50 protein-coding genes, 2 tRNA genes, 1 rRNA gene, 1 pseudogene and 1 riboswitch (1 of these 55 cut by a window edge) are annotated in these 55,880 nt (G+C 65.4%); of the genes and pseudogenes, 29 read left to right on the top strand and 25 right to left on the bottom strand.

Translation table 11 applies throughout. The features are described from left to right. On the top strand, positions 1-587 hold the 3' portion of the coding sequence (locus tag N2605_RS31870; protein ID WP_035996776.1) for an ABC transporter ATP-binding protein. The gene continues 382 nt to the left of window position 1, outside the view; 587 of the gene's 969 nt are visible here — the last part of the coding sequence; its start codon lies beyond the left edge, outside the window; its stop codon occupies positions 585-587. Positions 588-616: 29 nt separating this feature from the next. Here N2605_RS31870 and N2605_RS31865 read toward each other — a convergent pair whose 3' ends face one another. Next, entirely contained in the window at positions 617-2,521 is a 1,905-nt protein-coding gene (locus N2605_RS31865; protein WP_260344870.1) for a sensor domain-containing diguanylate cyclase, read from the bottom strand. 173 nt (positions 2,522-2,694) lie between these two features. Further along, on the bottom strand, positions 2,695-2,916 hold the full coding sequence (locus N2605_RS31860; RefSeq protein ID WP_036020706.1) for a dodecin: 222 nt from the start codon (positions 2,914-2,916) through the stop codon (positions 2,695-2,697). Between the two features lie 177 nt (positions 2,917-3,093). On the opposite strand from N2605_RS31860, the gene N2605_RS31855 reads away from it, so the two are divergent. Next, positions 3,094-3,975, top strand: a complete 882-nt coding sequence (locus N2605_RS31855; RefSeq protein WP_225147405.1) for a DMT family transporter — start codon at positions 3,094-3,096, stop codon at positions 3,973-3,975. A 20-nt stretch (positions 3,976-3,995) separates the two neighbouring features. Here N2605_RS31855 and N2605_RS31850 read toward each other — a convergent pair whose 3' ends face one another. The 6 genes from N2605_RS31850 to N2605_RS31825 all read right to left on the bottom strand — a co-directional run bounded on the left by N2605_RS31850 (position 3,996) and on the right by N2605_RS31825 (position 11,538). Continuing rightward, positions 3,996-4,553, bottom strand: coding sequence for an HNH endonuclease (locus tag N2605_RS31850; RefSeq protein ID WP_057028390.1), 558 nt, complete (start codon positions 4,551-4,553; stop codon positions 3,996-3,998). 200 nt (positions 4,554-4,753) lie between these two features. Continuing rightward, positions 4,754-5,731 carry a peptidyl-alpha-hydroxyglycine alpha-amidating lyase family protein gene (locus tag N2605_RS31845; protein ID WP_225128547.1) on the bottom strand — a complete coding sequence of 326 codons (978 nt, stop codon included), beginning with the start codon at positions 5,729-5,731 and terminating at the stop codon, positions 4,754-4,756. A 143-nt stretch (positions 5,732-5,874) separates the two neighbouring features. Beyond that, positions 5,875-7,635 (bottom strand): NAD(P)/FAD-dependent oxidoreductase, encoded by a 1,761-nt coding sequence (locus N2605_RS31840; protein WP_260344868.1) that lies wholly within the window; start codon positions 7,633-7,635, stop codon positions 5,875-5,877. A 163-nt stretch (positions 7,636-7,798) separates the two neighbouring features. Beyond that, positions 7,799-9,325: an acyl-CoA synthetase gene (locus N2605_RS31835; protein ID WP_225113052.1), complete on the bottom strand. Its 1,527-nt coding sequence runs from the start codon at positions 9,323-9,325 to the stop codon at positions 7,799-7,801. A 22-nt stretch (positions 9,326-9,347) separates the two neighbouring features. Then, complete coding sequence (locus tag N2605_RS31830) at positions 9,348-10,529, bottom strand: ABC transporter substrate-binding protein (protein ID WP_225113029.1); 1,182 nt, start codon at positions 10,527-10,529, stop codon at positions 9,348-9,350. Between the two features lie 34 nt (positions 10,530-10,563). Beyond that, positions 10,564-11,538 (bottom strand): NAD(P)H-dependent flavin oxidoreductase, encoded by a 975-nt coding sequence (locus N2605_RS31825; RefSeq protein ID WP_225113030.1) that lies wholly within the window; start codon positions 11,536-11,538, stop codon positions 10,564-10,566. Between the two features lie 181 nt (positions 11,539-11,719). Between N2605_RS31825 and N2605_RS31820 the strand changes: the two genes are divergently transcribed. Next, positions 11,720-12,607: a LysR family transcriptional regulator gene (locus tag N2605_RS31820; RefSeq protein WP_035996816.1), complete on the top strand. Its 888-nt coding sequence runs from the start codon at positions 11,720-11,722 to the stop codon at positions 12,605-12,607. Here N2605_RS31820 and N2605_RS31815 read toward each other — a convergent pair. After that, positions 12,604-13,257: a DNA-3-methyladenine glycosylase family protein gene (locus N2605_RS31815; protein WP_225113031.1), complete on the bottom strand. Its 654-nt coding sequence runs from the start codon at positions 13,255-13,257 to the stop codon at positions 12,604-12,606. The two genes, N2605_RS31820 and N2605_RS31815, sit on opposite strands and share 4 nt — an antisense overlap. 183 nt (positions 13,258-13,440) lie before the next feature. On the opposite strand from N2605_RS31815, the gene gluQRS reads away from it, so the two are divergent. Further along, positions 13,441-14,313: a tRNA glutamyl-Q(34) synthetase GluQRS gene (gene gluQRS / locus N2605_RS31810; protein WP_260344867.1), complete on the top strand. Its 873-nt coding sequence runs from the start codon at positions 13,441-13,443 to the stop codon at positions 14,311-14,313. Positions 14,314-14,414: 101 nt separating this feature from the next. After that, positions 14,415-15,668: an ATP-binding protein gene (locus N2605_RS31805; RefSeq protein WP_260344865.1), complete on the top strand. Its 1,254-nt coding sequence runs from the start codon at positions 14,415-14,417 to the stop codon at positions 15,666-15,668. On the opposite strand, the gene N2605_RS31800 is transcribed toward N2605_RS31805, so the two are convergent. Beyond that, the gene (locus tag N2605_RS31800; RefSeq protein WP_035996826.1) at positions 15,595-16,488 is read right to left on the bottom strand and encodes a YihY/virulence factor BrkB family protein; all 894 of its coding nucleotides are present in this window, start codon (positions 16,486-16,488) and stop codon (positions 15,595-15,597) included. The genes N2605_RS31805 and N2605_RS31800 overlap by 74 nt on opposite strands. Before the next feature lie 313 nt (positions 16,489-16,801). On the opposite strand from N2605_RS31800, the gene N2605_RS31795 reads away from it, so the two are divergent. From N2605_RS31795 to N2605_RS31770, 6 genes are all read left to right on the top strand, one after another. Continuing rightward, a complete protein-coding gene (locus N2605_RS31795; RefSeq protein ID WP_036020744.1) occupies positions 16,802-16,996 on the top strand; it encodes a twin transmembrane helix small protein in 195 nt (64 codons plus the stop codon). 2 nt (positions 16,997-16,998) lie between these two features. Further along, positions 16,999-17,571, top strand: coding sequence for a cob(I)yrinic acid a,c-diamide adenosyltransferase (locus N2605_RS31790; RefSeq protein WP_260344863.1), 573 nt, complete (start codon positions 16,999-17,001; stop codon positions 17,569-17,571). Positions 17,572-17,697: 126 nt separating this feature from the next. Continuing rightward, the gene (locus N2605_RS31785) at positions 17,698-18,447 is read left to right on the top strand and encodes an electron transfer flavoprotein subunit beta/FixA family protein (RefSeq protein WP_109142244.1); all 750 of its coding nucleotides are present in this window, start codon (positions 17,698-17,700) and stop codon (positions 18,445-18,447) included. Continuing rightward, positions 18,447-19,391 carry an electron transfer flavoprotein subunit alpha/FixB family protein gene (locus N2605_RS31780; RefSeq protein ID WP_036020748.1) on the top strand — a complete coding sequence of 315 codons (945 nt, stop codon included), beginning with the start codon at positions 18,447-18,449 and terminating at the stop codon, positions 19,389-19,391. Before N2605_RS31785 ends, N2605_RS31780 begins: the two co-directional genes overlap by 1 nt. Positions 19,392-19,587: 196 nt before the next feature. Beyond that, positions 19,588-20,469, top strand: a complete 882-nt coding sequence (locus N2605_RS31775; protein ID WP_036020751.1) for a 3-hydroxybutyryl-CoA dehydrogenase — start codon at positions 19,588-19,590, stop codon at positions 20,467-20,469. A gap of 204 nt (positions 20,470-20,673) precedes the next feature. After that, positions 20,674-20,868, top strand: a complete 195-nt coding sequence (locus N2605_RS31770; RefSeq protein WP_036020754.1) for a glutathione S-transferase family protein — start codon at positions 20,674-20,676, stop codon at positions 20,866-20,868. Between the two features lie 4 nt (positions 20,869-20,872). Here N2605_RS31770 and tlpA read toward each other — a convergent pair whose 3' ends face one another. Next, positions 20,873-21,538 (bottom strand): thiol:disulfide interchange protein TlpA, encoded by a 666-nt coding sequence (tlpA, locus tag N2605_RS31765; protein WP_035996879.1) that lies wholly within the window; start codon positions 21,536-21,538, stop codon positions 20,873-20,875. 100 nt (positions 21,539-21,638) lie between these two features. Here tlpA and argH point away from each other — a divergent pair, with 100 nt between their 5' ends. The 3 genes from argH (at position 21,639) to lysA (ending at position 24,713) form a co-directional block, all read left to right on the top strand. Continuing rightward, positions 21,639-23,036, top strand: coding sequence for an argininosuccinate lyase (gene argH / locus N2605_RS31760; RefSeq protein ID WP_225128567.1), 1,398 nt, complete (start codon positions 21,639-21,641; stop codon positions 23,034-23,036). Between the two features lie 94 nt (positions 23,037-23,130). Continuing rightward, a complete protein-coding gene (lptM, locus tag N2605_RS31755; protein WP_035996882.1) occupies positions 23,131-23,424 on the top strand; it encodes an LPS translocon maturation chaperone LptM in 294 nt (97 codons plus the stop codon). Between the two features lie 23 nt (positions 23,425-23,447). Further along, entirely contained in the window at positions 23,448-24,713 is a 1,266-nt protein-coding gene (gene lysA, locus N2605_RS31750; protein ID WP_035996848.1) for a diaminopimelate decarboxylase, read from the top strand. A 130-nt stretch (positions 24,714-24,843) separates the two neighbouring features. On the opposite strand, the gene N2605_RS31745 is transcribed toward lysA, so the two are convergent. Both N2605_RS31745 and N2605_RS31740 read right to left on the bottom strand, forming a co-directional pair. After that, entirely contained in the window at positions 24,844-25,734 is an 891-nt protein-coding gene (locus N2605_RS31745; RefSeq protein ID WP_225147394.1) for an NAD(P)-dependent oxidoreductase, read from the bottom strand. A 221-nt stretch (positions 25,735-25,955) separates the two neighbouring features. After that, positions 25,956-26,339: a carboxymuconolactone decarboxylase family protein gene (locus tag N2605_RS31740; protein WP_028134137.1), complete on the bottom strand. Its 384-nt coding sequence runs from the start codon at positions 26,337-26,339 to the stop codon at positions 25,956-25,958. A gap of 169 nt (positions 26,340-26,508) precedes the next feature. On the opposite strand from N2605_RS31740, the gene N2605_RS31735 reads away from it, so the two are divergent. Continuing rightward, the gene (locus N2605_RS31735) at positions 26,509-29,157 is read left to right on the top strand and encodes a TIGR02302 family protein (protein ID WP_260344854.1); all 2,649 of its coding nucleotides are present in this window, start codon (positions 26,509-26,511) and stop codon (positions 29,155-29,157) included. A gap of 202 nt (positions 29,158-29,359) precedes the next feature. Here the strand turns inward: N2605_RS31735 and N2605_RS31730 are convergent, their stop codons facing one another. Together N2605_RS31730 and N2605_RS31725 are read right to left on the bottom strand one after the other, a co-directional pair. Then, complete coding sequence (locus N2605_RS31730) at positions 29,360-29,734, bottom strand: response regulator (protein WP_035996894.1); 375 nt, start codon at positions 29,732-29,734, stop codon at positions 29,360-29,362. Between the two features lie 37 nt (positions 29,735-29,771). Beyond that, positions 29,772-30,650: an MJ0042-type zinc finger domain-containing protein gene (locus N2605_RS31725; protein WP_035996896.1), complete on the bottom strand. Its 879-nt coding sequence runs from the start codon at positions 30,648-30,650 to the stop codon at positions 29,772-29,774. Between the two features lie 180 nt (positions 30,651-30,830). On the opposite strand from N2605_RS31725, the gene ftsE reads away from it, so the two are divergent. The 4 genes from ftsE to N2605_RS31705 all read left to right on the top strand — a co-directional run bounded on the left by ftsE (position 30,831) and on the right by N2605_RS31705 (position 34,220). Then, positions 30,831-31,490: a cell division ATP-binding protein FtsE gene (ftsE, locus tag N2605_RS31720; RefSeq protein WP_260344852.1), complete on the top strand. Its 660-nt coding sequence runs from the start codon at positions 30,831-30,833 to the stop codon at positions 31,488-31,490. Then, positions 31,483-32,451, top strand: coding sequence for a cell division protein FtsX (locus N2605_RS31715; RefSeq protein WP_260344851.1), 969 nt, complete (start codon positions 31,483-31,485; stop codon positions 32,449-32,451). The genes ftsE and N2605_RS31715 overlap by 8 nt, the downstream gene beginning before the upstream one ends. A 282-nt stretch (positions 32,452-32,733) precedes the next feature. After that, the gene (locus tag N2605_RS31710; protein WP_035996919.1) at positions 32,734-33,438 is read left to right on the top strand and encodes a YdcF family protein; all 705 of its coding nucleotides are present in this window, start codon (positions 32,734-32,736) and stop codon (positions 33,436-33,438) included. A gap of 11 nt (positions 33,439-33,449) precedes the next feature. Beyond that, the gene (locus N2605_RS31705) at positions 33,450-34,220 is read left to right on the top strand and encodes a lysophospholipid acyltransferase family protein (protein WP_035996922.1); all 771 of its coding nucleotides are present in this window, start codon (positions 33,450-33,452) and stop codon (positions 34,218-34,220) included. Between the two features lie 72 nt (positions 34,221-34,292). Here N2605_RS31705 and N2605_RS31700 read toward each other — a convergent pair whose 3' ends face one another. Continuing rightward, positions 34,293-34,904 carry a gamma-glutamylcyclotransferase gene (locus tag N2605_RS31700; RefSeq protein ID WP_109142250.1) on the bottom strand — a complete coding sequence of 204 codons (612 nt, stop codon included), beginning with the start codon at positions 34,902-34,904 and terminating at the stop codon, positions 34,293-34,295. A gap of 110 nt (positions 34,905-35,014) precedes the next feature. On the opposite strand from N2605_RS31700, the gene N2605_RS31695 reads away from it, so the two are divergent. After that, positions 35,015-36,199 (top strand): DUF2125 domain-containing protein, encoded by a 1,185-nt coding sequence (locus N2605_RS31695; RefSeq protein ID WP_225128578.1) that lies wholly within the window; start codon positions 35,015-35,017, stop codon positions 36,197-36,199. A 119-nt stretch (positions 36,200-36,318) separates the two neighbouring features. Here N2605_RS31695 and N2605_RS31690 read toward each other — a convergent pair whose 3' ends face one another. Genes N2605_RS31690 through N2605_RS31680 form a run of 3 tightly spaced genes read right to left on the bottom strand, consistent with a single transcriptional unit; the run spans position 36,319 to position 39,231 of the window. Beyond that, positions 36,319-37,254 carry a prephenate/arogenate dehydrogenase family protein gene (locus tag N2605_RS31690; RefSeq protein ID WP_109142252.1) on the bottom strand — a complete coding sequence of 312 codons (936 nt, stop codon included), beginning with the start codon at positions 37,252-37,254 and terminating at the stop codon, positions 36,319-36,321. Then, positions 37,251-38,348 (bottom strand): histidinol-phosphate transaminase, encoded by a 1,098-nt coding sequence (gene hisC / locus N2605_RS31685; protein WP_225152203.1) that lies wholly within the window; start codon positions 38,346-38,348, stop codon positions 37,251-37,253. Before hisC ends, N2605_RS31690 begins: the two co-directional genes overlap by 4 nt. A gap of 34 nt (positions 38,349-38,382) precedes the next feature. Further along, on the bottom strand, positions 38,383-39,231 hold the full coding sequence (locus N2605_RS31680; RefSeq protein WP_036040392.1) for a chorismate mutase: 849 nt from the start codon (positions 39,229-39,231) through the stop codon (positions 38,383-38,385). 156 nt (positions 39,232-39,387) lie between these two features. Beyond that, positions 39,388-39,467, top strand: a riboswitch (SAM riboswitch). Between the two features lie 94 nt (positions 39,468-39,561). Between N2605_RS31680 and metX the strand changes: the two genes are divergently transcribed. Both metX and metW read left to right on the top strand, forming a co-directional pair. Next, positions 39,562-40,764, top strand: a complete 1,203-nt coding sequence (gene metX / locus N2605_RS31675) for a homoserine O-acetyltransferase MetX (protein ID WP_260347527.1) — start codon at positions 39,562-39,564, stop codon at positions 40,762-40,764. A gap of 2 nt (positions 40,765-40,766) precedes the next feature. Then, positions 40,767-41,429 carry a methionine biosynthesis protein MetW gene (gene metW, locus N2605_RS31670; RefSeq protein WP_035996939.1) on the top strand — a complete coding sequence of 221 codons (663 nt, stop codon included), beginning with the start codon at positions 40,767-40,769 and terminating at the stop codon, positions 41,427-41,429. Between the two features lie 116 nt (positions 41,430-41,545). Here the strand turns inward: metW and N2605_RS31665 are convergent, their stop codons facing one another. Next, complete coding sequence (locus N2605_RS31665) at positions 41,546-42,409, bottom strand: alpha/beta fold hydrolase (RefSeq protein WP_260344841.1); 864 nt, start codon at positions 42,407-42,409, stop codon at positions 41,546-41,548. Positions 42,410-42,622: 213 nt separating this feature from the next. Here N2605_RS31665 and N2605_RS31660 point away from each other — a divergent pair, with 213 nt between their 5' ends. Further along, entirely contained in the window at positions 42,623-43,276 is a 654-nt protein-coding gene (locus N2605_RS31660; protein ID WP_036040398.1) for a TIGR02594 family protein, read from the top strand. Between the two features lie 128 nt (positions 43,277-43,404). On the opposite strand, the gene N2605_RS31655 is transcribed toward N2605_RS31660, so the two are convergent. Beyond that, positions 43,405-44,193 carry an MOSC domain-containing protein gene (locus N2605_RS31655; protein ID WP_260344838.1) on the bottom strand — a complete coding sequence of 263 codons (789 nt, stop codon included), beginning with the start codon at positions 44,191-44,193 and terminating at the stop codon, positions 43,405-43,407. Positions 44,194-44,431: 238 nt separating this feature from the next. Here N2605_RS31655 and clpB point away from each other — a divergent pair, with 238 nt between their 5' ends. Further along, the gene (gene clpB, locus N2605_RS31650) at positions 44,432-47,071 is read left to right on the top strand and encodes an ATP-dependent chaperone ClpB (protein ID WP_035996950.1); all 2,640 of its coding nucleotides are present in this window, start codon (positions 44,432-44,434) and stop codon (positions 47,069-47,071) included. Between the two features lie 41 nt (positions 47,072-47,112). On the opposite strand, the gene N2605_RS31645 is transcribed toward clpB, so the two are convergent. Next, complete coding sequence (locus N2605_RS31645) at positions 47,113-47,532, bottom strand: nuclear transport factor 2 family protein (RefSeq protein ID WP_225140787.1); 420 nt, start codon at positions 47,530-47,532, stop codon at positions 47,113-47,115. 54 nt (positions 47,533-47,586) lie between these two features. On the opposite strand from N2605_RS31645, the gene N2605_RS36410 reads away from it, so the two are divergent. Continuing rightward, positions 47,587-48,399, top strand: coding sequence for a helix-turn-helix domain-containing protein (locus N2605_RS36410; RefSeq protein WP_311735346.1), 813 nt, complete (start codon positions 47,587-47,589; stop codon positions 48,397-48,399). Then, positions 48,398-48,542: pseudogene (locus N2605_RS31635) on the top strand (AAA family ATPase); the annotation flags it as partial. The gene N2605_RS36410 and the pseudogene N2605_RS31635, both read left to right, overlap by 2 nt. 59 nt (positions 48,543-48,601) lie before the next feature. On the opposite strand, the gene N2605_RS31630 reads toward N2605_RS31635, so the two are convergent. The 3 genes from N2605_RS31630 to N2605_RS31620 all read right to left on the bottom strand — a co-directional run bounded on the left by N2605_RS31630 (position 48,602) and on the right by N2605_RS31620 (position 52,785). Continuing rightward, entirely contained in the window at positions 48,602-48,865 is a 264-nt protein-coding gene (locus tag N2605_RS31630; RefSeq protein ID WP_035996955.1) for a hypothetical protein, read from the bottom strand. Positions 48,866-48,947: 82 nt separating this feature from the next. After that, on the bottom strand, positions 48,948-50,567 hold the full coding sequence (locus N2605_RS31625; RefSeq protein WP_260344835.1) for a Vgb family protein: 1,620 nt from the start codon (positions 50,565-50,567) through the stop codon (positions 48,948-48,950). A 154-nt stretch (positions 50,568-50,721) separates the two neighbouring features. Continuing rightward, positions 50,722-52,785: a M23 family metallopeptidase gene (locus N2605_RS31620; RefSeq protein ID WP_260344834.1), complete on the bottom strand. Its 2,064-nt coding sequence runs from the start codon at positions 52,783-52,785 to the stop codon at positions 50,722-50,724. A 1,124-nt stretch (positions 52,786-53,909) separates the two neighbouring features. On the opposite strand from N2605_RS31620, the gene N2605_RS31615 reads away from it, so the two are divergent. From N2605_RS31615 to N2605_RS31605, 3 genes are all read left to right on the top strand, one after another. Then, positions 53,910-55,398 (top strand): 16S ribosomal RNA (locus N2605_RS31615). A 192-nt stretch (positions 55,399-55,590) separates the two neighbouring features. After that, positions 55,591-55,667, top strand: a tRNA-Ile gene (locus N2605_RS31610). Between the two features lie 33 nt (positions 55,668-55,700). After that, a tRNA-Ala gene (locus tag N2605_RS31605) sits at positions 55,701-55,776 on the top strand. Positions 55,777-55,880: the final 104 nt, after the last annotated feature.

Genomic DNA, 55,880 nt, shown 5'->3' with positions numbered 1-55,880 from the left:
CCTCGAAAGAGCGCGAGGAGCGCGTTGCCGGACTTCTGGTCAAGGTCGGGCTCAAGGCCGAGCACATGCGGCGCTATCCGCATGAATTCTCCGGCGGCCAGCGCCAGCGCATCGTGATCGCGCGCGCGCTCGCGGTCGAGCCGAAGCTGATCGTCTGCGACGAGCCGGTCTCCGCGCTCGACGTGTCGATCCAGGCCCAGGTCATCAACCTGCTGGAGGACCTTCAGGCCGAGCTGAACCTGACCTATCTGTTCGTCGCGCACGATCTCTCGGTGGTCGAGCACATCTCCGACCGTGTCGCGGTGATGTATCTCGGCCGCATCGTCGAGCTCGCGAAAGCCAGCGACCTCTACCGCAACCCGCAGCATCCCTACACCAGGGCGCTACTGTCGGCGGTGCCGGTGCCAGATCCAAAACTCAAGCGCGAGCGCATCCGCCTCAAGGGCGACGTGCCGAGCCCGATGAAGCCGCCCTCCGGCTGTCACTTCCACACCCGCTGCCCGATCGCCCAGCCACGCTGCGCGGAAAGCGCGCCGCCGCTGAAGGAGGGCGCGGGCGGCCATTTCGTGGCGTGCCATCTGGCGTAGTGCTATGAATCCGTAGACGGCCGATCAGCTCACGCGCTTTTCGCGGGCCATGCTATCACCTGGCCCGACATCACCAGCCGGTCTCGGCCGCTCTCCTTGGCGACGTAGAGCGCACGGTCGGCGGCGGCGACCAGCGTACTAGAGTCCATCGCGGTCTGGGACGGAAGAGCCGCGGCGCCGCCGATGCTCGCAGTCACCAGCCGCGAAGGCGGATTTTGCGCGTGCAGCATGGCGAGATCGAGCAGCGCCTGGCGAATCGCTTCGCCGACCTCGGCGCAGCCTTCAGGACCGGTGTTCGGCAGCAGCACGGCGAATTCCTCGCCGCCATAGCGCGCCGCGAGGTCGGCCGGACGCCTGGCCTGGGCGGATAAAATCCGGGCCAGCGCGCGCAGGCAGGCGTCGCCCGCCAGATGCCCATAGAGATCGTTGAATTTCTTGAAATGATCGACATCGATCAGTAGCAGCGAGAGCTGGGTTCCGTCGCGCCGAGCCCGCGCCCATTCGTCGGCAAGGTGGTCGTCGAAGGCGCGACGGTTGGCGAGGCCGGTGAGACCGTCAGTGATTGCCAGCGAGGCGAGCCTGTCCTGAAGATCCTTCTGCTCGGTCATGTCGCGCACGACCGCGACGACGCCGTCGATCACGCCGCTGTCGGACGCCACGGTGACGTGTAGCGCCGCCTCGGCCCAGATCTCGCCTTTGTCGCGATGACGCTGCCGATAGACGAACCGCGCTTCCTCCGCCTCGCCATTCTTCAGCGCGGCGATGGCCTGCTCAACTCGTTCCATGTCGTCGGCGTGAATGCCGGCCAGGGCCGAGGTGCCCATCAGTTCTTCGGCCGACCAGCCGGTGATGCGCGCGCAGGAGGGAGAGACGTAGAGCAACCGGTTATCCAGCCCGATGCGGGTCACCATGTCGCTGGATTGCTCGGCCAGCAGGCGGAAATTGGCTTCCTTGGCGACCAGGGCCTGTGCCGTGCGCTGCCGCTGCAGCAACTGACGGACCAGATAGTAGCCGATCACCGCGATCAAGAGGACGAGTCCGAGGACGAAGCTCATGCGTGCTGCTGCCGCGCGTCGCCAGGGGGCGAGCACGTCGGCCTGCGACTTGCTCGCCAGCACCATCAGCGAATAGCGGCTGCTGCGCTGGTAATAGCTCAGCCGCTCCACGCCATCGAGCGGCGATTTGAAGTAATAGACCGCCGCGGCGGGGCGGCTTTTCCAGCTCCTGAACAAGGGCGCATCGGACAGGTCGCGTCCGACGAAGGCGCCGCTCTCGTCACGGCTGCGCGCCAGCATGATGCCGCTGCCGTTGAGCAGAGATGCCGAACCGTTCGGTCCGATATCGAACCGCTCGTAGAACTTGACGAAATAGTTGACGTCGATCGTGAGCAGGGCAACGCCGGCAAAGCCGCCGTCGGAATCGTTGATCCGGCGGGATGCGGTGACGATCCACTGGCCGCCGGAGCGGCTCTTGACGGGCCGCCCGATCAGCGTGCCCCTCTCCGGAGAATCGCGATGGCGCTGGAAATATTCCCGGTCGCTGTTGTTGAGCTTGGAGAAGTCGAGCCGCTCCGTCGTGGCGAGCCAGCGGCCGGTCGCATCATAGATGAAGATGCCGCGGATGCGGTCCGATGATTTGCGGGTCGGCAGATAGGCCTGCAGTTTCGTAATCGTGTCCGCACCCGTCCCGTCGATTTCGAGCCGGTGGACCAGTCCGACAAGAATCGTATCGGCAAGCTCGAACGTGTCGTCGGCATGCTGAATCAGCGAATGAGCTACGTTGGCGACGTCGATCTCGGCGTTCCTCAGATCGGCGTTGCGCGCCTCCCATTCGCGCCACGCACTCAGGCCGAGGATAGCCACGCAAGTCAGCACGACGAATCCGGCCGCCCAGAGCGGAAGGCGCGTCTTGCCGAGTTCGCGGCTTGTGACCATCAGGCTTGCTCCAAATCGGAGCAAACCTCTCACTTTCGCCTTAACGGCTTGTTGCAATATCCGCGATGATTGTGCGGGGTCTGTACTCGACCGGGAACATGGCCGACATCGAGTTCCACTCTCGTCGGCCCGCTTTCATGGTGGTGTCGCCGCGCGATGGGCGGCCTGACGTCTCATCCTTCCAACGTGAAGCCGACGCGCAGCGTCACCTGAAAATGACGCACGGCGCCATTCTCGACATGGCCGCGCGTTTGCACGACCTCGAACCATCTTATTTCGCGAACGGTCTTGGAGGCGCGGCTGATGGCGTTCTTGATCGCATCCTCGATCGAGGTCTCGGATGATCCGACGAGGTCCAGGATCTTGTAGACGTGATCGTGCTCGGCTGTGGGCATGGCCTTCCCTCATTTGGTATATTGCCATCCGAAACATGCGTATGGCGGAACGTGCGCAGGCGAGCGTGCCTGGCCCACGGTCTGAACGGTCGTGGAAGCTTCGGGTTCCTTGCTCCGCGATGGCCCGCATGCACCAGGCGAGGTGGAGCGGCCGGCGCCGGCCTGCTAAGCGCGGGTATGGACACGGCGCGACGCGACAGGACGATCGGCTCTCTCTGCCTGTGCGTAACGGCGTTCGGCTGGGCTTTGAACTGGCCGCTGATGAAGCTGCTGCTGCAGCAATGGCCGCCTTTGTTCGCGCGCGGCCTTGCGGGTGTTTGCGCCTCGCTCATTCTCGGCACCCTGGTGCTGATCCGGAAGGAATCCTTCGCCGTCCCGCGCGAGGCGGTGCCGCGCCTCTTGTTTGCGACCTTCACCAACGTCTTGGCCTGGATGGGTCTCGGCACGGTCGCGATGAAATATGTGAGCGTGAGTGAGGGCGCGCTGCTCGCCTATACGATGCCGATCTGGGCGATGCTGTTCGCCTGGCCGGTGCTGCACACGCGGCCGGCGCGACGAGATGTTCTCGGGCTTGTCCTCGGCATTGCCGGCGTCACGCTGCTCCTGAGCGGCGACGGTCTTGCGTTCAGCACCGACAAGCTGGTCGGCATTGCGCTCGCACTGCTCTGCGCCATCCTGTTCGCGCTCGGCAATGTGCTCAACCGCAAGCCGCTGCCGATGCCGCCGCTGGTCGTCGTCGCCTGGCAGGTCGGGCTGGGCTGCGCCACGATGCTGGTCCTCGGCGTGCTGTTCGAGCGCCCTGACGTCACCGCCATCACTCCGCTGGGGCTCGGCTGCTTCGTCTACATGACGCTGGTGCCGATGGGCCTCTGCTACGTCACCTGGTTCGAGACGCTGCGCCGTCTGCCCCCAACCACGGCGTCGACCGGCATGCTGATCGTGCCCGTGATCGGCGTCGTCTCAGCGGCGATCATTCTCGGCGAGCCGCTCGGCTATCGCGAATGGACGGCGATGGCGCTCACGCTCGGCGGCGTGACGCTGGCGTTGCAGCGGGGGTAGCAGAGCGCGCTGGCTCGCACCTACGGATCCAGCTCCGTATCCCAGTACAGATAGTCCAGCCAGCTGTCGTGCAGATAGTTCGGCGGAAACAGCCGGCCGTTGCGGTGGAGCTGGTGCACGGTGGGCGCGAACGCGGTCTGGCGCGGAAACATTTTGGACTGCGCCGGTGTGAGATTGCCCTTGCGCAAATTACACGGCGAGCACGCCGCGACCACGTTCTCCCAGGTGGTCTGGCCGCCTTTGCTGCGCGGGATGATGTGATCGAAGGTGAGGTCTTCGGGCGAGCCGCAATATTGGCAGGCGAAACGATCGCGCAGGAAGACGTTGAAGCGGGTGAAGGCGGGGTGGGTGGTCGGCTTGACGAAGGATTTGAGCGAGACGACGCTGGGCAGCTGCATTTCCAGCGTGGGACTTCGAACCGCCTGATCGTAATGTGCGACGATGTTGACGCGGTCGAGGAACACCGCCTTGATCGCGTCTTGCCACGACCACAACGACAGTGGGTAGTAACTCAGCGGCCGGAAGTCCGCATTCAGCACCAACACCGGCCAACTGCCTTGCGAGACATGTGCGTTCAAGTAACGCTCCCGGCCTCCAATATACGCTGCGAAGCAGCATGTAGTGACATACTACATGCAGCGTGACGGGATTGTGAAGCCCGTTGAGCGACTTATTCAAGCGCAAGCAATGCGGCGGCGGGGTGGCAAACGTGCTCAAAAAGCCGCGATCCCGGGGGCGCGCGGAACCGCCCCAGCGTGGGCTGGCGTTGCCATGGCAGCTACTCCCGTACCCGCTCCAGCTTCTGCAGGCAGCGCGTCGCGCGCACCGCGGCCGGCATCTCCTCGTCCGGAAAGCTGGTCTCCCAATTGGTGACGCCGACCTCGCCGACATAGATATCGCCCTTCGAGTCCAGCGCGATGCCGTGCGGCGCCAGGAATTTGCCGCTGGCGACGCCCGGCCCCTCCTCGCCGCCGAGCCGCGCGATGCGATTTCCCTTGGTGTCCACGATCGACAGCCGCGGGCCGAGATTGGGTACATTGCGGTTGATGGCGAGGCCGGGGCCGAGCTCGCCGATCACGAAGGTCGGGCTCTTGGCCCCGCCGCAGCAGCACAGCGCGCAGGGTCGGTGCAGATTGTTCCACTGCGTCTCGTATTTGCCCTCGCCGTCGAACACCTGGACGCGGTGGTTCTCGCGATCGGCGACATAGACCCAGCCGTCGGCATCGGTGGCGATATTGTGCACGATGTTGAACTGACCGGGATCGGTGCCCGGCTCGCCCCAGCTCTTGATCAGCTTGCCGTCGGGCGTGAATTTGTGCACGCGCGCATTGCCATAGCCGTCGGAGACGTAGATCTCGCCCTTCGGCGACAGCGCGGTGTGGGTGCAGCGGTGGAACGGCTCGCCGCTCATGAACGGCGCCGGCTTTGCAGGAATGCCGATCGTCAGCAGCACCTTGCCGTCAGTGGTGCATTTGCGCACGGTATGGTCGCCGTCGTCGGTGCAATAGAGATTGTCGTCGGCGTCGATGTGCAGGCCGTGCGCGCGGGAAAACAGTCCTTCGCCCCAACTGCGCAGGAAATTGCCGTCGCGGTCCAGCACCACCATCGGGTGGGCGCCGCGGTTGAAGACGTAGACGCGGTCCTTGCTGTCGACCGCGACCGAGGCGACGTCGGTGAGTTGCCAGCCGTCCGGCAATTTCGCGAAGTTGTCGACGACGCGGTAGCGGTGCTCGCCGGTGCCGAGAATGGCTGGCATTGATCTCTCCTCTTGTCATTCCGGGGCGCGCGAAGCGTGACCATGATGCGCAATTGCGCATCTGAGAATCCATTGGGCAGCATACTCTGTGGTTAGATGGATTCCGGGTTCGCGCTTCGCGCGCCCCGGAATGAAGGCTGTAGCTATATTCGTGCCAAAATCCCTTCCTCGATCGCCTTGATCTGCAGCGCCAGATATTTCGAGTTGATCCGGCATTGCGCCAGGCTCCCGGCGATGAACCAGAGGCCGGGCTGCCTGGTGCGCGCATACATGTTGCGCAGCTCGAAGCCGTCGCCAAAACCCCAGATCGGCCCGACGCGGTCGGCGATGCCGTCGCCGAACAGCTTGCGCACCAGATATTCCTGCGGCTTGTAGCCGGTCGAGAGCACGACCAGGTCGGCGGTAATGATCGAGCCGTCCTTCATCCGCGCGCCCTCAGCGTTGAAGCTTTCGATGTCGGAGAACTGCCTGAGGCTGATCTTGCCCTCGACGATCAGGTTGGAGCAGCCGACGTTGAAGTAATAGCCGCCGCCGCGGGTGAGGTATTTGAACTGCCAGCCGGTGCCGGCTTCGCCGAAATCGAGCTTGAAGCCGACGCGCGCGAGGCCGTCGAGTAGCTCCTTGTCGAGCTGCTTGGATTGCTCGGTCAGCATCACATGCGTCTTCTTCGCGAGCGGCGTCGGCATCGAGGCCGCAATCAGATCGTTGTCCTCTAGCGTGCCCTCGTTGTAGGTCGCATAAGCGAGCTGCGCCGACGGTTCGATATTGGTCACGAGTGTGGGCGAGCGCTGCACCAGCGTCACCTCGGCGCCGCTGGAATGAAGATCCTGCGCGATGTCGTGACCGCTGTTGCCGGTGCCGAGGACGATGGCGCGCTTGCCGGTCCAGTTCTCGCCGTCCTCGTAGCCGCTGGAATGCACCAGCGTCCCCTTGAAATTGTCGAGGGTCGCAATGTCGGGAATGTTGGCGATGCCGCTGACGCCGGTCGCCATGATCACATGGCGCGGATGCATGGTGCGCTTGCTGCCGTCGGCGCGCCGCAGCGTGACGGTCCAGTGGCCCTTGGCCTCGTCATAGGCGCCGCCCTCGAACTCGGTGCCGGTCCAGAAGTTCAGCTCCATCGCATCGACATAGGCCTCGAACCAGTTGGCGAGCTTGTCCTTGGGGATATAGACCGGCCAGTTCGGTGGAAACGGCATATAGGGCAGGTGATTCACCTGCACCTGGTTGTGCAGGGTCAGCGCGTGATAGCGCTTGCGCCAATTGTCGCCGATCCGCGTCTCGCGATCGACGATCAGCGTGTCGACCTTGAGCTGCTTCAGCCGCGCGGCAATCGCGAGCCCGGCCTGGCCACCGCCGACCACCAGCACGGCCGGATCGTGATCGGCATAGGCGCGCGCAGCGTTGCGCTGGTCGAGCCAGTTCGGCCCGCGGAAGTCGCGAGAATAGGCCTGCCCCCGCGGCCGCGAGGTGCCGAGCTGTTCCTCGAAGCCTTTCAATTCGTCGAGCGCGGTGAGCAGCGTCCAGGCTTTCAGGCTGTCGTCAGGGCCGTCGGGAATGAGCCGGACAATGCCGCTGCCGCGGCCGAGCGCGGTCTCAAAATTGAAGATCGCTTCGATGTTGTTGGTGCCGGCGCGCGTCACCCAGCGCGGCGGCGCCCGGTTCGGCGCGATCTTGAAATTGCTGGGCGCCGCCTTGGGCGCGCGCGCCGCAAGCTCCTGCGCGATCGCATCGCGGCCCGCGATGGTCTGCAGGTTCCAGCTCAGCGCCAGCACGTCGCGCCAGAAGCCGTCGGCGAGGAAGAGCGGGCCCAGCGTCGCGGGATCAGGTCTGCTTAAGGTGCGCTCGAAGTCGTCGAGCCAGGCCTGTGCGGCGATGGAAATATCCTGCGTCCGGTCCAGCATGCGCGACCTCATGGCCGTCTTCGCGGCGTTTCCTCAGAGATCGAACGCTATACGGTTTCGCCGCCCACCAAAAGCCGCGGACCTGAGCGAGGCCGGCATGCGGCCCTGCCCGGACGGAATATGGCCCGGAATTCCGCACGTGCGGACGCGGCCGGAGAACGACTTAAGCGCCGGCCGGCCTGTGGTCCGCCCAATAGGGGTCGCGCAGCTTGCGCTTGAAGATCTTTCCGGTTGCCTCGCGGGGCAGCGCATCCAGGAACTTGACCTCCTTCGGCACTTTGAAGTTGGCCAGACGCTCGCGCAAGAAAGCCTGCACCGCGGCGGCCGAGAGCTGCTCGGCCCTGTCGGGCTCGATGCAGGCGCACAGCCGCTCGCCATATTCCGCGTCCGGGATGCCGAACACGGCGCAATCGCGCACGCCGGGCATCGCGATCAACACGTTCTCGATCTCGGCGGGATAGATGTTGACGCCGCCCGAGATCACCATGTCGCGCTTGCGGTCGCAGAGGAACAGATAGCCGTCCTCATCGAGATAGCCGACGTCGCCGACGCTGACGAGACCGTCGCGCCCGGCCTCGGCGCGCGCCTGCGCCTTGCCGTGATAGTCGAAATCCGGCACCGCGGTCTGGCGCATGTAGATCTCGCCGACCTCACCAGCATCGCAGAGGCTGCCGTCGTCGCGAAAGATCTTGACGATGCCACCTTCGATGGCGCGGCCGACCGTGCCGGGCTTCTTCAGCGCCTCTTCGGCCGAGTGCCAGACCGGGATGCCGGTCTCAGTCGAGCCGAAATATTCGTTGATGACCGGTCCCCACCACTCGATCATGGCCCGCTTCACCTCGGGCGGGCAGGGCGCCGCGCCGTGCACAACGAAGCGCAGCGACGACAGGTCGTAGCGCTGCCTGACCGCTTCGGGCAGGCGCAGCAGACGGACGAACATGGTCGGCACCATGTGGATATGCGTCACACGGTGGCGCTCGATCAGCGCCAGCAGCTCCTCGGCGTCGAACCGCGGCTGAAGCACGATGGTGCAGCCGTTGCGGAAGGCCATCATGCCGTAGGAATGCGGCGCCGAGTGGTACATGGGACCGTTGATCAGCACGACCTGGCCCTCGCGCGGCTTGATGCCGTAGGCGATCGCGCCGACCCGCTCGGAGGCGGCGGCCTGCTCCGGCGGCATCGGCATGCGCCGCACGCCCTTCGGCATGCCTGTGGTCCCCGACGTGTAGATCATCGCCGCGGCCCGGCGCGGCGGCTCCTCTGTTTCCGTGTGGCCGTCGCGCCAGCGGTCCCAATCGGTCAGGCCCGAAGAGACCTCGGTCAGCTCACGGGGAATGGCGAAGGTCGCCGCCAGCTCGGGCGGGGTTGCGACCACGAGCAGGCGGACCTCCTCCGGAATGCCGCCGCGGATTTGTGGCAGCAGGTCGGCGTGGCAGATCAGGATCTTCGCGCCACTGTCGGTCAGGATGTAGCGGACCTCCTCGGCCTTCAGGTGCCAATTGATTGGCACCACGGGGCTGCCCAGTGCGGCCGAGGCCGCGACCACCTCGAACAAGGCGAAGTCGTTGCGCAGCATCATGGCAACCGGTGCGCCTGCGGCAAGGTCGAGGGCGCGCAGCCCGCTCGCCGCGCGTCTGATGCGCGCCTGGATCTCGTCATGGCCGATCCGGCGTTCGCCGCTGATGATCATGGTCATTCCCATTCCGTTGGAGTCAGCGATCGTCCAGCACGTCGCCGAAGCCGACCCAGCTCTTGCCGTTGAAGCGCCGCAGCTGCAGCTGCTGGAACGGCAGATAGTCGTCGGCGGCGGTGCTGACGGATATGCCGGGCAGCAGCAGCGGCAGCTTCACCTCTTTCAGCGAGGCGGACTGGCGCATGATGTTGTCGCGGCTGAAATCGTCCTTGCACGCCTTCAGCACCGTCATCAGCAGCGTCGCGTAATGGTAGCCGGCCGCATAGTTGGAGTTGGAGAGATCCGCGTTCGGCATGTACTGCTTCATGAAGGCGAAATACTCCTTCACGCCGGGATCGCTGGCCCATTGCGGGTCCATCGTGTCCTTCTGGTTGCTCGACGAGATCAGGCCGACGGCGTTGTCGAGCCCGGCCGGCTCCAGGAACGAGATCGACGAGGCCGAGGTCGGCACGAAGAACAGCTCGGGCTTCCAGCCGAGCTCGGCGACGCCCTTGATCATCTGCGAGGTGAACTTGCCGAGCACGACGCCGAACAGCACGTCGGCGCCCGATGCCTTCAGGGTCGAGAGCTGCGAGCTGATCGTCGGCGCGCTGGTCTCGTAGGTCGCTTCCGCAACGATCATGCCGGCAGCCTTGTCGCCGAGCGCGCGCTTGAAGCCGGCGACGTAGTCGCGGCCGAAATCGTCGTTCTGGGAGAGGATGGCGATCTTGGCGCCCGGCTTGGTGCGCAGCACGTGCTTGGCATAGACCACGCCTTCGGATTCATAGGCGGCCATGCCGGGCATGGTCCATGGATATTTCTGCGGATCGGCCCATTTGGTCGCGCCGGAAAGCACGAACAGCTGCGGCACCTTCTTGCCGTTGAGGTAGCGATGCACGGCGCTGTTGGTGGCGGTGCCGAGCGAGCCGAACAGCATCAGCACCTCGTCCTGCTCCACCAGCTTCCGGGTCTGCTCGACCGTCTTCGGCGGCGAATAGGCGTCGTCCAGCGTGATGAACTTGATCTTGCGGCCGTTGATGCCGCCTTCGGCATTGATCTTCTCGAAGTACGCCTCCTGCGTCCGCCCGATCGCGCCGAAGCCCGAGGCCGGGCCGCTATAGGGCAGGGTCTGTCCGATGCGGATCTCCGTGCCTTCGGCGCGGGCGCTGTCCGTGGCGAGTGCCAGCAGGGACAGACCGATCAGTGCGGCTGCCAGCTTCATGATATCCTCCCGTTTGTCTTGTCAGTTGGAGACGTCAGGCGCTGACGCGCAGCAGGAAATCCTGCCTCGCCTGATCGAATTCACGCTTCATGCGGTCGACGAGCTCCGCGACGGGCGGGGCATCGGTGATCTGGCCGATGCCCTGGCCCGATCCCCAGATGTCGCGCCACGCCTTGGATTTCATGTTGCCGCCGGAGCCGAAATTCATTTTCGTTTTGTCTGCGGCGGGGAGGTTGTCCGGATCGAGGCCGGCGGCAGCGATCGACGGACCGAGATAATTGCCGTGCACGCCGGTGAACAGGTTGGTGTAGACGATGTCGTGCGCGGCGTGCTGCGTCAGCGCCGATTTGTAGGCTTGGTCGGCATTGGCTTCCTGCGTCGCGATGAAGCGCGTGCCCATATAGGCGAGGTCGGCGCCCAGCGTCAGCGCCGAGGCGATGCCATAGCCGTCGCTGATCGCGCCCGACAGCAGGACGGCGCCGTCAAACCATTGCTTGACCTCGCGCACCAGCGCAAAGGGCGACAGCGTGCCGGCGTGCCCGCCCGCACCGGCGCAGACCAGGATCAGGCCGTCGACGCCCTGCTCGGCCGCTTTGCGCGCGTGCTTGACGTTGATGACGTCGTGGAACACCAGTCCGCCATAGGAATGCGCGGCCTCGACGATCTCCGCCGGCGGCCGCAGCGAGGTGATGATGATCGGCGCCTTGTGCTTGACGCAGGTCTCCATGTCCTTCATCAGCCGGTCGTTGGAGGCATGGCAGATCTGGTTGACGGCGTAGGGCGCGACCTTCTTGCCGGGATTGCGCGATTTGTACTCGCCGAGCTCGTCTTCGATCCGGCTCAGCCATTCGCCGAGCTTCTCGACCGGACGGGCATTGAGCGCGGGAAAGGAGCCGACGACGCCCGCCTTGCACTGGGCGATCACCAGTTCCGGGCCGGAGACGATGAACAGCGGCGAGCCGACCACGGGCAGCTCGAGCGAATCCTTCAAGAGATTGGGCAGTGCCATCATGTCCTCCCGAAACGCGGCCCCGCCAGCGGGCGGATCACGAGGCGTTTCCGTTTTGATTGTCGCGCGGGCGGATGGGCCGCCCGTGGCCGCGGATTTGATCCCATTATAAGGTTGGACGGCGCCGCCCGGGCCGTTCAATAATGAACGGACGATCATTCAGGTATGAACAGGGCCGCCGATGGATTGGGACCTTTGCAAGACCTTCGTCGCGGTCGCCGATACCGGCAGCTTCACCGCCGCCGCCCGCCGCCTGCACACCAGCCATCCCACCGTCAGCCGCAAGATCGCGGCGCTGGAAGCCCAGCTCGGCACCAGATTGGTGGCGCGGGCTGCCGATGGCCTGGCGCTGACCGCGGATGGACGGACCTTGCGCGAGCACGCCGAGGCCATGGCGGCCGCAGCGCTGCGGGCCGAAACCGCAGTGGCGGCGGGTGGACACAAGGCGCGCGGCATCGTCAAGCTGTCGATCGGCGCGACGCTGGCCTCGCACTGGCTGATGCCGCGCTTGCCAGCCTTCCTGCGCGCGCACGATCATATCCAGCTCGAGATCATCACCCATCCATTTCCGGCGAGCGTGCGCCGGCGTGAGGCGGACGTGGTGCTGCGGCCCTTCGATACCGGGGAGGAGAACCTGGTCGGCCGCAAGATCGGCCGTCTCGGCACCGGCTTCTATGCCTCGCGCGATTATGCCGCCGGGCGGTCCCTGCCGGAAAGGCGCGGCGATTGGAAGGAGCACAGCGTCATCGGCTTCGCCGACCAGACGTCCAATGCGCAGCTTGCGCGCTGGAGCGACGTCGTCACGCGGCAGGCAAGGGTGGCGATGCGCTGCTCGTCCCAGGGGGACATGCTGGCGGCGGTCCGCGCCGGCATCGGAATCTCCGCGCTGTCGTGCTTCGTCGCCGAAGCCTATTCCGATCTCGTGCGCGTCGCCCCGCAGAAGCTCGCCAGCGTTGCGGATCTCTGGCTGCTGGCCCATCCCGACCTCGTCGAGCTGCCGGCGGTGCGCGCCGTAATCGAATTCGTCGCCGAATGCGCCCGGACCGACCGCGCGCGGCTGCGGGGTTAGCCCGATTCCGCGAGCACGCCCTCGCGCTTCTTCACCGCGCGGTAATAGCTCCACCACAGATGCGCCGCCGCACCGCGCAGCGGACGCCAGGGCTCGGCGATCGGCGCCATCTGCTTCTCCGTCGGCCGCGCCTTGAGGCCGAGGCCGATACGGATGCCTTCCTGCACGGCGAGGTCGCCGGCCGGCCAGGCATCGCCGTGGCCGAGACAGAACAGCAGGTAGAGGTCGGCCGTCCAGGGGCCGATGCCGGGCAGCGCGATCAGGGTGTGATGCGCCGCGTCGGCATCCTCCTCCGCGAGCACGTCGAGGTTCAGCCGCTGCGCGGCGATCTCGCGGGCGAGATGCTTGAGCGTCTTGATCTTGGCGGCGGACAGGCCGAGCCGCCCCAGCCGGTCGGCGCGGGCGCGGCGCACGGCGTCATGGTCGAACGGATCGAATGCGGCCGACAGCCGCCCCCAGATCGCCGCGGCGCTCGCGGTGGAGAGCTGCTGCCCGCAGACGATGTGCGCGAGCCCCGTAAACCCGGGCTCGCGCCGCCGCAACGCCGGCATGCCCGCGATCTCGAGCACGGGCTTGAGCCGCGGATCGCGCTTGATCAGCGCGTGGACGGCCTCTTCGAGATCGGACTGGGTTTCGAGGTGGATGGTCATGGCGGGCGGGTTCTCTCCAGCGTCATGGCGGGCTTGTCCGGCCATCCACGTCTTTCTCACCGCGAGGCACTGTGTAGCATGAGCGGTGGTCGTGGTGTTTGTTCGTGACGTTGACACCATCGGTCTGTGGTACCGAAGAACGTGGATGGCCGGGACAAGCCCGGCCATGACGAGATTCATGTGATGGCACCACCCGTTTTCCGATTCGCCCCGAGCCCGAACGGCTTCCTGCATCTCGGCCACGCCTATTCCGCGCTGCTCAATTTCGACCGAGCGCGCGAGTCCGGCGGCCGATTGCTGCTGCGAATCGAGGACATCGACGCGACGCGGTGCCGGCCGGAGTTCGAGGCGGCGATCTACGAGGATCTCGCCTGGCTTGGGATTGCCTGGGAGACCCCGGTGCGGCGTCAATCCGAACATCTCGCCGATTATCGCGCTGCGCTGGACAAGCTCTCTGCGCTCGGTCTCGTCTATCCCGCCTTCGAAAGCCGCGCCGAGATCGCAAGGCTGGTGGCGGCGCGCGAGGCCGGCCGGCCGTGGCCACGTGATCCCGACGGCGCGCCGCTTTATCCGGGCGAAGCCAAATCGCTCTCGGCTGACGCGCGCGCGCAGCTGATCGCCTCGGGCGCGCCCTATGCGCTGCGGCTCGACATGGCGGCCGCCTGCCGCCGCGCCGCCGGCCTGAGCTGGAACGAACTCGGCGAGGGGCCGGACGGCGAGCGCGGCATCATCCCGGCGCGGCCGGAGGCCTGGGGCGATGTCATCCTGGCCCGCAAGGAGACGCCGACCAGCTACCATCTCTCGGTGGTCGTCGACGACGCGCTCCAGGGCGCCAGCGAGATCGTGCGGGGCCAAGATCTGTTTTCCGCCACGGCGGTGCACCGCTTGCTCCAGGTTCTGCTCGGCCTGCCCGAGCCGGTCTATCGCCATCACCGGCTGATTCGGGATGAGGCGGGCCGGAAGCTGTCGAAATCGAGCCGCTCGACCGGTCTGCGCGAATTGCGTTCGGCCGGCCTCACGCCTGCCGCGATCCGCCGGCTGGTGGGATTAGGTTAAGTTTCTCTGGGGGTTAGGGAAACGTCGCCGTGACTCCGGGCGTTCCTCCGTGCCATGCTTGGCCAGCGCGGGGTTCGAAGAGGGTACTTCGAAGGGGATTCATGGCGGCGAAGACGCGTCCAGTGCGCACCACCCGGACGTCCAGGCGGCGGCCGCTTCGGAAGCGGCCCAAGGCGGCCGGCCATTTGCGCAAGCGCAGCACCAAGGCGGCTGCGCCTGATGTCGTCCAGGCGGCGCTGGCCGCGTTTGCCCATGAGGTCCGCACCCCCCTGACCGGCATTCTCGCGATCAGCGACCTGCTCGCGACCTCCGATCTCGGCGAGCGGGAGCGGCGCTGGGCCGACACCATCAAGGCCGGCGCCGAGCATCTGGCGAGCCTCGCCACGCTGTTCGTGGATGCTGCCAGAACGGAGAAGGGCGGCAGCACGCCGCGCCAGGATCTGTTCGATCTCAAGGCGCTCGCCCGCACCGCCGGCGATTCCCTGGCCGGCCGCGCCGCGGCCAAAGGTCTCCAGGCCAAGGTCGAGATCGCCGACAAGATCCCAGGGCTCGTGGTCGGTGATTCCGTCCGCCTGCGCGCCGCGCTTGAGAACCTGATCGACAACGCCGTGAAATTTACCGACCAGGGCGGAGTAGCCCTCGCCGTCGAGCCGTGGCGTCCCGCCAAAGGCAAAGCAAAGGGCAGGGTCGGCGTCGCTTTCGCCGTGTCCGACAGCGGCATCGGCCTGACCATGGCCGAGATCAAGCGGCTTTTCCGCCCGTTCACCCAGGCCAATGTCACCATCGCCGCACGCTTCGGCGGCGCCGGCTTGGGGCTCTCCTCGGTCAAGCAATTGGCGCGGGCGATGGGCGGCGACATCACCGTCGCTCCGCGCCGCGGTGGCGGCGCCACCTTCACATTGACGGTGTCGCTGGACTTGGCGGGACGGGGCAAGACCCGCAAGGCAAAGGACGGCAGCGAGCCCGAGGCGGCCGCTGCGCTTCGCGTTCTCAGCGTCGAGGACAATCCGTTCGGCCGCGTCGTGCTCAACACCATCCTGACCGAGCTCGGCCATCACGCCGAGTTCATCGGGCGCGGTGAGGACACCGTGAACCGGCTGGAGCAGGGCGCATTCGACGCGGTGCTGATGGACATGGTGCTGCCGGGCATCGACGGCATCGAGGCCATCCGGCGGATCCGCAGGCTGCCAACGCCGCTGGCTCGGATCCCGATCATCGGCGTGTCCGGCCGCGGCGAGGACGAGGCCGCCTCGCGCGAAGCCGGGGCCGACGCCTTCCTGGTCAAGCCTGTGTCTCCGAGGGCTTTAGCGACTGCGCTGCTTGAAGCGACACGCCGTGAGGAAGCCGCGACTTGATGATCGCGGCATTGAGCTCGCCGCCGTAAACGAAGATCGCGGCGATGAAATACAGAAACACCAGCGCGATGATCACCGAGGCGAGCCCCGCATACATGGTCACGTAGTTGTTGGCAAAGCGGGCCAGGTATTGGCCGAACACGATGCTGGAGATCAGTGACGCCACGATGGTGAAGACGATGCCGGGCAGTATCTGCAGGAAGCTGCGCCGTCCCGCCGGCAGCCAGGCGTGCAGGATGATCAGCGCCACCACCAGCGCGCCGATGGAGATGCCGTAGCGCACCCAGGTGAGGATGCTCTCGTTGGATTCGACGAACAGCGGAATGTGGCGCCGCGCCGCCTCGATAATGAGCGGACCGAGCACGATCAGGAACGCCATAGCGAGCGCCGTGAAGGCCGCAATGATCGTATAGGCAATCGACTCCAGCCGAAGCCAGTACCAGCTTCGCATCTCCACCACCGCATAGGCGCGGTTGAGCGCCACCCTGAGCGCCTCGACGCCGTTCGAGGCGAAATAGACCGACAGCGCCGCGCCGATGGTCAAAAGGCCGGTCCGGGTGGTGGTCAGCACGTCATGCACCTCGCCCGAGATCGAATCGGCGACCTGCTTGGGCCAGACCTGGAGCATCAGGCTGGCGGCCTGGTCGGCGAGTTCCTTGGAGCCGAAGAAGCCGGCGAGCGCGGTCAGCACGATCAGGAATGGGAACAGCGCCATCAGCGTCGAGAGCGCGATGTGGCTCGCGATCGCCCAGCCGTCATCGGCGAGGAACGTGTAGAACGCGTCCTCAACGACGCAGTAAATGTAGCGGATGGCTTTCACTTGGCACCTACACCGCTGCTCTCTCCCTCTGCACGTAGGGAGAGGCCAGGAGAACGAGCAATGGGCGCAAATCGAAAAATCATCGCGCTACCATCTGATATTCTTGGCCCAAAAGCCAGTTCGCGAAGCCCCCCTTTGTCATTCCGGGGCGCGCGCAGCGCGAGGCCGGAATCCATCTAGCCGCGGCGCAAGTGGCGCGATGGATTCCGGGCTCGAAGCGCCGGGTCTCGCTTCGCTCGATCCCGCCGCGTCGCCCCGGAATGACGAGCTGGGGAGATGGCGGACCGGCACACACGGTGTTATCTACCCTCAAATGGCATCTTTTCTGAGTACTTTCATCCTGCCGGCCGCAGCCGGCGCCGTGGCGCTGGTGCTGCTGCTCGGGCTCATCAACATGATGCGCGGCGGCTCGCCCAACACCTCGCAGAAGCTGATGCGTTGGCGCGTGCTGCTTCAGTTCGTGGCGATCATCGTCGCGATGCTCGCGGTCTGGGCGATGGGACGCTGATCATGGTGGTGCTGAACCGCATCTACACGAAGACCGGTGACGATGGCACGACGGCGCTCGGAACCGGAGAGCGGCGTCCGAAATACGATCTGCGAATCGAGGCCTATGGCACCGTCGACGAGACCAACGCGGCGATCGGCGTGGTCAGGCTCTACACCGCGGAGATGCCCGAGCTCGATGCGATGCTCGGCCGCATCCAGAACGATCTGTTCGATCTTGGTGCCGATCTCGCCGTGCCGGAGCGGGAAGGCAAGGCCGAGCGGCTGCGGGTGGTGGCGAGCCAGGTCGAGCGGCTCGAGCGCGACATCGACATGCTCAACGACAAGCTCGCGCCGCTGACCTCCTTCGTGCTTCCCGGCGGCACGCCGGCCGCGGTTCATCTGCATGTGGCGCGCACGATATGCCGCAGGGCGGAACGCGTGATCGTGGAACTGGCGGCCCAGCCGGGCGAGCCGGTCAGCGCGGCTGGCATCCAATATATGAATCGTCTGTCCGACTTTCTCTTCGTGGCCAGCCGGGTCGTGAACGGCAATGGCGCCGGCGACGTGCTCTGGGTTCCCGGCCAGAACCGCTGACCCATCGCGCTCCCGCATTTCAGAAGGCCAAAATTAGACCCGTTCGCGCGTTGACCGGGGCAGATCGGGCCTTTAGGTTCCGCGCCAGTTGATAACCCCCCTCCCAAATTGAGTGAAAGAGGATCGATGAAGGTCTTAGTGCCGGTAAAGCGGGTGGTCGATTACAACGTCAAGGTCCGCGTCAAGGGCGATGGATCGGGCGTTGAACTCGCCAACGTCAAGATGTCCATGAACCCCTTCGACGAAATCGCTGTCGAGGAAGCGCTGCGCCTGAAGGAAGCCGGCAAGGCCACCGAGGTCGTGGTGGTCTCGATTGGACCTGCGCAGGCGTCCGAAACGATCCGCACCGGTCTTGCCATGGGCGCCGATCGCGGCATCCTGGTGAAGGCGGACGGCACCGTCGAGCCGCTCGCCGTCGCCAAGATCCTGAAGAAGGTTGCGGACGAAGAGCAGCCGGGCCTGATCATTCTCGGCAAGCAGGCGATCGACGATGACTCGAACCAGACCGGCCAGATGCTGGCCGCGCTGCTCGGCTGGTCGCAGGCGACCTTCGCCTCCAAGCTCGAGGTCGAAGGTACCGACTTCAAGGTGACGCGTGAAGTCGATGGCGGTCTGCAGACCGTGAAGCTGAAGGGACCGGCGATCATCACCACCGATCTCCGCCTCAACGAGCCGCGCTACGCCTCGCTGCCCAACATCATGAAGGCGAAGAAGAAGCCGATCGCGGAGAAGACGGTCGCCGATTACGGCGTCGACATCGCCGCGCGCCTCGAAGTTCTGAAGACGGCTGAGCCCGCGGGCCGCAAGGCCGGCGTCAAGGTCAAGGACGTCGCCGAGCTGGTGTCGAAACTCAAGAACGAAGCCGGGGTGCTCTGATGACGACGCTTCTGATTGCCGAACACGACAATGCGTCGCTCAAGGACGCCACCAACAAGGCCCTGACCGCAGCCGCCGCGCTTGGCGCGGATGTCGAGGTGCTGGTCGCCGGCCAGAACGCCAAGGCCGCGGCGGATGCCGCTGCCAAGCTCGCTGGCGTGAAGAAGGTGCTGCTCGCCGATGGCGACCTCTACGCGCACGATCTGGCCGAGCCGCTGGCTGCGCTGGTGGTGTCGCTGGCGTCCGGCTATGACGCCATCGTCGCGCCGGCGACCTCGCGCTTCAAGAACGTGATGCCCCGCATCGCCGCTCTGCTCGACGTCATGCAGGTCTCGGAGATCACCAAGGTGGTCGCGCCCGATACCTATGAGCGCCCGATCTACGCCGGCAACGCCATCCAGACGGTGAAGTCGAAGGACGCCAAGAAGGTCATCACGGTCCGCACCTCGACCTTCGCCGCAGCAGGCGAGGGCGGCAGCGCCCCGGTCGAGACCGTGGCGGCGGCGGCCGATCCGGGCCTGTCGACTTTCGTCGGTGAGGAAGTCGCCAAGAGCGATCGCCCCGAGCTGACCTCGGCCAAGATCATCGTCTCCGGTGGCCGCGCCATGCAGAGCCGCGAGAACTTTGCCAAGTACATCGAGCCGCTCGCGGACAAGCTTGGGGCCGGTGTCGGTGCCTCGCGCGCCGCGGTCGATGCCGGCTATGCGCCGAACGACTGGCAGGTCGGCCAGACCGGCAAGGTGGTGGCCCCCGAGCTCTATGTCGCGGTCGGCATTTCCGGCGCGATCCAGCATCTGGCCGGCATGAAGGACTCCAAGGTGATCGTTGCGATCAACAAGGACGAGGACGCGCCGATCTTCCAGGTCGCCGACTACGGCCTGGTCGCCGATCTCTACCAGGCGGTTCCGGAGCTGACCGCCGAACTCGGCAAGCTCGGCAAGTAAAAGGCATCGAAAACACCGGCCGGAGGTATAAACTCCGGCCGGTGTTGCGTTTCAGAGGCGTTTTCTTTGGCGTGGGGCGCGCCTTGGAGGCGATCCAATCTAGGTTTCGAGCCAAGGTTCTGATTAAATCGGACCTCCCGGCTCGAGGGGAAAAGGCAGGGCGCGCCCCCCGCGCGCCGTTCCGGTGGATGACAATATGGCGGCAGTGATCAAGAAGGTCGGCGTGATCGGCGCGGGTCAGATGGGCAATGGCATCGCGCATGTCGCGGCGCTCGCTGGCTTCGACGTGGTGCTCAACGACGTTTCGGCCGACCGCCTCAAGTCGGGCATGGCCACCATCAACGGCAATCTGGCGCGTCAGGTCTCCAAGAAGGCCGTCACCGAGGACGACAGGGCCAAGGCGATTGCGCGTATCAAGCTAGCCGAGAAGCTGGACGATCTCGCCGATTGCGACCTCGTCATCGAGACCGCGGTCGAGAAGGAAGAGGTCAAGCGCAAGATCTTCCACGAGCTCTGCGCCGTATTGAAGCCGGAGGCGATCGTCGCCTCCGATACGTCCTCGATCTCGATCACGCGCCTCGCCGCCGCCACCGACCGCCCGGAACGCTTCATCGGCATTCACTTCATGAATCCGGTGCCGTTGATGGAACTGGTCGAGCTGATCCGCGGCATCGCCACCGACGACGCCACCTTCGAGACCGCCAAGGAATTCGTCGGCAAGCTCGGCAAGCAGGTCGCGGTCTCCGAGGATTTCCCGGCCTTCATCGTCAACCGCATCCTACTGCCGATGATCAACGAGGCGATCTACACGCTGTATGAAGGCGTCGGCAACGTCGAGGCGATCGACGCGGCGATGAAACTGGGCGCCCACCATCCCATGGGTCCGCTCGAGCTTGCCGATTTCATCGGGCTCGACACCTGCCTCTCCATCATGCAGGTGCTGCACGAGGGGCTGGCCGACTCCAAGTACCGCCCGTGCCCGCTGCTGGTCAAATACGTCGAGGCCGGCTGGCTCGGCCGCAAGACCCAGCGCGGCTTCTACGACTACCGCGGCGCCAAGCCGGTGCCGACGCGGTAAGGTGGTCTTGTGCCCCGGACGCAGCGCGGAGCGCTGCAGAGCCGAGGCCCAGGAGCCGCGCGCTGAAGGCTAGGTCCCGGCTCTGCGGTGCGTCACTTGCGTGCCGCCCCTTGTCCGGGACACGATTGCCCGTACTGCTCCATGACAATTCATGTCGCGTTAACCTCTCGCGCCTAGGTTACGGCCGGTACGAGGGTTCGCGTAATGGACATGATGGCAATGGTCAGCAGCATGCTGGCCGCACAGCAAGGCGCGCTGCAGTCGAATATCGCGGCGACGCTGACCAAGCAGAACGCGGATATGGAGAAATCCACCGTCCTGACGCTGCTCGGCACCGGCCAGCCCTCGCTCGCCAATGTCGCCCCCGGCGTCGGCGGCAATCTCAATGTGACGGCCTAAACCCTTAAAGCGCCGCGGCGGCCTTGCCGGTTGCCGCGCGGATCAGCTTGAGCGCGTCCTCACTCGCCCATTCCGCCGGCCCCGCGATCGTCGCGATTTCACACCCCTGCGGGTCGACCAGCACGGAGGTGGGCATGCCCAGTGCCCGTCCCACGGCCTTAAGATCCTGGAACACCTTGGCTTTGTGGTCGCTGAAATAGGCGAGCCGGGTCAGGTTGGCCTCTTTCAGGAAGGTTTTCGGCTTCTCCAGGTCGCGGGTGTCGATGTTGATCGCCACCACCTCGAAATTCGGGCCCGATAGCTTGCCCTGGAGCTCGTCCAGCGCCGGCATCTCCTTGCGGCAGGGCACGCACCAGGTGGCCCAGAGGTTCACCAGCAGGGTCTTGCCGCGGAAGTCGGACAGCTTCTTCGGCTTGCCCTCGGCATCCTCGAAGGTGAGGTCGGGCAGCTTCAGCGGGGCGCTCGCCATGGTCAGCGCCGCCACCTCGCCATGGGCGAGCGGGGCGATCTTCTGCGCCGTCGCCACCGCCGCCTTGCAGGTCGGATCGCCCAAGGGCGCCCGGCTCGGGCCGAGCCCGTACAGCGCGGCGAAGCCGGCCAGCCCGACGATCGCCACGGCGGCGATGACGAAGGGGATGCGGCGCGTGGCGGAGGGCTTCTGGTCGAGCATATCGTTTGTCATCCGGTCGCAGATATGGCTATCAGGGGCCTCTTAATACGGCTGGCCGCGGCCAGCAAACGTGCGGCAAATCAGGCGTGAGCAGGGGATCATGAGCAACAAGATGTGGGGCGGCCGGTTCTCGGAACGCCCCGACGAGATCATGGAAGAGATCAACGTCTCCATCGACGTCGATCGTCACCTCTTCGCCCAGGACATTGCCGCGTCCAAGGCCCACGCCGCGATGTTGGCCAATCAGGGCATCATCACGGCTTCTGATGCGAAAAATATCGGCAAGGGTCTAGACACAATCCTGTCAGAGATCGGCAAGGGCGGCTTCGAATTCAAGCGCGCGCTCGAGGACATCCATATGAATGTCGAGAGCCGCCTGTCGGAGCTGATCGGCCCGGCCGCCGGAAGGCTGCACACCGCGCGTTCGCGCAACGACCAGGTCGCCACCGACTTCCGTCTGTTCGTCCGCGACGTCATCGACGAGACCGATGCCGCGCTCGCCGCGTTCCAGCAGGCCCTGGTGGACCGCGCGCTGGAGCACGCCGCAACCGTGATGCCCGGCTTCACGCATCTGCAAACGGCGCAGCCCGTCACGTTCGGCCATCACCTGCTGGCTTATGTCGAGATGGCGGCGCGCGACCGCGGCCGCTTCCAGGACGCCCGCAAGCGCCTGAACGAATCGCCGCTGGGCGCGGCTGCGCTCGCCGGCACCTCGTTCCCGATCGACCGCCATGCCACCGCGAAGGCGCTCCTGTTCGACCGCCCGATGGCGAACTCGCTCGATGCCGTCTCCGACCGCGATTTCGTGCTGGAGACGCTGTCGGCCGCCTCGATCTGCGCCGTGCACATGTCGCGCTTTGCCGAGGAGATCGTGATCTGGACCTCGCCGCTGGTCGGCATGATCCGGCTCAGCGACAAGTTCACCACGGGATCCTCGATCATGCCGCAGAAGCGCAACCCGGATGCCGCCGAGCTGGTGCGCGCCAAGACCGGCCGCGTCATCGGCGCGCTCAACGGCCTCCTGATCGTCATGAAGGGCCTGCCGCTCGCCTATCAAAAGGACATGCAGGAGGACAAGCAGGGCGCCATGGAGGGTTTTGCCGCGCTGTCGCTGGCAATCCGCGCCATGACCGGCATGGTCCGTGATCTCGTTCCGGACGAAGCCAAGATGAAGGCGGCCGCGGGCGAGGGCTATGCCACGGCGACCGACCTCGCCGACTGGCTGGTGCGGACGCTGAAGATGCCGTTCCGCGAGGCGCACCACGTCACGGGCCGCATCGTCGCCAAGGCCGCCGAGGGGGGCGTCGCGCTGCACGAGCTGCCGCTCAAGGAAATGCAGGCGATCGAGCCCAAAATCACCAAGGACGTGCTCGGCGTGCTGTCGGTCGAATCGTCGGTGAAGAGCCGCACCAGCTTTGGCGGCACCGCGCCGAAGAACGTGGCGTCCCAGGCCAAGGCCTGGGCGAAGCGGCTGGAAAAAGAGCGAAAATTGGGCTGAGGGCAAAATTTCGCTTATGTTTCATGGTCATCCGGCTCTCGCCAGAACGCGCCAATCTCTGTATGGTGCGCCGCGCGTAGTGGGGATTTTCGTCGTGACGTCAAAGTTTCGCCCGGCCGGCTCGGGGTGGGCCATCATTGTCTTGAGCCTGACGGCGCTCGCGCTTGCAGGTTGCGGCCGCAAGGGCCCGCTGGATCTGCCGCCGACCGCCTCCAACGCCCCCGCAGCCACCGGCGCCGCACCCGTCGAGCCCGAGACCGCGGCCCAGAAGGCGCCGAGCCTGTTCGAACCCACGGCCAGCGCGGATGCCGCGCCCGCGGCGGCCAAGGGCCGGAAGAAATCGTTTATTCTCGACCCGCTCCTGGACGAACCTCCCGGCAAGAAATAAGCCGGGACAACCGAGCCTGCGCCATGAACCATTTCGACTATCGCAACGGCGTGCTGCACGCCGAGGCGGTGAACCTGTCCGAGCTGGCCGCCACCGTCGGCACGCCGTTCTACTGCTATTCGACCGCAACGCTGGAGCGGCATTACCGCGTCTTCACCGAGGCCTTTGCCGGCGAGAAGGTGCTGGTCTGCTACGCCATGAAGGCGAACTCCAACCAGTCGGTGCTGCGGACGCTGGCCAAGCTCGGCGCCGGCGCCGACGTGGTTTCGGGCGGCGAGCTGAAGCGCGCTTTGGCCGCCGGCATTCCCGCCAGCAAGATCGTCTTCTCCGGCGTCGGCAAGACCGAGGCAGAGCTGCGCGCGGCGCTCGCCGCCGACATCCTCTGCCTCAACGTCGAATCCGAGCCGGAACTCGAACTACTGTCGCGCCTGGCGACCGAGATGGGCAAGACCGCGCGCATCTCGCTCCGCGTCAATCCCGACGTCGATGCCGGCACGCACGCAAAGATCTCCACCGGCAAGTCCGAGAACAAGTTCGGCATCCCGATCGTGCATGCCCGCGAGGTCTATGCGCGCGCGGCGAAGCTGCCCGGAATCAAGGTGACCGGCACCGACGTGCATATCGGCAGCCAGATCACCGACCTGTCCGGCATGGAGACCGCGTTCCGCATCCTCTCCGAATTCGTGCAGACGCTTCGGGCGGACGGCCACGACATCAGCCACGTCGATTTCGGCGGCGGTCTCGGCATCCCCTATTACATGGATCGCGAGGCGCCGCCGGCGCCCGCCGCCTATGCCGCCATGGTCAGGCGCGTCAGCCACAATCTCGGCTGCACGCTGATGTTCGAGCCGGGCCGCATGATCGTCGGCAATGCCGGCATCCTGGTCGCCAAGGTGATCTATGTGAAGCACGGCGACGGCAAGAATTTCGTCATCATCGACGCGGCCATGAACGACCTGATCCGCCCGACACTGTACGAGGCGCATCACGACATCCTGGCGGTGAAGCAGCCGGCCAAGGGCGCCGCCACCATCAAGGCCGATGTCGTCGGCCCGGTCTGCGAGACCGGCGATTATCTCGCCCTCGACCGCACGCTGCCGACGCCCGCGCCCGGCGATCTCCTCGCCATCATGACCGCCGGTGCCTATGGCGCCGTGCAGGCCGGCACCTACAACACCCGGCCGCTGGTGCCCGAGGTGCTGGTGAAGGGCGACCAATACGCCGTGGTGCGCCCGCGCATCGAGGTGGAGCAGCTCATTGCAATGGACACGCCGGCGCCGTGGCTGTGAGGCCGCTACCAAAACCTGCAAAACAACCCCATGCACAGTAGACCGGGGTTTCGGAATGATGCGTGGCCGTCGGGCAAAACCGCTTGAACTGTCGAGCAGATTCAGCACGACCGCGCTATTTCGCTGAACGTCAGTTTTTTCCGCCTACGATCACACCCGCTTTCTTCTCGATCGGCTTGATGGCCGCGGTGAAATCGGACTCGGCGCCTTCTGCGCGGATCACGGTCTCCCACAGCCGCCCGACCGCGTCGGCGACCTCCATCGACAGGCCGAGCTGCGTCATCTCCTCCAGTGCCAGCCGCACGTCCTTCACCATCAATCCCGTGGCGAAGCCGAAGTCGAAGGTGCGCGGCAGCACCGCGCGCGGAAACTTGTCGCGGCTCGCGGTGTTCATGCCCGAGCCCGCATTGATGACGTCGATCATCACGGCGGGATCGAGCCCGGCCTTCACGCCCATCACCACGGCTTCCGACGTCGCCACGATCGCGGTGGCCGACAGGAAATTGTTGGCGAGCTTCATGGTCTGCGCCGCGCCCGGCTTCTCGCCGATGAAGAACACCTTTCCGATCACCTCGAGCGCAGGCTTGAGCAGCGCGAACTCGGCTTTCGGGCCTGACACCATCACGGCAAGCGTGCCCTTCTCGGCGCCGCCAACGCCGCCGGAGACGGGACAGTCGATCTGCACGATGCCGCGCTCTTTGAGCAGCCCGTGAATCTTCGCGGCCATCGCCGAGCCGACGGTTGAGAGATCGACGAAACGTTTGGCACGCGTGCCCTCGATCACGCCGCCAGCGCCGGTGGCAACGTCCAGGGAAGCCTGCAGCGAGGGCAGGCTCGCCATCACGGTCTCGACCTGGTCAGCGACGTCCTTCGGCGACGACGCGGCAGTGGCACCGCGCGCGACTAGCTTGTCCATGACCTCCTTGCGCGTGTCGAATACGACGAGCCTGTGCCCCGCCTCGATCAACCGCCGCGCCATCGGGAAACCCATGTTTCCGAGCCCGATGAATCCGATGTCCATGGTGTTTCCCTTTGGTTGTTGTTGAAAACGCGCACACCGATGTCGTCCCGGACAAGCGCGCCCTAAAGCGCGCGCCGGTCCGGGACCCATAACCACAACAAGGAGGAATCGTCCCGCAAAGGCGCCGCTCCGAGTCGTCGTAGCAACATCGTCCTGTGGCTATGGGTCCCGGGCTCGCGCTTCGCGCGCCCCGGGACGACAGTTGAGATTGGCGCTGGGTCTCACGCCTTCCCGTCGATCTCTGCGAACACCTCGCGCGCGATGCGGAAGCTGTCGACCGCGGCGGGCATGCCGCCATAGATCGCGACCTGCATCAGGATCTCGCGGATCTCCTCGCGGGTGACGCCGTTGGTCAGCGCGCCCTTCAGGTGCGCGCGAAACTCGTGCTGACGGTTGAGGATCGCGATCATGGCGATGTTGAGCATGCTGCGGGTCTTGCGCGGCAGCTCCTCGCGGCCCCACACCGTGCCCCAGCAATATTCGTTGAGCATCTCCTGGAACGGGCGGTTGAAATCGTCGACGTTCTTCAGGGCGTTGTTGACATAGGCCTCGCCCAGCACAGCTTTGCGGACTTCCAGGCCCTTGTCGTGCATCTTCTTGTCCATGGCGTTTCCTTCGTTTCCCTCGAGATTGGCGCGCGGAAATTACGGGGTTGCACCCGGCCAGTCACGTCCTCGTGTTATGCGGGAAAAGGAGGCGCTCCCGTACGGGAACGGATGCCTCAGTGCTGCCGTTGTGATAGGCTCTGCTCTACCGGGCAACCTGGAGAGTTGATTGAACGGCGTCCCCCCCGAGCCGTCAGACCCGATCCGCAACGGCGATGCGCTGTCGCGGCTGAAGCTGGCGCAGGCCCTTGATCGGGCAACTTATGCCATCGCGTGGGAGCGTGCCTGGCCCAATGCGGCGCGCCTTCTGACCGTCGTCGGCCTGTTCCTGGTGGTGTCCTGGGCCGGCCTCTGGCTGGCGCTGCCGTTCACGGCCAGGGCCGTCGGTCTCGCCCTCTTCGCCGCGATCGCGGCGGCCGCCCTGTTCCCGCTGATTCGCTTCCGCTGGCCGAGCCGCGAGGAAGCGCTGGCTCGGCTCGACCGTGGCTCCGGCATCCGGCACCGCCCGGCCACCGCGCTCACGGACACGCTGACCTCACAGGACCCGGTCGCGCAGGCGCTGTGGCAGGCGCAGCGCGAGCGCACGCTCGCCTCCATCAAGCGCATCCGCGCCGGTGTGCCGCAGCCCCGGCTCGCGCTTCACGACCCCTGGGCGCTGCGTGCCCTCGTGATGGTGATGCTGGTCGCGACCTTCTTTGCCGCGGGTGACGAGCGTGCGATGCGCCTTGGCGCCGCCTTCGACTGGAACGGGGTGCTGGCGCCGGCCAATGTTCGCGTCGATGCCTGGGTCACGCCGCCGCTCTACACCGGCAGGCCGCCGGTCATCCTGTCGGCCGCCAACAAGGAAGCCGCGGCGCTGCCCGCCGGCGGCCCGCTTGCCGTTCCCGCCGGCTCGACCCTGATCGTGCGCTCTTCCGGCGGCAATTTGGATGTCGCCGTCTCCGGCGGCCTCAAGGAGGTCGCCCCGGCCGAAGCCAGCCCCAAGGGGACCAACGAAAGGCATTTCGCGATTTCCGGCGACGGCACCGCGCATGTCCGGGCGCCCTCCGGCCAGCCGCAATGGGCCTTCGCCGCCACGCCGGATCGTCCGCCGACGATCGCGCTCGCGAAGGACCCGGAGCGCCAGGCGCGCGGCGCGCTCCAGCTCTCCTACAAGATCGAGGACGATTACGGCGTCACCGGCGCCGAGGCGAAATTCGCCCCGCGGCCGACCGACGCCAAAGATGGTGCCAAGGATGGTCCGAAGGCCGCCGCCGGTGATGGCGACAGCAGGACGGCGCCGCGGCCGCTGTTCCAGCCGCCGAAATTCCCGCTCGCCCTGCCGAATGCGCGCACCCGCAACGGCGTCGGGCAATCCGTGAAGGATCTCAGCGAGGATCCCTATGCCGGCGCCGAGGTCACGCTGACGCTCACGGCCAAGGACGAGGCCGGCAACGAGGCCGCCAGCGAGCCGTTCAACATGCGCCTGCCCGAGCGGCTCTTCACCAAGCCGCTGGCCCGTGCATTGATCGAGCAGCGCCGCATCCTCGCGCTCGACGCCAACAAGAATTCGGACGTCTATGCCGCGCTCGACGGGCTGATGATCGCGCCCGAGATGTTCACGCCGGAGCCGGGACAATATCTCGGCCTGCACAGCGTGGCCCGGCAGCTCGAAGCGGCGCGTACCGACGATGCCTTGCGCGAGGTCGTGGCGAGCCTGTGGGCGCTTGCGGTGACGATCGAGGACGGCAAGATCTCCGACGTCGAGAAGGCGTTGCGCGCGGCCCAGGAGGCGCTGAAGCAGGCGCTGGAGCGCGGCGCAAGCGACGAGGAGATCAAGAAGCTCACGCAGGATCTGCGTCAGGCGCTGAACGATTTCATGCGCCAGCTCGCCGAGCAGTTCCGCAACAACAATGACCCGCAGCAGCTGGCGCGGCCGCTCGATCCGAACACCAAGGTCCTGCGCCAGCAGGATCTGCAGAACATGATCGACCGGATGGAGCGCCTGTCGCGCTCCGGCGACAAGGATGCCGCCAAGCAATTGCTCGACCAGCTCCAGCAGATGCTGGAAGGCCTGCAGATGGCGCAGCCGGGACAGTCCGGCGAGAGCGAGATGGAGCAGGCGCTCAATGAGCTCGGCGACATGATCCGCAAGCAGCAGCAATTGCGCGACAAGACGTTCAAGCAGGGCCAGGATTCCCGGCGCGACCGCTCGCGCGGCAAGCAGCAGCAGGGCGATCAGTCCATGTCGGAGCTGCAGCAGGACCAGCAGGGACTGCGCGACCGCCTGAAGAAGCTGCAGGACGAGCTTGCCAAGCGCGGCCTCACCCAGAAGGGGCAGAAGGGTCAGCAGGGCCAGCAGGGCCAGAAGGGTCAGCAAGGCGAGCAGGGCCAGCCCGGCCAGAACGGCGATCAGGATGGCGACCAGGGCGATGACGGCAGCCTGGATGCAGCCGACGGTGCCATGGGCGATGCCGGATCAAAGCTCGGCGAGGGTAATGCCGACGGCGCCGTGGACTCGCAGGGCAAGGCACTCGACGCCATGCGCAAGGGTGCGCAGAAGATGGCCGAGGCGATGCAGCAGGGCGATGGCGACGGCCAGGGCGACGGCCCCGGCCAGCGTGCCGGCCGGCAGCAGAGCGGCGGCAACCAGACCGATCCGCTCGGCCGGCCGCTGCATGGGCGCGAATATGGCGACGATTACACGGTCAAGATTCCCGGCGAGATCGACACGCAGCGTGTCCGCCGCATTCTCGAAGAGCTCCGCCGCCGTCTCGGCGATCCCTCGCGGCCGCAGATCGAGCTCGATTATCTCGAGCGGCTGCTGAAGGAGTTTTGAGGGACGGCTCAGGTCTCGTAGCCCGGATGAGCGCAGCGACATCCGGGGCATTGTTCCCGCATATCGCTGAGCTGATGCGGGCTACGATCGCGCCACAGTTTGCGTCATAGCGAGCGCAGCGAAGCAATCCAGAGCCTTTCCGCAACGGCAGTCTGGATTGCTTCGCTGCGCTCGCAATGACGATGTGGGGATACCGCCGACGCTAGCCCTTCTTCGCCGCCAGCGCATCGGCGACCGCCGTGCGGATATCGGCGACCGAGAACGGCTTGGTCACGACGTCATGCACCAGCGCGTTCAGGTTCGAGGCGCGCTCGCGCTGGTCGGCAAAGCCGGTCATCAGCAGGATGGTCAGGTCGGGAAAATCGCGCGCCGCGGAGAGCGCCAGCGCGATGCCGTCCATCACCGGCATCTGGATGTCGGTGAGCAACAGGTCGAAGGCGCCATCCTCGCGGGTCAGGATCTCCAGCGCCTCTGCGCCGTCCTGGGCGGTGACGGTCTCGTGGCCGTCCATGGCAATGGCGCGCGCCACCAGCGCGCGCATCGAATCCTCGTCGTCGGCAATCAAGATCTTCGGCATGAGACGAACCTTGGTATCAACCTCCCCTGGGGGGCGATTATACGCTGCCGCCGGCAATGTCGCGCCGGTTGAAGAAACGAACGTCGATGTTGCGGCCTTCCGGCGGCGGTGAGGCCAGGCGCGAGCGGAAGAAGGCGCGCTCACCTGGCCGCAGCACGGTCTGCTCCAGCACCGCATTCCAGGCATAGATCTCCGCGCCCTGGGCGTCGCGCACGGCAAAACGCAGCCGCGGAATGTCGAGCGGCTTCTTGCCCTCGCCGACGATGACGCCCTCGATCACCAACACCTGTTTACCGTCCACGGTCTCGCTGGAGAGCTTGACGTCCTTGAAGGCGAGACCCCGCAAGTTCACCTCGAGCCCGACCATCTTGTAGAACGCTGCCGTCTGCGGCAGCAGCCTCACCACGTCGCCGCGCCAGAGCACCAGTGCCAGCACCAGCGCGCCCATCGCGGCGCAGGCGGTCGGCAGGCCAAGATAGGATTTGCGCGGAGCTGTGGTGGCGACCGGGCGGCTCACCCGCGCGCCGCGGCGGGGGAACAGGCTGCGGAACCAGGACTGGTGTTGCGCGCCGGCGGCCTCCTCTTCGGCCTGCCGGGCCGCTGCCGACCATTCGTCCTCGGTCTCGCGGGTCTCCTCATCCGGCCAGTCGCTGGCGATCGAGGGACTATCGACGACCGGCGTATCAGTGGCGCCGTCGTCCTTGGCATAGGAGTTCCATTGTTCGGCGAGGTCGGACTGGTCGTCGGCTCGGCTGGCCGCGGCCATGGCCGGAACGGACGCCTCCTCGATGGCATCCTCGGCGTGGGCGATCCAGGTCTCCTTGCAGCGGGAGCAGCGGACCGCCCGCCCGTTCGCCCCAAGGCTCGCGAGCTTGATGGCGTAGGATGTCATACAATGGGGGCAGACGATATGCATGGACGAGCCTTGATGCATGAACGAAGGTCTTGACGATGCCACGGTCGCGGAGACCGGGCGCCCCTTATGCTACTGGGCGACCGTTAACGAACCGGAAACCATAACGGCGGCAAAACCCGTTGATCGCGTATGGCGGACCGCCGCAATGCGGCCCGCGCCCCCTCTCGAACGGAGCTGAGCTTGGTTCGGTTCGAAAATGTCGGATTGCGTTACGGTCTGGGGCCGGAGATTTTGCGCGACCTCACCTTCCAGATCCCCGCGCATTCCTTCCAGTTTCTCACCGGGCCGTCAGGTGCCGGCAAGACGTCCCTGCTGCGCCTGTTGTTCCTGTCGCATCGACCGACGCGGGGCCTCGTCAACCTGTTCGGCCACGACATCTCGCAGCTCGGCAAGGACGAGATCGCAGACCTGCGCAAGCGCATCGGCATCGTGCTACAGGATTTCCGCCTGCTCGATCACATGACGACCTATGAGAACGTCGCGCTGCCGTTCCGCGTCATGGGCCGCAGCGAGTCGAGCTACCGCAAGGAGGTGATCGATCTGTTGCGCTGGGTCGGCCTCGGCGACCGCATGGACGCGCTGCCGCCGATCCTGTCAGGCGGCGAGAAGCAGCGCGCCGCGATCGCGCGCGCCGTGATCTCGCGGCCGCAGCTGCTGCTCGCGGACGAGCCGACCGGCAGCGTCGATCCGACGCTCGGCCGCCGCCTGCTGCGACTCTTCATCGAGCTCAACAAATCAGGCACCGCCGTCATCATCGCCACCCACGACGTCGGCCTGATGGACCAGTACGAGGCGCGGCGCCTGGTGCTGCACCAGGGACGGCTGCACGTCTATGAGTAGGCTGGACGAGCGCGGCGTGCTGGTCGATCTCGGGCAGGAGCGTCCGCAGCTTCCGGCCAAGGCGCGCAACATGTCGCCGATCGTGCCGCGCGCCTCGATCCACGGCAGAGCGCTGCTCGCGGTGGTCGCCATCATGACGTTCCTCGCCTCGATGGCCACGGGCACGGTGCTGCTGGTGAGTGCCTCCGCCGCCGAATGGCAATCGGATGTCGCGAGCGAAATCACCATCCAGATTCGTCCGCAGGCCGGCCGCGATCTCGAGCGCGACACCGCCGCCGTGGCGGAAGCGATGCGCACGCAAGCCGGTATCGTCGAGGTCAAGCCGTTCACCAGGGACGAGAGCGGCAAGCTGCTCGAGCCCTGGCTCGGCACCGGCCTGTCGATGGACGATCTGCCGGTGCCGCGCATGATCATCGCGCGCGTGCAGCCGGGCACGCCGCTCGATCTCGGCGCCTTGCGCGCGCGCGTGGCGCAGGTCGCCCCTAGCGCCAGCGTCGACGATCACCGCGCCTGGATCGAGCGCATGCGCCTGATGACGAACGCCACCGTGCTGGCCGGCCTCGGCATCCTCGCGCTCGTCATCGTCGCAACCATCATCTCGGTGTCGTTCGCGACGCGCGGCGCAATGGCGGCGAACCGTCCGATCGTCGAGGTGCTGCATTTCGTTGGCGCCGGCGACCGCTACATCGCCAACCACTTCCTGCGTCATTTCCTCAGGCTGGGCCTGGAGGGCGGCGTGATCGGCGGCGGTGCCGCCATGCTGATGTTCGGCTTCTCCGAGTCCATCGCAGGCTGGTTTTCCGGGACTCCCGTCGGCGACCAGTTCGCCGCGCTGCTCGGCACCTTCTCGCTGCGCCCTTCCGGCTACATCGTGCTCGCGGTTCAGGCCGTCCTGATCGGCGCCATTACCGCAGTCGCCTCGCGCCAAACGCTGTTCGCGACATTGAATGATGTTGATTGAGTTTCTTTTCTTCCCTTCTCCCCTTGTGGGAGAAGGTGGCGCGAAGCGCCGGAGGAGGGGTTCTGTCCACGCGTACAGATGTCGAGGTGAATGCGCGGAGAGAACCCCTCACCCGTCTCGCCGCTTTCGCCATAGCCGATGCAAAGCATCGGCATTCTTAAGAACGGCGGCCGGCGGCCGCCTATGCGACCCTCTCCCACAAGGGGAGAGGGTGAAGAAACCGGACTCCACTTCGCCTCAAAACGTCATAAAATCAGATCGGGAAGGGATCACCGACATCGCATGAGCTCGCCGACCGACGATCGATCGCCGAAACTGCCGCGCGGCTGGCTGCGCGCGGCAATCGTGTCGACGATCGCGCTCGCCTTCGTCGGCGCGGCGGCGGGCTTCATTGCGTTCCTGGCGCAATTGCGCGGGGCCGAGAAAGTACCCGATCGCAAGGCGGACGGCATCGTGGTCCTGACCGGCGGCTCCTCGCGGGTATCGGACGCGATGGAGCTGCTGGCTGCCGGCTACGGCAGGCGGCTCCTGATTTCCGGCGTGCATCCGACCTCGACGGCGAACGACATCTCCCGCACCTTGCCGGAGAATCAGTCCTTCATGACCTGTTGCGTCGACCTCGACCGCACCGCGCTCACGACCCGCGGCAACGCGGCGGAGGCGCGGCGCTGGGCCGAGGGACGCCGGTTTACGTCTCTGATCGTGGTCACCTCGAACTATCACATGCCGCGCGCGCTGGTGGAATTCTCGCATGCGATGCCGCGGACGACGCTGATCCCGTTCGCGGTGGTCGGCGAAAAATGGCGCGAGGAGCCGTGGTGGATCTCAGGCTCGACGCTGCGGCTGCTCCTGTCCGAATACGTCAAGTACGTTGCGGCCGAGCTCAGGGTGCGGCTGGAGGATTTCGGGATTGACCTTTGGCCCGAGATGTCGGAGCAGCCTGCAGGTCAGCAACCGAAGCGGCCCGCCACCGCGCAGGCCAATTGATCGGACCATCGATGTTCCTGATTTTCCTGCGATCGCTCGTATTCAACGTGCTGTTCTATGCCGTGTTGGTCTGTCTGGCGATCGTTGCGCTGCCGACCTTTGCATTGCCGCCGCGCGCCATGCTGACGGTGGCGCAATGGTGGGCCAAGGCCACGCTGGTCCTGATGCGCCTGGTATGCAACATCAAGGTGGAATTCCGCGGGGTGGAGAAGATCCCGACAGGACCGCTGCTGATCGTGGCCAAGCATCAGTCGTTCTGGGAGACCTTCGTGCTGCCGGGTTTCTTCAACCGGCCGATCTTCATCCTCAAGCGCCAGCTGATGCAGATCCCGGTGTTCGGTCAGTTCCTGGTCAAGACCGGGATGATCGCGATCGACCGCAATGCCGGCGTGAAGGCGCTGCTCGAGATGACGCGGCGCGCGCGCGAGGCGGTGCGCAGTGGAAAGCAGCTCGTGATCTTTCCGGAAGGCACGCGCCGTGCGCCGGGCGCGCCGCCCGATTACAAGACCGGCTTTGCGCAGATCTATTCCTCCTGCGGCGTGCCGTGCCTGCCGATCGCGCTCAATTCCGGCCTGTTCTGGCCGCGCCGCACCTTCATGCGCTATCCGGGCACGCTGGTGGTCGAGTTTCTCGAACCGTTGCCGCCGGGCCTGCCGAAGGACGAGTTTCTCGCACGCGTGCAAGCGGCGATCGAGGACGCGACCGCCCGGCTCGTCGAAGCAGGACGGAAGGAGCAGGAGCAGTTGATCGGCTCGGCGCCGAGCTACGCGCCGACCGGCTAAAGCGCGATGAGATTGGGATGAATTACGCATGATCTTTTCGGAAAACCGCTTCGCACGTTTCCGGATCATGCTTTAGCGGCTTTCCCGATCCTGGTCCCGAGCCGCCGCGTGCAGGGAATGCGCATCACCGTGCAGCATCAATGCAAGCTGATGCAGCTGCGTGTCGCGAAAGCCTTCGGCCTCGATCGCCTTCACCGTCGCGGTGACGTAGTCGCGGTTGGCGCCGGACTGGCCGTGGCCCTGGACGACATGGCGGTGCTGCTCGGCCAGCGAGAGGCGGCCGGCATATTGCACATGACCGCGGTCGACGACGTAAGCGAGAGCGGCGACGCGCTGGCGTGCATCGTTCTCCAGCCACACCGAGCGCATCACCTCGCGATAGACCGAGGTGACCTGCTCGCGTGCGCGCAAATATGCGACCACTTCGGCACGGTTCTTCTCGGCGACGCGGAAGGCGATGCCGCGGCAGGCGCCGCCGCGGTCTAGTCCGAGCACCAAGCCCGGCTTCTCCGGCGTGCCGCGATGCACGAAGGAATAGACGCAGAGCGCGCGATGCTCGCCGACCAGCCGCGCCGGGACGCGCTCCTCGAAATCGAAGCCCGGCCGCCACATCAGCGAGCCGTAGCCGAACACCCAGAGGTCGCCCTTGGCTGTGGTGACGGAGGGGAGGGTGATTTCGGACATTTCGGGGACGGCTACCAGAACCCTGCGCCCAAGCGAAGCGATTTCTGCGCCTTTCGTCGCAGGCCCGCCCCGCTTACATTTGCCTGAATCTGGCGTCAAAGGGTCGCCGCATGTCCAATATGACCGTTGCCACTGGCCGCCGCTCCCGCTGGGGCCTTTTCATCGCCCCCGTTCTCGTCCTGGTCCTCGCCGTCGGCTGGACCTGCTTCTGGTTCTATGCGGCGTGGCAGGCCGAAATCGTCGCCGACGCCTGGCGGGCGCAGGAGGCCAAGGCCGGCCGCATCTATGATTGTGCCAAGCGCTCGATCGCCGGCTTCCCGTTCCGCTTCGAGGTCCAGTGCTCCGGCGCCAGCGTCGCCCTGGTCTCGCAGAACGCGAGCAAGACGCCGTTCACGGCCAAGCTCGACAACATCCTGGTCGTGGCCCAGGTCTACGACCCCAAGCGCATCATCGCCGAATTCGCAGCGCCCGCCACGCTGATCGACGGCATTACGCAAAACACCTTCACCGTGAATTGGAGCAAGGGCCGCGCCAGTGTGGCGGGTCTGCCGGCTGTGCCGGATCGCGCTTCCATCGTGTTCGACGACCCCAGCCTCAACCGTCTCGATGGCAGCGTGCAGGTGCCGCTTGCGCGCGCCAAGCAGGTTGAGCTGCACGGGCGCCTTGCCGATGGCTCGCCGGCCGATCATCCGGTGATCGAGACCGTGCTCCATGTCGCGCAGGGCAGCATCCAGGGCGTGCATCCGCTGCTCGCCGAGCCGTTCGAGGCGGACACCCGCGCCAAGATCACCGGCCTCTCCGACCTCACGCCCAAACCGTGGCCGCAGCGCTTCCGCGAGATCCAGGCCGCCGGCGGTCACATCGAGATCGTGCAGTCGCGCATTCAACAGGGCGAGATGATCGCGGTCGCGGCCGGCACGCTCGGCCTGTCGCCCAACGGCCGGCTCGACGGCGAATTGCAGATGACGGTGACCGGCCTCGAGCGCGTGATCCCGGCGCTCGGCATCGAGAAGATGCTGGAGGAGGGCGTACCGCAGGCAACGCTCGATCGCCTCGCGCCCGGCGTGAAGTCGCAGGACCTGAATAATCTGTTCGGCGCGCTCGACCGCGCCGTGCCGGGCCTCGGCAAGGTCATCAAGCAGAACGCCAATGCCGGCGTTGCCGCCGGCATCAATTCGATCGGTACCGAGAGCACGCTGGAAGGCAAGAAAGCGCGGAGCTTCCCGCTGAAATTCGTCGACGGTGCCGTGCTGCTCGGCCCGGTCAAGGTCGGCCAGATCCCGCCGCTGTATTAGTTGGCTCCCGTAGCCCGGATGGAGCGCAGCGCAATCCGGGGTTCTTGATCACAGCTGGCACTGTCCCGGATTACGCTTGTGCTCCATCCGGGCTACGCAGCTTTGTCCGGGCTACAGGCTCACGGCTTCTTCAGCGCGCCATGCTGGCGGCCGAAATCGGGCGCGGCGGAATCCTGGCCGATCTCGACGATGCCGCGGCGGATGGCGCGGGTGCGGGTGAAGTGGTCGAACAGCGCCTCCCCGTCGCCGCGGCGGATCGCGCGGGTGAGTTTGGCGAGATCCTCGGTGAAGGTGCCGAGCATCTCCAGCACGGCCTCCTTGTTGGCGAGGAAGACGTCGCGCCACATCGTCGGATCGGACGCCGCAATGCGGGTGAAATCGCGAAAACCGCCGGCGGAGAATTTGATCACCTCGGATTCCGTCACCTGCGCCAATTCGTCGGCGGTGCCGACGATGGTGTAGGCGATCAGATGCGGCAGGTGGCTGGTGATGGCGAGCACGAGGTCGTGATGATCCGGCGTCATCACCTCGACCTTGGCGCCCATCGCCGCCCAGAACGCGCGCAGGTGATCGGTCGCCGCTGCGTCGCTGCCATCAGGCGGGGTCAGGATGCACCAGCGGTTGATGAAGAGCTCGGCAAAGCCCGAATCCGGGCCGGAATGCTCGGTGCCCGCCACCGGATGCGCCGGCACGAAATGAATGCCGCCCGGCAGATGCGGGGCCATGTCGCGGACCACAGCGCCCTTGACCGAGCCGACGTCGGAGACGATCGCACCCGGCTTGAGATGCGGCGCGATCTCCTGCGCTACGGGTCCGCAGGCGCCGACGGGAATGCAGAGGATGACGAGATCGGCATCCCTCACGGCCTCCGCATTGGTCGCCACCACCTGATCGACGATGCCGAGCTCGGCGACACGCGCGCGTGTCTTCTCCGAGCGTGCGGTGGTGACGATTTCACCGGCAAGCCCCTGGAGCTTCGCAGCGCGGGCGATCGAGCCGCCGATCAGGCCGAAGCCGATCAGCGCCACGCGCTGGAAGTGCGCCTGCGCGCTCATTTGCCGCCCATGAAGTCGCGCAAGCCTTCGACGACGAGGCGGTTGGCCTCCTCGGTGCCGATGGTCATGCGCAGCGCATGCGGCAGGCCGTAATTCTTCAAGCCGCGCAGCACGAGCCCCCGCCTGGTCAGGAAGGCATCGGCGTCATCGGCGGTCCTGCCCTTATCGGTCGGGAAGTGGATCAGCACGAAATTGGCGACGCTCGGCGTCACCTTCAGCCCGAGCTTGCCGATCTCCTCGGTGAGCCAGTTGCGCCAGGTCTCGGTGAACTGCTTCGACATCGCCTGATGCGCGGTATCCTCGATCGCGGCGACCGCGGCATACATCGCCGGCGTCGACACGTTGAAGGGACCGCGGATGCGATTGACCGCGTCGATGACGTGCTCGGGCCCGAACATCCAGCCGATGCGCAGCGCGGCAAGACCGTGGATCTTGGAGAAGGTGTGCGTCACCACCGTGTTCTCGGTGGTGGCGACAAGCTCGATCCCCATCTCATAGTCGTTGCGCGAGACGTAATCGCAATAGGCGGCGTCCAGCACCAGCAGCACGTGCGAGGGCAGGCCGGCGCGCAGCCGCTTGACCTCGTCGAACGGAAGATAGGTGCCGGTCGGGTTGTTGGGGTTGGCGAGCCAGACCAGCTTCGTCTTCGGCGTCACGGCCTTCAGGATGGCGTCGACGTCGGCGGTGAGGTTGGTCTCCTGGGCGATGACGTTCCTGGCGCCGACCGCCATCGTCGCGATCGGGTAGACCAGGAAGCCGTGTGTCGTCGAGATCGCCTCGTCGCCCTGGCTGAGATAGGTGTGCGCGAGCAGATTGAGGATCTCGTCCGAGCCGGCGCCGCAGATGATGCGATTGGGATCGAGCCCGAACGAGCGGCCGATCGCCTCGCGCAGCACGCGCGAGGTGCCTTCCGGATAGTCTTCCAGATGATCTGCCACGCGCTTGAATGCCTCGATCGCCTTGGGCGAGGGCCCGAACGGCGTCTCGTTGGCCGAGAGCTTGAACACCTTGCGGCCCGGCTCTGGCACCGGGCTCTTGCCGGGCGTGTAGGGCGCAATATCGAGAATGCCGGGATTCGGCACGGGGCGGGACATCTTGGACTCCGGATAGGCTGGGCTGCTCGCGATTTTACGATTTCGGCCCGGTCGGGGGCACCGTATAGCGCGTTGCGTGGCTGCCGACGAGGGCCACAGAGCGCACCGAGGCCCCCGCCTCGATCAGGGCAGCCCTGATCTTGTCGATGCTGGTCGCGCCGGTGACCGAGACCAAGAGCGCCGCGCCGTCGAAGGCGGTATCAGGCACGGCCACGATCTCGGCGAGCGGCGACAGCGCGCGGGCGACCTCGGCGTTCCATCCCGAGACGCGCACGCTGAAGGTCTCGACCTCCGTCACCAGGGCGCTGTCGGCGACGCGCGAGATCGCGAACACCGGCAAGGCGGCCGGATGATCGGCACGCTCGATGAAGGGCATCCGCGCGATGATCTTCGGTGCGCCGTCGGCCTCCAGCTCCAGCCACCATGGCGTGCGGCTCGAGGTCGCCGAGACCATTGCCAGATCACCCTTGGATTTCGCTACCGCCTCGACCGCGGCCTGTGCGCTGAAATGCGCGACGTAAGGCACGGTGAAGCCGAAATTGAAGCGCACGGAATCGCGCATCGCCGCCTCGCTGGCCGAGATGTCGGCATGCACCGAGAACGGCGCCTGTACGTAAGTGAAGGTCGAGATGATGACGCGCCAGATGCTCTCGACCGTGTCGAGCGGCAGGATGCCGCGATGACGCTGCACGATCTCGCGCATCATGGCAGCCTCGCGCGCGGGACGGAACGCCGAGCCGACCTCCTGGGTCTGCTTCACCTGGATCAGGCGATCGATGATCTCGCCGCGCTGCATGAGGAGGCGATGCATGCCCTCGTCGATCGCGTCGATCTCCTTGCGCAGTTCCTGAAGCGATGGTGGCGCGGGCGGACGTTGGGACATGTCTGGTCGTCGATCGTTCCGGTGGGGGATATCCTGATTAGGCAGTCGGGGCGGCGAAAGCAAAGAGAAATGACGTGCTTTGCGGGCGTCGCGGCAGAGGCGAATTGGGCCGATCCGGGCCGCGACTTGACGAAAACCGCCCAAGACGGTAGCTTTTGCCCGTTCCGTGGTCATTTGAGCCGGCCGGCTTGCAGCCACGTTAAAAAACTCGCTAAACAGGCCGGGGACGCTTCCGATCCCGGCCGAACCTATCGTTCAGGCCGGGTTTTTCATGGCCTGATGTCAGCGGCGCGGTCGAGCAGCCAGTCGCAAACGAGGTCGATGTCCGAGATGGGTAGCGTCAAGTCGATACCGAGTCCTGCGATCAGCGCCGACGAGCGGTCGCACGAGGTGGATCATCCAAGCTCGCTGGTTGCGCATTTCGGCACCGAGCAGCCGCTGCGGCTCGATTGCGGCGTCGATCTCACCCCGTTCCAGATCGCCTACCAGACCTATGGCGAGCTCAATGCCGATCGCTCCAACGCCGTGCTGATCTGTCATGCGTTGACCGGCGACCAGCATGTCGCCAACGTACATCCCGTCACCGGCAAGCCGGGCTGGTGGGAGACGCTGGTCGGTCCCGGCCGACCCATCGATCCCAAGCACTACTTCATCATCTGCTCCAACGTGATCGGCGGCTGTATGGGCTCGACCGGGCCGGCGTCGATCAATCCCGCCACCGGCAAGGTCTGGGGCCTGGACTTCCCCGTCATCACCATTCCGGACATGGTGCGCGCGCAGGCGATGCTGATCGACCGGCTCGGCATCGACACGCTGTTTGCCGTCGTCGGCGGCTCGATGGGCGGCATGCAGGTGCTGCAATGGACCGCGGCCTATCCTAGCCGCGTGTACTCCGCGCTGGCGATCGCCTGCGCGACGCGGCACTCGGCGCAGAACATCGCCTTCCACGAGCTCGGCCGCCAGGCCGTGATGGCCGACCCCGACTGGCATGGCGGCGGCTATGCCGATCGCGGGATCCATCCGCATCGCGGGCTCGCGGTGGCGCGGATGGCGGCGCACATCACCTATCTCTCGGACGCGGCGCTGCACCGCAAGTTCGGCCGGCGCATGCAGGACCGCGAGCTGCCGACCTTCTCGTTCGACGCCGATTTCCAGGTCGAATCCTATCTGCGCTACCAGGGCTCGTCCTTCGTCGAGCGGTTCGACGCCAATTCCTATCTCTACCTGACGCGGGCGATGGACTATTTCGACATCGGCGCCGACCATGGCGGCGTGCTGGCCAAGGCGTTCGCCGGCATCAAGACCCGCTTCTGCGTGGTCTCCTTCACCAGCGACTGGCTGTTTCCGACCGCGGAATCGCGCGCGCTGGTGCACGCGCTGAACGCTTCGAGCGCGCGCGTGTCATTCGCCGAGATCGAGACCGATCGCGGCCACGACGCCTTCCTGCTCGACGTGCCCGAATTCTTCGACATCTCCCGCGCCTTCCTGCAATCGGCTGGCAAGGCGCGCGGGCTCAACCTCGAGGACCGTTAGCGATGTCCGTGCAGGAAGTGCTGCCGCTGGACGGCGTTGCGGCCAGGCCGTCCGGTGATTATCGCGCCGATCATCGGCTGGTCGCCGAGATGGTCAAGCCGGGCTCGAAGGTGCTCGACGTCGGCTGCGGCGACGGCGATCTGCTTCAGCTGCTGGAGACCCGCGGCATCGACGGCCGCGGCATCGAATTGTCGCGCGAGGGCGTCAACCGCTGCGTCGCCAAGGGGCTCGCGGTGGTGCAGGGCGATGCCGACACCGATCTCGTCAACTATCCGGACGATGCCTTCGACTACGTGATCCTGTCGCAGACGCTGCAGGCGACGCGGCAGCCGAAGGTCGTGCTGGAGAACCTGCTGCGCATCGGCCGCCGCGCCATCGTCTCGTTCCCGAATTTCGGGTTCTGGAAGATGCGACTCCAGCTCCTGATCGGCGGCCACATGCCGCGCACGGAGAATCTGCCGGCGACCTGGTACGACACCGCCAACATCCATTTTTGCACCATCAAGGATTTCGTGCAGCTCTGCGATGAGATCAACGTGAAGATGGAGCGCTCAGTCGCGCTCGATCTCTACGGCCGCCCGGTGCCGCTGAACCTGCCCTGGTGGGTGTGGAACATGTTCGGCGAGCAGGCGGTGTTCTTGCTGAGCCGCGGCGGGGGGAAGTAGTTTCCCTCCGTCATTCCGGGGCGATGCGAAGCATCGAGCCCGGAATCCATCGTCCAACAGCGCCTGCAGCCCGATGGATTCCGGGCCTGCGCCTTCGGCGCATCCCGGAATGACAGCTAGTGGGAAACCAGCGACCGCGGGTCCCGCACCGGCCAACGTCCTGCTTCCACCAGCGTCACGAACCGCTCGACACTCTCGTTGAACAGCGCGGGCTCCTCCAGGTTCAGCACGTGGCCGGACTTCGGAAACATCGCGAGCCCCGCCGCGGGCAGGTGCTTCTTCAGGAATAGGCTGGCGCCCACGCAAGGCTCGTCCTCGTCGCCGCAGATGATCAGCGCGGGTGTTGCCGCGCCTCTGATCGCGTCCGTCATCGTGTAGATCGAGGGACGGCCGCCCTGGAATCCGCGCATGGTGCGCGCCGATCCCAGGGCATCGTGCCGCGCCAGTGCGGCGTAGAAATCGGCATGCCCGCGTGGATCCTTCACCAGGAACGGAATCCGGCTCGGCGCCTCGCGCGTGACTTTCGCGACTTCCACCGATCCCAGCGTCTCGAACTGCTCGGCATTGGCGCGGCACTGCGTGCGCCAGGTCTCCAGGTTCTCGAGCTCCGAGCCGGAGCCGACGCCGGCCAGCGTCATCGACAGTGCGCGCTGCGGCGCGTTCAACCCGATCTGCAACGAGGAATAGGCGCCCATCGAAAGACCGACGAGATGCGCGCGCTCGATGCCGAGATGATCGAGCACCGCAAGCGCATCGGTGTAGAAATGCGTGTAGGTGTAGACCTCGCCGTCAGGCACGTCCGACGGCGTGTAGCCGCGCGCCGAATAGGTGATGCAGCGATGGCCACGCGAGAAGTAGCGCATCTGCGGCTCCCAATTGGTGTAGTCCGCCGCGAACTCGTGCAGAAAAAGTATCGGCGTTCCCTGGCCCGCCTCCTCGAAATAGATGCGGACGCCGTCCCTGGTCGTGGCATGGGGCATTAACCGTTTCCCTCTGTTTCAAGCCGTGTTCGAGGATCGCAGTTAATTCTGTTGTCGGCAATGCGGCAGCAGCGCCGAGCACGAACACAAAATCATTGCAGCCATTCGCGGGCGTTGCGTCTTTTTCTCGCCACATCGGGCGGCTTAACGGCCAAACGGATGTCGGCCATTGCACGGGCCGGCGGGAAGTGGGGGTGTCAAGAAGGATGAAGAATGTTCGAGTTGTTTGCGTCTCGCCTGTCGCGTTGTGTTGTCGCGCTGGCGCTGTTCTTCGCGGCCTTCGCCGTGTTCGTTTCTCCGGCCTCGGCACGGCCGTATCATCGTCATAGCGCAGAGCGGCACGGTTACGTGCATCACGCCAGACATCATCACCACCGTCACTATGCCCATCATGCCCGCAGTTCGCGCTTCGAGCGCAGCGCGGCGCAATTGCAGGCAAGCGGCTTCGCCGACACCCAGGCGAGCTATGATCCGAATGCCAATGCCAGCGGTGCCGGCATGAACGGAGGCTTCAGCGGAGGATCGGGTCTCGTCTCCGAGGCACGCCGCCATATCGGCGGCAATCCGACCGGGCGCGGCCGCCTGTGGTGCGCGCGCTTCATGAACATGGTGCTGGAGCATACCGGCCATCGGGGCACCGGCTCCGACATGGCGAGCTCGTTCGCGCGCTACGGCACGCGCATCTCCGGACCGCAGGTCGGTGCCATCGCCGTGATGTCGCGCGGCCGCCGCGGCGGTCATGTCGGCATCATCACCGGCATCGACGCGCAGGGCAATCCGATCATGATCTCCGGCAACAACGGCAACCGAGTCCGCGAAGCCCCGGTCTCGCGCGGCAAGATTTATGCGTATGTGATGCCGAACTGACGGTGGAGCTGTAGCGACGGTCTCGTAGGGTGGGCAAAGCGAAGCGTGCCCACCACCTCCCTCCGCTCGACGAGATGGTGGGCACGGCGCAAGAGCGCCTTTGCCCACCCTACGGCAGCGGAGTTAGCTCACAGCAGCTTCGGCTCTTCCACCGCCACCACATCGCCGACGCCGACGTCACCGTCGGCGATCACCTCGGCATAGATGCCGCAGTCCATATGGCCGAGATGGCGCGAGAGCGTGGGAGGGATTTCGAGATCGCGCTTGGCGGTCTCGGGGTCGACATTGGTGGCCGGGCAGCGGACGATGCGCTTGATCACCTTCAGTCTGGCCTGCCCGATCGCGAGCGTCTGGCCGACGAGGTCGAGCTCCGACCAGGCCGGCCAGCCTTTCACGTAGAGATTGGCGCGGAAGCGCAGCGGATGCACGGCGACGCCGCCGAGCATGGTCTCGATGGCGCGGACGCTGTCGAGATTGATGATGGAGACGACCTTGCGGGCGACGTCGGAGAAGCTGTGGTCGCGGCCGGAGAGAATTTTGGGCGGGCCCTTCAACTCGGGCTGAAAGTTCTCCGTGAAATAGGCCTCGATGGCGGCGCGCCCGGCGGCGGTCTCGAGATCGCCGCTGGCGACGATCTGGCCGTCCTTGCGGATGGTCAGCACGTTGGTTTCGTCGTCGAACCGGCTGTCGAGCGCGGCCAGCCGCTCATTGCGCGCCAGCATCAGAAACTGGATTTTCGGCTTCCATTCGGGCGTCTCGGGGTCGAACCCGCTCGGGCCGTTCTCGATCGCGTAGCGGCGGTCGGCCGGCAGGGTCTGGCCGACCCGCAAAGGAACGTGCGACAGGCGTTCCGGCGTCAAGCCCTTGATCGGGTAGCGGTAGAGGCCGGTGATCTCGGCGGTATGGCTGGCTGTCATGCCGCTACTTAAGGGATTCGGATCGCCATCGCCAAGCCCGCCCGTCCGCGCACGAAATTGTGAAGTAGCCTCTTTCGCATCCGCAACCTGCTTCCCACATCTGGTCCAGGCCGGCGGCAACGCCGGCAAAAAAGACCGTTACCGGTTGAGAAACGTCAATGCGGTAATTGGAAACCCAATGAAGATGCCGTTTGGGGTGCCTTAGAGGGCCCCGAGGGCAGGCCGAGGGACAGAAAAGATGAACATCGAGAAGTATACCGAACGCTCCAGGGGCTTCATCCAGTCCGCGCAGTCGCTCGCGATGCGCGAGGGGCACCAGCAGTTCTCAACCCTGCACGTCCTGAAAGTCCTCCTGGACGACAATGAGGGGCTCGCGGCCGGTCTGATCGACCGCGCCGGCGGCAATTCCCGTGCAATCCTGAAGGCGACCGAGGACGCCCTCAACAAGGTGCCGAAGGTCTCCGGCGGCGGTGCCGGGCAGATCTATCTCGCGCCCGAGCTGGCCCGCACTTTCGACGCGGCCGAAAAGGCCGGCGAGAAGGCCGGCGACAGCTTCGTCACGGTCGAGCGGCTTTTGCTCGGGCTCACGCTGGAAAAGACCAGCGAGGCCGGCACCATCCTGAGCAAAGGCGGCGTCACGCCGCAAAACCTCAACGCGGCGATCGAGGCGCTGCGCAAGGGCCGCACGGCCGACTCTGCGACCGCCGAGAACGCTTATGATGCCCTGAAGAAGTATGCCCGCGACCTGACCCAGGCTGCGCGCGACGGCAAGCTCGATCCGGTCATCGGCCGCGACGAGGAGATCCGCCGTACGATTCAAGTGCTCTCGCGCAGGACCAAGAACAACCCCGTCCTGATCGGCGAGCCCGGCGTAGGCAAGACCGCCATCGCCGAAGGCCTCGCGCTGCGCATCGTCAACGGCGACGTGCCGGAGAGCCTGAAGGACAAGAAGTTGCTTTCGCTCGACCTCGGCGCACTGATCGCCGGCGCGAAGTATCGCGGCGAGTTCGAGGAGCGGCTGAAGGCCGTGCTGCAGGAAGTGACCGGGAGCGAGGGCACCTTCATCCTGTTCATCGACGAGATGCACACGCTGATCGGCGCCGGCAAGGGCGACGGCGCGATGGACGCCTCCAACCTGCTCAAGCCGGCGCTCGCGCGCGGCGAGCTGCACTGCATCGGCGCGACCACGCTCGACGAGTACCAGAAGCACGTCGAGAAGGACGCCGCGCTGGCCCGGCGTTTCCAGCCGATCTTCGTCAGCGAGCCCTCGGTCGAGGACACCATCTCGATCCTGCGCGGCTTGAAGGACAAGTATGAGCAGCATCACGGCGTGCGGATCACCGATTCCGCGCTTGTCGCGGCGACGACGCTGTCCAACCGCTACATCACCGACCGCTTCCTGCCCGACAAGGCGATCGACCTCATGGACGAGGCCGCGGCGCGGCTGAAGATGCAGGTCGATTCCAAGCCGGAAGAGCTGGATTCGCTCGACCGCGAGATCATCCGGCTCAAGATCGAGCAGGAGGCGCTGAAGAAGGAAAGCGATGTCGGCTCCAAGTCGCGGCTCCAGACCCTGGAGAAGGACCTGGCCGAGCTCGAGGAGAAGTCGGCGGCGCTGACGGCGCGCTGGAGCGCTGAGAAGAACAAGCTCTCCGACGCCCAGAAGCTGAAGGCCGAGCTCGACGGCTTGCGTGTCGAGCTCGCCAATGCGCAGCGGCGCGGCGAATTCCAGAAGGCCGGCGAGCTGGCCTATGGACGGATCCCGCAGCTCGAGAAGCAGCTCGCGGACATCGAGGCTAAAGAGAATTCCGGCGAGATGATGGAGGAGGCTGTTACCGCCAACCACATCGCGCAGGTGGTCTCGCGCTGGACCGGCGTGCCCGTCGACAAGATGCTGGAGGGAGAGAAAGAGAAGCTCCTGAAGATGGAGGAGCAGCTCGGCAAGCGCGTCGTCGGCCAGGCCGAGGCCGTGCGTGCGGTCGCAACCGCCGTGCGCCGCTCGCGTGCGGGCTTGCAGGACCCGAACCGCCCCACCGGCTCGTTCATGTTCTTAGGTCCCACCGGCGTCGGCAAGACCGAGCTGACCAAGGCTCTCGCGGAGTACCTGTTCAACGACGAGACGGCGATGGTCCGCCTCGACATGTCCGAATATATGGAGAAGCACTCGGTCTCGCGGCTGATCGGCGCGCCTCCGGGCTATGTCGGCTATGACGAGGGCGGCGCGCTCACCGAGGCGGTGCGGCGCCGACCCTACCAGGTGGTGCTGTTCGACGAGATCGAGAAGGCGCATCCTGATGTCTTCAACGTGCTGCTGCAGGTGCTCGACGACGGCCGCCTGACCGACGGCCAGGGCCGCACCGTCGACTTCCGCAACACGCTGATCATCATGACCTCGAACCTTGGTTCGGAATATCTGGTGAACCAGCCGGAGGGCGAGGACACCTCGGCCGTGCGCGAGCAGGTGATGGGAATGGTGCGGGCGCACTTCCGCCCCGAATTCCTCAACCGCGTCGACGAGATCATCCTGTTCCACCGGCTGCAGCGCAGCGAGATGGGCCGCATCGTCGAGATCCAGTTCGCGCGGCTGCAGAAGCTCCTGACCGATCGCAAGATCGTGCTGAGCCTCGATGCCGCGGGCCGCGACTGGCTCGCTGCCAAGGGCTGGGATCCCGCCTACGGCGCAAGGCCCTTGAAGCGGGTGATCCAGCGCTACCTCCAGGACCCGCTCGCCGAGATGATCCTCGCCGGCGACGTCAGGGATGGCGACAATGTCGCGATCTCGTCCGAAGGCAATGTGCTGACCTTCAACGGCAAGGCGCCGCAGACCGCCGAGATCACCCAGTTCGAGGCGCCGGTGGCGAAGCGGAAGCTGAACTGATGAAATACACGCCCTCCGCGCCAACCTCGCGGAGGGCGTTTTCAATCCGCTAAGAACGCGTCCACCACTGCCTGATCGCGGTCGTAGACCCAGCATTCGCTCAGCAGGCCTTCACGCACGGCATAGACCAGCAACCGTTCCAATTCAGCCGTGCGACCGTCCCGGCTGAATGATTCCCGTGCGAGAATGGCGCCGCGCCGCGGCCCGGCCATGACGTCATCGATGGCGAGCAGTTTTCGGTTGGAGCGGCGTGCGACCTCGGCCAGAGTGGCAAGCGCGGCCGCCTTGCCGCGGTGAGTGCCGGCGAGCGGATTATGGCCGGCATAGTGCAGCATGAATTCATCGTGGTAGCAGGCGGCGATCGCGGCGCGGTCACCGGCCTGCCAGGCGGCCGCGTAGCGCGTCACGGCGGCGCGGATAGCGGCGATTTGTGCGGCGTCGTCTACCAGAACTCTGTCCATCGATATGATCTCCCGGGTCATCGGCAGCGCTGTGCCGGTGCGCTATGATGAGGCATGACCTCGCCTTCCGGCTTTCAGGAACTGGCTATCAGCACGCCGCCCAGCGGCGGACCAAAGAGGGCGCGGATGCTCGATTGGGACGCGCGGGTGCTCTATCTCGGTCCAGCCTTCGGGCTGACGCCCCACCGCAATGCCACCGGCGTGCTGGCCGTCGCGCTCGACGGGGCGATAGGCGTAGCTAACGATCCGAGGGCGCGCTCACCGTCTTATCGCGAGACCCGCAGCGTGCTGATCATGCCCAACAGTCTGCACCATCTCCGCACCGATGCTGGACGGATGGCCTTCCTCTATGTCGATCCCCTCGGCCGCGATATCGAGGCGCTTCGCTCACGAATGAAGGAGGTCGGATCGAGGGCCGCGTTCGACATGATCGACGAGAGGTCGGTCGTCGCGCTGTTTGGCGCCATCGCGGAGCGACGCCTCGCATCTGAGGACGCGCAGCAAGCAGCCCGCGATATGCTTGGGATCGGATCAAGTCCGCAGCCAGATGCAAGAATTGCCGCCGCCATCGAGCGGATGCGCGAGCAGCCCAGCGGTTCGCACACCCTTGCTGAACTCGGCCGCAGGGCCGGACTTTCGTCCTCGCGCTTCCTGCATCTTTTCAAGGACGTCACGGGTGTGCCGCTCCGCCGCTACCGGATCTGGTCCCGGATCGGCGCTGCCGCGCGGGCGGTCGCACAAGGCCAATCGCTGACCGAGGCCGCGCATGACGCGGGCTTTTCCAGCTCCGCGCATTTCAGCACGGCCTTCCGCGACATGTTCGGTATGATGCCGTCGGAATTGTTCGCACGGGTGCGTGCGGGTTAACGTCTTCAACGTGCTGTTGCAGGCGCTCGGCGACGGCCCGCTGGCCGAGGGCCAGGGCCGTACCGTCGATTCCGCGACATGCTGATCATCATGGCCTCGAACCTCGGTCCGAGTATCTCGTGAACCAGCCGGAGGGTGAGGATCTGAAATGAAAGCCGCCCCGGAGGGTCACCTCTCCGGGGCGTCCTGTTTTGCTGTCTGGCTAGTTGCCAGGGGCCGAGGCGGAGCGCGGCTCGACGCCGTCCTCCTCGTCCTCCTCCAGCTCCGACAAAATATCCACCAGCTCGCGCACCCGGCCCTGCGCCAGCGGGCGCAGATCGTTGATCATCGGCTCATCGTTGGCGAGCCAGGCCTGGGCCTCAGCAAGCTCCTCAGCGGTCGCGCCGGTCCCGATGATCTGGGCAATGGTGACGTCATCGGCGCGGTCCACGGCCTTGACGACATCGTCGCGTGAGAGGCGCGTCATGAGCGATCCTCCTGCTGGCTTCCGTCAGCGTCTAACCGGGGAACCGGCGTGACGGTTCCCGCCAGTCCCGTGCACGTAGCTCCTACTTCTTCACCACCTTGTAGATCGCATTCTCGACATCCGAGCTGACGTAGATCGCGCCCGTCGCGCCGACTGCGACGCCGGTGGGGATATGCGTCGGCAAGCCGCCGGGGGCGCCGGTCAGACCGATCGGGAGATTGGCTGCGATTTCGGTGACCTTGCCGGATTCCGGCACGATCTCGATCAGCCGCTTGGCGCCGACTTCGGCGACGATCAGCTTACCGTCGCCGGTGCGCGCGATGCCTTCTGGCATCTTCAGATCCTTGGCGATCACGGTCTTTTCGCCGGTGCTGTTGATTTTGGAGATGATGCCAGCAAAAGCCTCGGTGACGTAAACCTCGTCGCCGGCCCCGCGGACGAGACCCATCGGACCCTCGAGCGCGCCGATCAGCGTGGTGCGATCCTTGCCGTGCTCGCCGCTCACCTTGACCAGCGACTTGGTGCCGAGCTCGGCTACCAGGATGCTGCCGTCCGCGAGCACGACCGCGTCATGCGGCGCCTTGAAGCCGTGCAGCATGTCGCGCGTCGCGCCGGTCTTGCCGTCGATCACCTGCACGGTGCCGGTGAACCAGCTCGACAGGACCACGTCGTTGCCCTTCGCCGTCGCGCTCATCGGATATTCGAGCGTCGTGCCAGCGGCGTGCATGCGCGCCTTTTCGGTGACCTCGCCGGTCACGCCGTCCACCGTGCGATAGGCGAACAGGTCGGCGACGTGGATCGTGTCCTTGCCGTTCTCCGAGGTGACGCCGATGCCGCCGGGCAAAGCGAGCTTGCCGATGATGATCTGCTTGGCATGACCGGTCGCGGGATCGACCTCCTGGATGCCGTTGTCGGCCATGTTGGAGACGTAGATGCGGTCCTTGTCGTCGATGGCGAGATTGTCCAGCGACGGCTTCAGCTGCGCGACCATGGTCTTGGCGCCCGATTTGGGATCGACCCGGACGAGCTGGCCGAGCGCGGTGTCGATCACGATGAGATTGCCCTTGGAATCGAAGTTCACGGCGGCCGGGATCTTGAAGCCGTCGGTGACGACACTCAGCTCGGCCTTGTCGACGTCGACCCTTGCGACCTGGCCCTTGAACCAGAGCGGACCATAGAGCTTGTCGTCGGGACCGAACTCGAAGCCGTTGAGGCCGCCCATCTTCTCCATGATCTGGCGGGGCGGTTTGACGCCCTCGACGTCGATCTCGTAGAGCGCATCGCCGAGGAAAACGGTGGTGGCGTAGAGCCTGCCGTCCTTGCGGAAGGCGAGCGAGTTGATGCCGGGCAGCCCGGACGCGAGCTTCTTGATCGGTCCGTCGCCCTTGCGCGCATAGAGATCGCCGGCGAGGAAGCCGGTCCAGGCCATGGTGCCGTCGGGTGCGAACGCAATGTCGTCGGCCATCCCCACCGGTGCCGGGATCGCGACCTTGGCGCTGCCGCCGGCAATGTCGACCTCGTAGAGCGCAGCGCCCGCGACGCTGCCGGCAAACAAATGGCCGGCCTTGTCGACACCGAGCCCGTGCACACCATGGAATGCCGAGCCCGGCACGAGTCTCGTGACCTCCCAGCTGTCGGCCGATGCGCTCGTTGTGGCGAACAGCGCAGCAATCAGGGCTGCGCAGGCGAGCCTGTTTCTCATGGCGTGACCTCCCATTTTTTGGAAAGTATTCGCCCGTCCTGCGGCTTTGGCAAACAAAACTTGACGTTGTGTCGCCGCGAAGCGGCCTCGCTGCGTAGCGTGCTCGTTTGAAATTCTGTTTGAAAACGCCGGCCGATATCGGCGCGTTGCCGGCTTACCGGTTGGTGACCTGCAGCGGCCCGCCGGTGGCGTCCGACATGCGGGCGATGGCGCCGCCGCGGCCGCTCATCATGCCGTCGAGCCGGTCGCGCTCCTTCTCGAAGCTCGCCAGCATCGGGCCCTCCAGCGAACGGCCGCGCGGTAGCTTCACGCGCATCGGATCGACGAAGCGGCCGTTGACAAGGATCTCGTAATGGACGTGCGGGCCGGTCGACAGACCGGAGGAGCCGACGAAGCCGATCACCTGGCCCTGTCGCACCTTCTTGCCGGGCTCCATGCCCTTGGCGAAGGCCGACATGTGGCCGTAGGCAGTCTCGTAGCCGTTGGCGTGCTTGATGCGGATGTACTTGCCATAGCCGCCCTCGGGGCCGGCCTTCTCGATCATGCCGTTGCCGGAGGCGAAGATCGGCGTGCCGTAGGAGGTGGACCAGTCGACGCCGGTATGCATCTTCACGTAGCCGAGGATCGGGTGGCGGCGGCCGCCGAAGCCGGAGCGCATGATGGCGTTGTTGACGGGCTTTCTGACCAGGAACTTCTTCGCGCTCTTGCCGGTCTCGTCGTAATAGTCGACGAGGCCGTCGTCGGGGCTCTGGTAGCGGTAGTATTTCTTGGTCTCGCCGCCGACGGTGAGCGAGGCGAACAGCACCTCGTTCTTCTCGGTCGCGGTCACGCCCTCGTCCTCGCCCGCGTAAAACACGTCGAAGGAATCTCCGGGCTGCACCTTGCGCTGGAAATCGACGTCGTAGGAGTAGATCTTGATCATGTCCTCGATGACGGGCATCGGGACCTTGTTGCGCATCGCGGTCTCGTAGATGCTCTGGTAGAGCCGCACGCCGGAGCCGTCATCGTCATCGTCGTCGTCGCTGCTGGCGTTGGCCGCAGTATCGGCGACGGTGTTCATGCTGGAGACGTCGACGGCGACGTATTTGCCGAGATCGGACAGCGCCGCGATCGCTTCCACCATCGTGTCGTTTGCAACCACGACGCGATAGGGCTGCAGGCGGGCGCCGGGGCTTGCGGGCGCCATCAGGATGCGGAGCTTCTCGCCTTCCTTCAGGCCGCCGTCGCGGCCGCGCGGTCCGAGCGTCGCGGTGATCGCCTTGATCTCGTCGGCATTGGCGCCGAGATCGCGCAGCACGCCGGCGACGCTGTCGCCCTTCTTGACCATGTGGACGCGTTCGCCGTTGGGATTGCCGCCGGTGATCTGCTCCTTGGTCTTGGGCAGCAGCGTGACGTTCTCCGGCACCACGCGCGTCTCGAAGCCGGCATAGGGATCGGACGGCGAGGCCTCGGCGGCGTAGGCGGTTCTGATGTCGGAAGGGCCGGTCGCGCCGGAGATGTCGGCAGCCGTGTTGGCGAGCGAGGCGTAGCGCACCCCGCCATTGCCGCGCCAATTGGCGGCATCGCGCACCCGCATCAGGATGTCGTCGAGTGCCACCACCGCGGAAATCTTGGCCTTCGGCAGCACCGGCGACAGGTCCTTGGTGACGAAGGACACTTCCGCGTCGGGCTCGACGGCTTCAGGATTGTTGGGATCGTCGGACGCCGTCTTCGGGTCGGAGCCGACATCGGTCAGCAGGCGCTGGGCGTTGAACGGCGGGATCTTCGCCGACAGATCGCTCGTCGTCATCGACAGATTGCCGGCGATCCGCACGAACGGACGCACCCGCATCACGTCACGGTTGCCGACGCGGGCAACCGTCGAAACGCGCATCACGTTGCGCGAGGCGGTGGATTCGCTCGGCGGCGGCAGGCGATCGCTCTTGTGCAGCGTGGCGGCACGATCGGCGGCGCCGAATGCTCCGCGCAGCGCGCCTTCGACCCGCTCCGGCACCTTGGCGAAGGTCATCTCGCCGTCGAGCGAAGCGAAAACGGCGCCGCCGATCAGGGCTGCGCCGCAGAGTCCGGTCAAAATTGTCCCGCTGAACCATTGCACCGAGACGCGGCGGCGGTCGATCACCGCGGCTTCAGAACCATCGACGGACAGCGGCGGCTCGTGGCCGAGATCGATGATCCCGGTCTCACGCCCGTAAGTGCCGCGTGACGTCCTGTGGTTCAACCCAAGTCCCCCAACTCAACGACCCAAGATGCCCGGTTTCGAACCTGTCCCAGGCTGCCCTCTTGAACGGGGATCGCCGGAGCAGGCAAGCCGCACAACTGTCCGCGCCCAGAAAGCCCCTTGATGGGGCCGGCCGAAATTACGAACAGCTGGACGGGTAAAGCTCTCTCGATGTCTTTCGAATGCCGAAGGAAGGTCGCGTCATTTGCAACATCGCCTTCCTCTGACCCCATGAAAATCGCCGGCAGCCCCCACAGGCGTCCCCGCGATTCAAGCTTGTCTCTTATCAGAACGCCGCGGGATTGTGGCTCAAGTACGGCGCCAAATATGGAAAAAGTTTCCTAAATGCCGCGCCGTAAAGGCCCCCGTGAGATCACGGGCTGAGCTCGAGCGGGGTGGGGGACAGGGCCCCATCTAGCGGGGGAGGCGGGCGTCTGGCCGGGGGCCGACAGCGCTTGGGACGGCGCGCCCCCCAGGGTGGCGGAGTGCGGAGGAGGGCCCCCGAGGGAGGCCGCCAGGGAGGGCTCCAAGGCGCCCTCCGGAGCCCGCCGGCGGGCAAACTTTTTTTCAGATTTTTTGCCGGGCGGGCTCGTTCGATGTGCCCGGCGGCTTTCTAAATGGCTGGAATCGTGGGTGTTTTCTCGCTGGTCCGCTGTGCGACGATTTGTTGACGATTGGCGTTGACAGGCCGGAAGGTGGGGCCTATAACCCCAACCACTGAGCGCGGCGCCGCCGGGTCACTGACCAAGGCGAGCGAACGCGCCACTGATGCTCCTCACCTTGTTGAGTGACACAACAGCCGACACCAGTCGGTTGGAGTTCATCCATCGTCGGTAAGGGTGTCGGAACCCTTCCTCTCAGGAAGGTTGAGGCCTCCATGGTCTCGGGCTGTTTGACAAGTGAAGATGAAGAAAGAGAAACGTGGACGGCGGAGTCCTTGCGGGTCTCGCTTCCGAGAAGCTTCGGCTTTTCTGATCGAGACCGGACGAAAGACTTCGGCGGTACACGTTTTAAAGGAAACACCATCGTTGCCAGCGATGTGAATCGCGGGCAGCACATCGACTTCGGTCGATAATGGTGGGACCTCGTCAAACGTTGTGATCAGCCGGTTCAAAGTTCAAGTCCAACTTGAGAGTTTGATCCTGGCTCAGAGCGAACGCTGGCGGCAGGCTTAACACATGCAAGTCGAGCGGGCGTAGCAATACGTCAGCGGCAGACGGGTGAGTAACGCGTGGGAACGTACCTTTTGGTTCGGAACAACACAGGGAAACTTGTGCTAATACCGGATAAGCCCTTACGGGGAAAGATTTATCGCCGAAAGATCGGCCCGCGTCTGATTAGCTAGTTGGTGAGGTAATGGCTCACCAAGGCGACGATCAGTAGCTGGTCTGAGAGGATGATCAGCCACATTGGGACTGAGACACGGCCCAAACTCCTACGGGAGGCAGCAGTGGGGAATATTGGACAATGGGGGCAACCCTGATCCAGCCATGCCGCGTGAGTGATGAAGGCCCTAGGGTTGTAAAGCTCTTTTGTGCGGGAAGATAATGACGGTACCGCAAGAATAAGCCCCGGCTAACTTCGTGCCAGCAGCCGCGGTAATACGAAGGGGGCTAGCGTTGCTCGGAATCACTGGGCGTAAAGGGTGCGTAGGCGGGTCTTTAAGTCAGGGGTGAAATCCTGGAGCTCAACTCCAGAACTGCCTTTGATACTGAAGATCTTGAGTCCGGGAGAGGTGAGTGGAACTGCGAGTGTAGAGGTGAAATTCGTAGATATTCGCAAGAACACCAGTGGCGAAGGCGGCTCACTGGCCCGGTACTGACGCTGAGGCACGAAAGCGTGGGGAGCAAACAGGATTAGATACCCTGGTAGTCCACGCCGTAAACGATGAATGCCAGCCGTTAGTGGGTTTACTCACTAGTGGCGCAGCTAACGCTTTAAGCATTCCGCCTGGGGAGTACGGTCGCAAGATTAAAACTCAAAGGAATTGACGGGGGCCCGCACAAGCGGTGGAGCATGTGGTTTAATTCGACGCAACGCGCAGAACCTTACCAGCCCTTGACATGTCCAGGACCGGTCGCAGAGATGTGACCCTCTCTTCGGAGCCTGGAGCACAGGTGCTGCATGGCTGTCGTCAGCTCGTGTCGTGAGATGTTGGGTTAAGTCCCGCAACGAGCGCAACCCCCGTCCTTAGTTGCTACCATTTAGTTGAGCACTCTAAGGAGACTGCCGGTGATAAGCCGCGAGGAAGGTGGGGATGACGTCAAGTCCTCATGGCCCTTACGGGCTGGGCTACACACGTGCTACAATGGCGGTGACAATGGGATGCTAAGGGGCGACCCTTCGCAAATCTCAAAAAGCCGTCTCAGTTCGGATTGGGCTCTGCAACTCGAGCCCATGAAGTTGGAATCGCTAGTAATCGTGGATCAGCACGCCACGGTGAATACGTTCCCGGGCCTTGTACACACCGCCCGTCACACCATGGGAGTTGGTTTTACCTGAAGACGGTGCGCTAACCCGCAAGGGAGGCAGCCGGCCACGGTAGGGTCAGCGACTGGGGTGAAGTCGTAACAAGGTAGCCGTAGGGGAACCTGCGGCTGGATCACCTCCTTTCTAAGGATGATCCTTCAGCGAGCTCACGCTCACTATCGGATCGTTTTAGAAACATCAGTGGCCAACAGATCGCCAGATCGTTGAGCTGCATTGGCGGGATTTCGCCGTCTTCGTTTCTCTTTCTTCGCGGACGAACACGCGCTGGGCCTGCATCAAGCAGGATCCCACGGTCCCTGACGGGATATGCGTTAGGGGCTTGTAGCTCAGTTGGTTAGAGCGCGCGCTTGATAAGCGTGAGGTCGGAAGTTCAAGTCTTCCCAGGCCCACCACTTTCATCGAGTGAGCATTCGTCTTCTGGTTACGGGGCCATAGCTCAGCTGGGAGAGCGCGTGCTTTGCAAGCATGAGGTCGTCGGTTCGATCCCGTCTGGCTCCACCAGATGGTTTGATCACCGAGATCTTGCACCGTCGTCCGCGAAACATCACTTCGCATCCTGCTAGTCTGGATAGACAGCAAGATGCGTGTTTTCTGACATCGTAAAG

The organism is Bradyrhizobium yuanmingense, assembly GCF_025200905.1.
Lineage (GTDB): Bacteria > Pseudomonadota > Alphaproteobacteria > Rhizobiales > Xanthobacteraceae > Bradyrhizobium > Bradyrhizobium yuanmingense.
Note: the sequence above shows the minus strand (reverse complement) of the source record. Positions and strands in the feature narration are given on the sequence as shown.

Excerpts from the sequence above, each read along its gene's own strand:
- N2605_RS31865 (WP_260344870.1), bottom strand. The coding sequence starts at position 2,521 with ATGGTCACAAGCCGCGAACTCGGCAAGACGCGCCTTCCGCTCTGGGCG.
- metX (WP_260347527.1), top strand. The coding sequence starts at position 39,562 with ATGGGTAGCGTCAAGTCGATACCGAGTCCTGCGATCAGCGCCGACGAG.
- N2605_RS31835 (WP_225113052.1), bottom strand. The coding sequence starts at position 9,325 with ATGATCATCAGCGGCGAACGCCGGATCGGCCATGACGAGATCCAGGCG.
- N2605_RS31860 (WP_036020706.1), bottom strand. The coding sequence starts at position 2,916 with ATGCCCACAGCCGAGCACGATCACGTCTACAAGATCCTGGACCTCGTC.
- N2605_RS31725 (WP_035996896.1), bottom strand. The coding sequence starts at position 30,650 with ATGCATATCGTCTGCCCCCATTGTATGACATCCTACGCCATCAAGCTC.
- N2605_RS31790 (WP_260344863.1), top strand. The coding sequence starts at position 16,999 with ATGGTGGTGCTGAACCGCATCTACACGAAGACCGGTGACGATGGCACG.
- N2605_RS31855 (WP_225147405.1), top strand. The coding sequence starts at position 3,094 with ATGGACACGGCGCGACGCGACAGGACGATCGGCTCTCTCTGCCTGTGC.
- N2605_RS31700 (WP_109142250.1), bottom strand. The coding sequence starts at position 34,904 with ATGTCCGAAATCACCCTCCCCTCCGTCACCACAGCCAAGGGCGACCTC.
- N2605_RS31825 (WP_225113030.1), bottom strand. The coding sequence starts at position 11,538 with ATGGCACTGCCCAATCTCTTGAAGGATTCGCTCGAGCTGCCCGTGGTC.
- N2605_RS31625 (WP_260344835.1), bottom strand. The coding sequence starts at position 50,567 with ATGAGAAACAGGCTCGCCTGCGCAGCCCTGATTGCTGCGCTGTTCGCC.
- N2605_RS31710 (WP_035996919.1), top strand. The coding sequence starts at position 32,734 with ATGAGCTCGCCGACCGACGATCGATCGCCGAAACTGCCGCGCGGCTGG.
- N2605_RS31690 (WP_109142252.1), bottom strand. The coding sequence starts at position 37,254 with ATGAGCGCGCAGGCGCACTTCCAGCGCGTGGCGCTGATCGGCTTCGGC.
- N2605_RS31840 (WP_260344868.1), bottom strand. The coding sequence starts at position 7,635 with ATGCTGGACCGGACGCAGGATATTTCCATCGCCGCACAGGCCTGGCTC.
- N2605_RS31655 (WP_260344838.1), bottom strand. The coding sequence starts at position 44,193 with ATGACAGCCAGCCATACCGCCGAGATCACCGGCCTCTACCGCTACCCG.
- N2605_RS31805 (WP_260344865.1), top strand. The coding sequence starts at position 14,415 with ATGGCGGCGAAGACGCGTCCAGTGCGCACCACCCGGACGTCCAGGCGG.
- N2605_RS31740 (WP_028134137.1), bottom strand. The coding sequence starts at position 26,339 with ATGGACAAGAAGATGCACGACAAGGGCCTGGAAGTCCGCAAAGCTGTG.
- N2605_RS31645 (WP_225140787.1), bottom strand. The coding sequence starts at position 47,532 with ATGGACAGAGTTCTGGTAGACGACGCCGCACAAATCGCCGCTATCCGC.
- N2605_RS31770 (WP_036020754.1), top strand. The coding sequence starts at position 20,674 with ATGGACATGATGGCAATGGTCAGCAGCATGCTGGCCGCACAGCAAGGC.
- N2605_RS31785 (WP_109142244.1), top strand. The coding sequence starts at position 17,698 with ATGAAGGTCTTAGTGCCGGTAAAGCGGGTGGTCGATTACAACGTCAAG.
- N2605_RS31815 (WP_225113031.1), bottom strand. The coding sequence starts at position 13,257 with ATGACCATCCACCTCGAAACCCAGTCCGATCTCGAAGAGGCCGTCCAC.
- N2605_RS31795 (WP_036020744.1), top strand. The coding sequence starts at position 16,802 with ATGGCATCTTTTCTGAGTACTTTCATCCTGCCGGCCGCAGCCGGCGCC.
- N2605_RS31630 (WP_035996955.1), bottom strand. The coding sequence starts at position 48,865 with ATGACGCGCCTCTCACGCGACGATGTCGTCAAGGCCGTGGACCGCGCC.
- metW (WP_035996939.1), top strand. The coding sequence starts at position 40,767 with ATGTCCGTGCAGGAAGTGCTGCCGCTGGACGGCGTTGCGGCCAGGCCG.
- N2605_RS31830 (WP_225113029.1), bottom strand. The coding sequence starts at position 10,529 with ATGAAGCTGGCAGCCGCACTGATCGGTCTGTCCCTGCTGGCACTCGCC.
- N2605_RS31680 (WP_036040392.1), bottom strand. The coding sequence starts at position 39,231 with ATGTCCCAACGTCCGCCCGCGCCACCATCGCTTCAGGAACTGCGCAAG.
- N2605_RS31845 (WP_225128547.1), bottom strand. The coding sequence starts at position 5,731 with ATGCCAGCCATTCTCGGCACCGGCGAGCACCGCTACCGCGTCGTCGAC.
- N2605_RS31665 (WP_260344841.1), bottom strand. The coding sequence starts at position 42,409 with ATGCCCCATGCCACGACCAGGGACGGCGTCCGCATCTATTTCGAGGAG.
- N2605_RS31730 (WP_035996894.1), bottom strand. The coding sequence starts at position 29,734 with ATGCCGAAGATCTTGATTGCCGACGACGAGGATTCGATGCGCGCGCTG.
- gluQRS (WP_260344867.1), top strand. The coding sequence starts at position 13,441 with ATGGCACCACCCGTTTTCCGATTCGCCCCGAGCCCGAACGGCTTCCTG.
- N2605_RS31745 (WP_225147394.1), bottom strand. The coding sequence starts at position 25,734 with ATGGACATCGGATTCATCGGGCTCGGAAACATGGGTTTCCCGATGGCG.
- tlpA (WP_035996879.1), bottom strand. The coding sequence starts at position 21,538 with ATGCTCGACCAGAAGCCCTCCGCCACGCGCCGCATCCCCTTCGTCATC.
- clpB (WP_035996950.1), top strand. The coding sequence starts at position 44,432 with ATGAACATCGAGAAGTATACCGAACGCTCCAGGGGCTTCATCCAGTCC.
- N2605_RS31820 (WP_035996816.1), top strand. The coding sequence starts at position 11,720 with ATGGATTGGGACCTTTGCAAGACCTTCGTCGCGGTCGCCGATACCGGC.
- argH (WP_225128567.1), top strand. The coding sequence starts at position 21,639 with ATGAGCAACAAGATGTGGGGCGGCCGGTTCTCGGAACGCCCCGACGAG.
- lysA (WP_035996848.1), top strand. The coding sequence starts at position 23,448 with ATGAACCATTTCGACTATCGCAACGGCGTGCTGCACGCCGAGGCGGTG.
- N2605_RS31775 (WP_036020751.1), top strand. The coding sequence starts at position 19,588 with ATGGCGGCAGTGATCAAGAAGGTCGGCGTGATCGGCGCGGGTCAGATG.
- N2605_RS31705 (WP_035996922.1), top strand. The coding sequence starts at position 33,450 with ATGTTCCTGATTTTCCTGCGATCGCTCGTATTCAACGTGCTGTTCTAT.
- N2605_RS31715 (WP_260344851.1), top strand. The coding sequence starts at position 31,483 with ATGAGTAGGCTGGACGAGCGCGGCGTGCTGGTCGATCTCGGGCAGGAG.
- N2605_RS31780 (WP_036020748.1), top strand. The coding sequence starts at position 18,447 with ATGACGACGCTTCTGATTGCCGAACACGACAATGCGTCGCTCAAGGAC.
- hisC (WP_225152203.1), bottom strand. The coding sequence starts at position 38,348 with ATGTCCCGCCCCGTGCCGAATCCCGGCATTCTCGATATTGCGCCCTAC.
- N2605_RS31660 (WP_036040398.1), top strand. The coding sequence starts at position 42,623 with ATGTTCGAGTTGTTTGCGTCTCGCCTGTCGCGTTGTGTTGTCGCGCTG.
- N2605_RS36410 (WP_311735346.1), top strand. The coding sequence starts at position 47,587 with ATGACCTCGCCTTCCGGCTTTCAGGAACTGGCTATCAGCACGCCGCCC.
- N2605_RS31695 (WP_225128578.1), top strand. The coding sequence starts at position 35,015 with ATGTCCAATATGACCGTTGCCACTGGCCGCCGCTCCCGCTGGGGCCTT.